At 71.6% G+C, this 52,108-nt stretch carries 61 protein-coding genes and 1 pseudogene (2 of these 62 running past the window's edge); 48 read left to right on the top strand and 14 right to left on the bottom strand.

All coding sequences use genetic code 11. From position 1 onward, the window contains the following. The 9 genes from rplX to rplO all read left to right on the top strand — a co-directional run. Positions 1 to 107, top strand: partial view of a 50S ribosomal protein L24 gene (rplX, locus tag ACIO92_RS13825; protein ID WP_015035583.1) — the 3' end only. It extends 205 nt beyond the left edge of the window; 107 of the gene's 312 nt are visible here — the last part of the coding sequence; the start codon falls outside the window, past its left edge; it ends in the stop codon at positions 105 to 107. Further along, positions 104 to 661, top strand: a complete 558-nt coding sequence (gene rplE, locus ACIO92_RS13820; RefSeq protein WP_351793114.1) for a 50S ribosomal protein L5 — start codon at positions 104 to 106, stop codon at positions 659 to 661. The genes rplX and rplE overlap by 4 nt, the downstream gene beginning before the upstream one ends. Before the next feature lie 5 nt (positions 662 to 666). After that, positions 667 to 852, top strand: coding sequence for a type Z 30S ribosomal protein S14 (locus tag ACIO92_RS13815; RefSeq protein WP_003948630.1), 186 nt, complete (start codon positions 667 to 669; stop codon positions 850 to 852). A 221-nt stretch (positions 853 to 1,073) separates the two neighbouring features. Further along, complete coding sequence (gene rpsH, locus ACIO92_RS13810; protein ID WP_158989430.1) at positions 1,074 to 1,472, top strand: 30S ribosomal protein S8; 399 nt, start codon at positions 1,074 to 1,076, stop codon at positions 1,470 to 1,472. Positions 1,473 to 1,493: 21 nt separating this feature from the next. Beyond that, on the top strand, positions 1,494 to 2,033 hold the full coding sequence (rplF, locus tag ACIO92_RS13805; protein WP_351793013.1) for a 50S ribosomal protein L6: 540 nt from the start codon (positions 1,494 to 1,496) through the stop codon (positions 2,031 to 2,033). 2 nt (positions 2,034 to 2,035) lie between these two features. After that, positions 2,036 to 2,419, top strand: a complete 384-nt coding sequence (gene rplR / locus ACIO92_RS13800) for a 50S ribosomal protein L18 (protein WP_351793016.1) — start codon at positions 2,036 to 2,038, stop codon at positions 2,417 to 2,419. Between the two features lie 46 nt (positions 2,420 to 2,465). Then, on the top strand, positions 2,466 to 3,068 hold the full coding sequence (gene rpsE / locus ACIO92_RS13795; RefSeq protein WP_254372698.1) for a 30S ribosomal protein S5: 603 nt from the start codon (positions 2,466 to 2,468) through the stop codon (positions 3,066 to 3,068). Next, positions 3,068 to 3,250, top strand: a complete 183-nt coding sequence (rpmD, locus tag ACIO92_RS13790) for a 50S ribosomal protein L30 (RefSeq protein WP_351793022.1) — start codon at positions 3,068 to 3,070, stop codon at positions 3,248 to 3,250. Before rpsE ends, rpmD begins: the two co-directional genes overlap by 1 nt. 1 nt (position 3,251) lies before the next feature. Then, positions 3,252 to 3,707, top strand: coding sequence for a 50S ribosomal protein L15 (gene rplO / locus ACIO92_RS13785; protein ID WP_366439656.1), 456 nt, complete (start codon positions 3,252 to 3,254; stop codon positions 3,705 to 3,707). 81 nt (positions 3,708 to 3,788) lie between these two features. On the opposite strand, the gene ACIO92_RS13780 is transcribed toward rplO, so the two are convergent. The 3 genes from ACIO92_RS13780 to ACIO92_RS13770 form a co-directional block, all read right to left on the bottom strand. Then, the gene (locus tag ACIO92_RS13780; protein ID WP_366439655.1) at positions 3,789 to 4,424 is read right to left on the bottom strand and encodes a response regulator transcription factor; all 636 of its coding nucleotides are present in this window, start codon (positions 4,422 to 4,424) and stop codon (positions 3,789 to 3,791) included. Positions 4,425 to 4,553: 129 nt separating this feature from the next. Continuing rightward, on the bottom strand, positions 4,554 to 5,216 hold the full coding sequence (locus ACIO92_RS13775) for a hypothetical protein (RefSeq protein ID WP_366439654.1): 663 nt from the start codon (positions 5,214 to 5,216) through the stop codon (positions 4,554 to 4,556). Between the two features lies 1 nt (position 5,217). Next, the gene (locus tag ACIO92_RS13770; protein ID WP_366439653.1) at positions 5,218 to 5,670 is read right to left on the bottom strand and encodes a hypothetical protein; all 453 of its coding nucleotides are present in this window, start codon (positions 5,668 to 5,670) and stop codon (positions 5,218 to 5,220) included. Positions 5,671 to 6,011: 341 nt separating this feature from the next. On the opposite strand from ACIO92_RS13770, the gene secY reads away from it, so the two are divergent. The 10 genes from secY (at position 6,012) to truA (ending at position 13,359) form a co-directional block, all read left to right on the top strand. Then, the gene (gene secY / locus ACIO92_RS13765) at positions 6,012 to 7,331 is read left to right on the top strand and encodes a preprotein translocase subunit SecY (protein WP_366439652.1); all 1,320 of its coding nucleotides are present in this window, start codon (positions 6,012 to 6,014) and stop codon (positions 7,329 to 7,331) included. Beyond that, the gene (locus ACIO92_RS13760) at positions 7,331 to 7,978 is read left to right on the top strand and encodes an adenylate kinase (RefSeq protein ID WP_366439651.1); all 648 of its coding nucleotides are present in this window, start codon (positions 7,331 to 7,333) and stop codon (positions 7,976 to 7,978) included. Before secY ends, ACIO92_RS13760 begins: the two co-directional genes overlap by 1 nt. Before the next feature lie 95 nt (positions 7,979 to 8,073). Further along, on the top strand, positions 8,074 to 8,925 hold the full coding sequence (gene map / locus ACIO92_RS13755; RefSeq protein WP_366439650.1) for a type I methionyl aminopeptidase: 852 nt from the start codon (positions 8,074 to 8,076) through the stop codon (positions 8,923 to 8,925). Positions 8,926 to 9,117: 192 nt separating this feature from the next. Further along, positions 9,118 to 9,339: a translation initiation factor IF-1 gene (gene infA / locus ACIO92_RS13750; RefSeq protein WP_003956442.1), complete on the top strand. Its 222-nt coding sequence runs from the start codon at positions 9,118 to 9,120 to the stop codon at positions 9,337 to 9,339. A gap of 61 nt (positions 9,340 to 9,400) precedes the next feature. Continuing rightward, positions 9,401 to 9,514: a 50S ribosomal protein L36 gene (rpmJ, locus tag ACIO92_RS13745; RefSeq protein ID WP_003956441.1), complete on the top strand. Its 114-nt coding sequence runs from the start codon at positions 9,401 to 9,403 to the stop codon at positions 9,512 to 9,514. A 204-nt stretch (positions 9,515 to 9,718) separates the two neighbouring features. Continuing rightward, positions 9,719 to 10,099, top strand: coding sequence for a 30S ribosomal protein S13 (gene rpsM / locus ACIO92_RS13740; protein WP_266895455.1), 381 nt, complete (start codon positions 9,719 to 9,721; stop codon positions 10,097 to 10,099). Between the two features lie 66 nt (positions 10,100 to 10,165). Then, positions 10,166 to 10,570 carry a 30S ribosomal protein S11 gene (gene rpsK, locus ACIO92_RS13735; protein ID WP_006376016.1) on the top strand — a complete coding sequence of 135 codons (405 nt, stop codon included), beginning with the start codon at positions 10,166 to 10,168 and terminating at the stop codon, positions 10,568 to 10,570. A gap of 183 nt (positions 10,571 to 10,753) precedes the next feature. Further along, positions 10,754 to 11,776, top strand: coding sequence for a DNA-directed RNA polymerase subunit alpha (locus ACIO92_RS13730; protein WP_351793037.1), 1,023 nt, complete (start codon positions 10,754 to 10,756; stop codon positions 11,774 to 11,776). Between the two features lie 180 nt (positions 11,777 to 11,956). After that, positions 11,957 to 12,424 (top strand): 50S ribosomal protein L17, encoded by a 468-nt coding sequence (gene rplQ, locus ACIO92_RS13725; protein ID WP_366439649.1) that lies wholly within the window; start codon positions 11,957 to 11,959, stop codon positions 12,422 to 12,424. 80 nt (positions 12,425 to 12,504) lie between these two features. Then, positions 12,505 to 13,359 carry a tRNA pseudouridine(38-40) synthase TruA gene (gene truA, locus ACIO92_RS13720; protein ID WP_401236706.1) on the top strand — a complete coding sequence of 285 codons (855 nt, stop codon included), beginning with the start codon at positions 12,505 to 12,507 and terminating at the stop codon, positions 13,357 to 13,359. Between the two features lie 41 nt (positions 13,360 to 13,400). Here truA and ACIO92_RS13715 read toward each other — a convergent pair whose 3' ends face one another. After that, a complete protein-coding gene (locus tag ACIO92_RS13715) occupies positions 13,401 to 14,414 on the bottom strand; it encodes a hypothetical protein (RefSeq protein WP_402281326.1) in 1,014 nt (337 codons plus the stop codon). A gap of 56 nt (positions 14,415 to 14,470) precedes the next feature. On the opposite strand from ACIO92_RS13715, the gene ACIO92_RS13710 reads away from it, so the two are divergent. From ACIO92_RS13710 to glmM, 4 genes are all read left to right on the top strand, one after another. Beyond that, a complete protein-coding gene (locus ACIO92_RS13710) occupies positions 14,471 to 16,093 on the top strand; it encodes an ATP-binding cassette domain-containing protein (protein WP_366439646.1) in 1,623 nt (540 codons plus the stop codon). A gap of 219 nt (positions 16,094 to 16,312) precedes the next feature. Then, positions 16,313 to 16,756, top strand: coding sequence for a 50S ribosomal protein L13 (gene rplM / locus ACIO92_RS13705; RefSeq protein WP_327163733.1), 444 nt, complete (start codon positions 16,313 to 16,315; stop codon positions 16,754 to 16,756). A gap of 42 nt (positions 16,757 to 16,798) precedes the next feature. After that, positions 16,799 to 17,311: a 30S ribosomal protein S9 gene (gene rpsI, locus ACIO92_RS13700; RefSeq protein WP_015035601.1), complete on the top strand. Its 513-nt coding sequence runs from the start codon at positions 16,799 to 16,801 to the stop codon at positions 17,309 to 17,311. 116 nt (positions 17,312 to 17,427) lie between these two features. After that, positions 17,428 to 18,786, top strand: a complete 1,359-nt coding sequence (glmM, locus tag ACIO92_RS13695) for a phosphoglucosamine mutase (protein WP_366439645.1) — start codon at positions 17,428 to 17,430, stop codon at positions 18,784 to 18,786. A gap of 167 nt (positions 18,787 to 18,953) precedes the next feature. On the opposite strand, the gene ACIO92_RS13690 is transcribed toward glmM, so the two are convergent. Continuing rightward, the gene (locus ACIO92_RS13690) at positions 18,954 to 19,904 is read right to left on the bottom strand and encodes a DUF389 domain-containing protein (RefSeq protein ID WP_366439644.1); all 951 of its coding nucleotides are present in this window, start codon (positions 19,902 to 19,904) and stop codon (positions 18,954 to 18,956) included. Positions 19,905 to 19,965: 61 nt separating this feature from the next. Beyond that, a complete protein-coding gene (gene coaA, locus ACIO92_RS13685) occupies positions 19,966 to 20,934 on the bottom strand; it encodes a type I pantothenate kinase (protein WP_366439643.1) in 969 nt (322 codons plus the stop codon). Positions 20,935 to 21,162: 228 nt separating this feature from the next. On the opposite strand from coaA, the gene ACIO92_RS13680 reads away from it, so the two are divergent. Genes ACIO92_RS13680 through ACIO92_RS13670 form a run of 3 tightly spaced genes read left to right on the top strand, consistent with a single transcriptional unit; the run spans position 21,163 to position 24,181 of the window. Next, positions 21,163 to 21,918, top strand: coding sequence for a hypothetical protein (locus ACIO92_RS13680; RefSeq protein WP_366439642.1), 756 nt, complete (start codon positions 21,163 to 21,165; stop codon positions 21,916 to 21,918). A 39-nt stretch (positions 21,919 to 21,957) separates the two neighbouring features. After that, positions 21,958 to 23,805 carry a glutamine--fructose-6-phosphate transaminase (isomerizing) gene (gene glmS / locus ACIO92_RS13675; RefSeq protein WP_366439641.1) on the top strand — a complete coding sequence of 616 codons (1,848 nt, stop codon included), beginning with the start codon at positions 21,958 to 21,960 and terminating at the stop codon, positions 23,803 to 23,805. A 7-nt stretch (positions 23,806 to 23,812) separates the two neighbouring features. Then, a complete protein-coding gene (locus ACIO92_RS13670; RefSeq protein ID WP_366439640.1) occupies positions 23,813 to 24,181 on the top strand; it encodes a holo-ACP synthase in 369 nt (122 codons plus the stop codon). Positions 24,182 to 24,259: 78 nt separating this feature from the next. Here ACIO92_RS13670 and ACIO92_RS13665 read toward each other — a convergent pair whose 3' ends face one another. Next, positions 24,260 to 25,783 (bottom strand): YncE family protein, encoded by a 1,524-nt coding sequence (locus ACIO92_RS13665; RefSeq protein ID WP_402281321.1) that lies wholly within the window; start codon positions 25,781 to 25,783, stop codon positions 24,260 to 24,262. Next, entirely contained in the window at positions 25,780 to 26,337 is a 558-nt protein-coding gene (locus ACIO92_RS13660) for a hypothetical protein (RefSeq protein WP_401236715.1), read from the bottom strand. Before ACIO92_RS13660 ends, ACIO92_RS13665 begins: the two co-directional genes overlap by 4 nt. A 118-nt stretch (positions 26,338 to 26,455) precedes the next feature. Here ACIO92_RS13660 and ACIO92_RS13655 point away from each other — a divergent pair, with 118 nt between their 5' ends. The 6 genes from ACIO92_RS13655 to ACIO92_RS13630 all read left to right on the top strand — a co-directional run bounded on the left by ACIO92_RS13655 (position 26,456) and on the right by ACIO92_RS13630 (position 32,568). Then, a complete protein-coding gene (locus tag ACIO92_RS13655) occupies positions 26,456 to 27,895 on the top strand; it encodes an NAD(P)H-hydrate dehydratase (RefSeq protein ID WP_402281319.1) in 1,440 nt (479 codons plus the stop codon). Between the two features lie 558 nt (positions 27,896 to 28,453). After that, positions 28,454 to 29,269 (top strand): L,D-transpeptidase family protein, encoded by an 816-nt coding sequence (locus tag ACIO92_RS13650; RefSeq protein WP_402281570.1) that lies wholly within the window; start codon positions 28,454 to 28,456, stop codon positions 29,267 to 29,269. A gap of 20 nt (positions 29,270 to 29,289) precedes the next feature. Next, a complete protein-coding gene (gene alr / locus ACIO92_RS13645) occupies positions 29,290 to 30,438 on the top strand; it encodes an alanine racemase (RefSeq protein ID WP_366439635.1) in 1,149 nt (382 codons plus the stop codon). A 10-nt stretch (positions 30,439 to 30,448) separates the two neighbouring features. Then, positions 30,449 to 31,627, top strand: coding sequence for an alpha/beta hydrolase (locus ACIO92_RS13640; protein ID WP_366439634.1), 1,179 nt, complete (start codon positions 30,449 to 30,451; stop codon positions 31,625 to 31,627). Positions 31,628 to 31,637: 10 nt separating this feature from the next. Next, entirely contained in the window at positions 31,638 to 32,138 is a 501-nt protein-coding gene (tsaE, locus tag ACIO92_RS13635) for a tRNA (adenosine(37)-N6)-threonylcarbamoyltransferase complex ATPase subunit type 1 TsaE (RefSeq protein ID WP_366439633.1), read from the top strand. Between the two features lie 229 nt (positions 32,139 to 32,367). After that, on the top strand, positions 32,368 to 32,568 hold the full coding sequence (locus ACIO92_RS13630; protein ID WP_366439632.1) for a hypothetical protein: 201 nt from the start codon (positions 32,368 to 32,370) through the stop codon (positions 32,566 to 32,568). Positions 32,569 to 32,726: 158 nt separating this feature from the next. On the opposite strand, the gene ACIO92_RS13625 is transcribed toward ACIO92_RS13630, so the two are convergent. Continuing rightward, positions 32,727 to 33,293 (bottom strand): hypothetical protein, encoded by a 567-nt coding sequence (locus ACIO92_RS13625; RefSeq protein WP_402281316.1) that lies wholly within the window; start codon positions 33,291 to 33,293, stop codon positions 32,727 to 32,729. A 95-nt stretch (positions 33,294 to 33,388) separates the two neighbouring features. Here ACIO92_RS13625 and tsaB point away from each other — a divergent pair, with 95 nt between their 5' ends. The 8 genes from tsaB to ACIO92_RS13585 all read left to right on the top strand — a co-directional run bounded on the left by tsaB (position 33,389) and on the right by ACIO92_RS13585 (position 39,496). Beyond that, a complete protein-coding gene (gene tsaB / locus ACIO92_RS13620; protein WP_366439630.1) occupies positions 33,389 to 34,045 on the top strand; it encodes a tRNA (adenosine(37)-N6)-threonylcarbamoyltransferase complex dimerization subunit type 1 TsaB in 657 nt (218 codons plus the stop codon). 23 nt (positions 34,046 to 34,068) lie between these two features. Then, the gene (rimI, locus tag ACIO92_RS13615) at positions 34,069 to 34,542 is read left to right on the top strand and encodes a ribosomal protein S18-alanine N-acetyltransferase (RefSeq protein ID WP_366439909.1); all 474 of its coding nucleotides are present in this window, start codon (positions 34,069 to 34,071) and stop codon (positions 34,540 to 34,542) included. Then, positions 34,532 to 35,647 (top strand): tRNA (adenosine(37)-N6)-threonylcarbamoyltransferase complex transferase subunit TsaD, encoded by a 1,116-nt coding sequence (gene tsaD / locus ACIO92_RS13610; RefSeq protein WP_366439629.1) that lies wholly within the window; start codon positions 34,532 to 34,534, stop codon positions 35,645 to 35,647. The genes rimI and tsaD overlap by 11 nt, the downstream gene beginning before the upstream one ends. Then, positions 35,644 to 35,898: a hypothetical protein gene (locus tag ACIO92_RS13605; protein ID WP_351793092.1), complete on the top strand. Its 255-nt coding sequence runs from the start codon at positions 35,644 to 35,646 to the stop codon at positions 35,896 to 35,898. Before tsaD ends, ACIO92_RS13605 begins: the two co-directional genes overlap by 4 nt. Before the next feature lie 212 nt (positions 35,899 to 36,110). Continuing rightward, positions 36,111 to 36,962, top strand: a complete 852-nt coding sequence (locus ACIO92_RS13600) for a polysaccharide deacetylase family protein (protein WP_401236811.1) — start codon at positions 36,111 to 36,113, stop codon at positions 36,960 to 36,962. Between the two features lie 117 nt (positions 36,963 to 37,079). Further along, the gene (locus tag ACIO92_RS13595) at positions 37,080 to 37,445 is read left to right on the top strand and encodes a YciI family protein (protein WP_366439628.1); all 366 of its coding nucleotides are present in this window, start codon (positions 37,080 to 37,082) and stop codon (positions 37,443 to 37,445) included. Between the two features lie 31 nt (positions 37,446 to 37,476). Then, the gene (locus ACIO92_RS13590) at positions 37,477 to 38,751 is read left to right on the top strand and encodes an RNA polymerase sigma factor (RefSeq protein ID WP_366439627.1); all 1,275 of its coding nucleotides are present in this window, start codon (positions 37,477 to 37,479) and stop codon (positions 38,749 to 38,751) included. 121 nt (positions 38,752 to 38,872) lie between these two features. Next, positions 38,873 to 39,496: a hypothetical protein gene (locus tag ACIO92_RS13585; protein WP_401236726.1), complete on the top strand. Its 624-nt coding sequence runs from the start codon at positions 38,873 to 38,875 to the stop codon at positions 39,494 to 39,496. A 114-nt stretch (positions 39,497 to 39,610) separates the two neighbouring features. Here ACIO92_RS13585 and ACIO92_RS13580 read toward each other — a convergent pair whose 3' ends face one another. Beyond that, positions 39,611 to 40,795: a class I SAM-dependent methyltransferase gene (locus tag ACIO92_RS13580; protein WP_366439625.1), complete on the bottom strand. Its 1,185-nt coding sequence runs from the start codon at positions 40,793 to 40,795 to the stop codon at positions 39,611 to 39,613. A gap of 205 nt (positions 40,796 to 41,000) precedes the next feature. Between ACIO92_RS13580 and ACIO92_RS13575 the strand changes: the two genes are divergently transcribed. The 4 genes from ACIO92_RS13575 (at position 41,001) to groL (ending at position 44,802) form a co-directional block, all read left to right on the top strand. Continuing rightward, on the top strand, positions 41,001 to 41,921 hold the full coding sequence (locus ACIO92_RS13575; RefSeq protein ID WP_402281312.1) for a polysaccharide deacetylase family protein: 921 nt from the start codon (positions 41,001 to 41,003) through the stop codon (positions 41,919 to 41,921). Between the two features lie 155 nt (positions 41,922 to 42,076). Then, positions 42,077 to 42,565: a hypothetical protein gene (locus ACIO92_RS13570; RefSeq protein ID WP_402281310.1), complete on the top strand. Its 489-nt coding sequence runs from the start codon at positions 42,077 to 42,079 to the stop codon at positions 42,563 to 42,565. A gap of 203 nt (positions 42,566 to 42,768) precedes the next feature. Beyond that, positions 42,769 to 43,077, top strand: a complete 309-nt coding sequence (groES, locus tag ACIO92_RS13565) for a co-chaperone GroES (protein ID WP_003998759.1) — start codon at positions 42,769 to 42,771, stop codon at positions 43,075 to 43,077. Positions 43,078 to 43,176: 99 nt separating this feature from the next. After that, positions 43,177 to 44,802, top strand: a complete 1,626-nt coding sequence (gene groL, locus ACIO92_RS13560) for a chaperonin GroEL (RefSeq protein ID WP_366439622.1) — start codon at positions 43,177 to 43,179, stop codon at positions 44,800 to 44,802. Positions 44,803 to 45,046: 244 nt separating this feature from the next. Here groL and ACIO92_RS13555 read toward each other — a convergent pair whose 3' ends face one another. The 3 genes from ACIO92_RS13555 to ACIO92_RS13545 all read right to left on the bottom strand — a co-directional run bounded on the left by ACIO92_RS13555 (position 45,047) and on the right by ACIO92_RS13545 (position 47,428). Then, on the bottom strand, positions 45,047 to 45,745 hold the full coding sequence (locus tag ACIO92_RS13555) for an ester cyclase (protein WP_401236732.1): 699 nt from the start codon (positions 45,743 to 45,745) through the stop codon (positions 45,047 to 45,049). 172 nt (positions 45,746 to 45,917) lie between these two features. Next, complete coding sequence (locus tag ACIO92_RS13550; RefSeq protein WP_366439620.1) at positions 45,918 to 46,691, bottom strand: SDR family oxidoreductase; 774 nt, start codon at positions 46,689 to 46,691, stop codon at positions 45,918 to 45,920. A 62-nt stretch (positions 46,692 to 46,753) separates the two neighbouring features. Next, entirely contained in the window at positions 46,754 to 47,428 is a 675-nt protein-coding gene (locus ACIO92_RS13545) for an MOSC domain-containing protein (RefSeq protein ID WP_366439619.1), read from the bottom strand. An 81-nt stretch (positions 47,429 to 47,509) separates the two neighbouring features. Between ACIO92_RS13545 and ACIO92_RS13540 the strand changes: the two genes are divergently transcribed. Continuing rightward, the gene (locus tag ACIO92_RS13540; protein WP_366439618.1) at positions 47,510 to 48,442 is read left to right on the top strand and encodes a LysR family transcriptional regulator; all 933 of its coding nucleotides are present in this window, start codon (positions 47,510 to 47,512) and stop codon (positions 48,440 to 48,442) included. Positions 48,443 to 49,006: 564 nt separating this feature from the next. On the opposite strand, the pseudogene ACIO92_RS13535 reads toward ACIO92_RS13540, so the two are convergent. Further along, positions 49,007 to 49,318, bottom strand: a pseudogene (locus tag ACIO92_RS13535) (WhiB family transcriptional regulator); the annotation flags it as partial. A 432-nt stretch (positions 49,319 to 49,750) separates the two neighbouring features. Between ACIO92_RS13535 and ACIO92_RS13530 the strand changes: the two are divergent. The 3 genes from ACIO92_RS13530 to guaB form a co-directional block, all read left to right on the top strand. Continuing rightward, positions 49,751 to 50,362 carry a response regulator transcription factor gene (locus tag ACIO92_RS13530; protein ID WP_003948568.1) on the top strand — a complete coding sequence of 204 codons (612 nt, stop codon included), beginning with the start codon at positions 49,751 to 49,753 and terminating at the stop codon, positions 50,360 to 50,362. 243 nt (positions 50,363 to 50,605) lie between these two features. Then, entirely contained in the window at positions 50,606 to 51,208 is a 603-nt protein-coding gene (locus ACIO92_RS13525; RefSeq protein ID WP_366439616.1) for a sigma-70 family RNA polymerase sigma factor, read from the top strand. 186 nt (positions 51,209 to 51,394) lie between these two features. Next, positions 51,395 to 52,108 carry the beginning of an IMP dehydrogenase gene (guaB, locus tag ACIO92_RS13520; RefSeq protein WP_366439615.1) on the top strand. 789 nt of this gene lie beyond the right edge of the window, so only the first 714 of its 1,503 coding nucleotides appear in the window; it begins with the start codon at positions 51,395 to 51,397; its stop codon lies beyond the right edge, outside the window.

Below are 52,108 nucleotides of genomic sequence, written 5' to 3'. Positions count from 1 at the left end.
TGGTCGTGGAGAAGGACGGCAAGAAGGTCGTCACGCGTGTCGGTTACCGCTTCGACGACGAGGGCAACAAGATCCGCGTTGCCAAGCGGACGGGTGAGGACATCTGATGGCTACCACCACTCCGCGTCTCAAGACGAAGTACCGCGAGGAGATCGCGGGCAAGCTGCGTGAGGAGTTCTCCTACGAGAACGTCATGCAGATCCCCGGCCTCGTGAAGATCGTGGTGAACATGGGTGTCGGCGACGCCGCCCGTGACTCGAAGCTCATGGACGGTGCCGTCCGTGACCTGACCACCATCACCGGTCAGAAGCCGGCCGTCACCAAGGCCCGCAAGTCCATCGCGCAGTTCAAGCTGCGCGAAGGTCAGCCGATCGGTGCGCACGTCACCCTCCGTGGCGACCGCATGTGGGAGTTCCTGGACCGCACCCTGTCGCTCGCGCTTCCGCGCATCCGCGACTTCCGTGGTCTGTCCCCCAAGCAGTTCGACGGGCGTGGCAACTACACCTTCGGTCTCACGGAGCAGGTCATGTTCCACGAGATCGACCAGGACAAGATCGACCGTGTCCGGGGTATGGACATCACCGTGGTGACCACGGCGACCAACGACGACGAGGGCCGTGCCCTTCTGCGTCACCTCGGCTTCCCGTTCAAGGAGGCGTAAGCGAGATGGCGAAGAAGGCTCTCATCGCGAAGGCTGCCCGCAAGCCCAAGTTCGGCGTGCGCGGCTACACGCGCTGCCAGCGCTGTGGTCGACCCCACTCCGTGTACCGCAAGTTCGGCCTGTGCCGCGTGTGCCTTCGTGAGATGGCTCACCGTGGCGAGCTGCCGGGCGTGACCAAGAGCTCCTGGTAAGCACCTGTCGCCCTTCGGGGCGTAGGGCTTCCTGGATCTCTCGGTAAGCACTGGGTTGGCGGATGCCCATCCCCTCATGGCTTAGGCTAGTGGGGTTGGGCGTCCGCCGCCCGTACGACTTACTACGCCGTAGGTCCCCGCGCCGCACCCGTCCCGCCCCTGTGTGGGGAGAGGGATGGCGCATACAGGAAACCCCGGCGAGAGAGGCCGAAGGCCAATTCATGACCATGACTGATCCGATCGCGGACATGCTGACTCGTCTGCGTAACGCGAACTCGGCATACCACGACTCCGTGTCGATGCCGCACAGCAAGATCAAGTCTCACATCGCGGAAATCCTCCAGCAGGAGGGCTTCATCACGGGCTGGAAGGTCGAGGACGCCGAGGTCGGCAAGAACCTCGTCCTCGAGCTCAAGTTCGGTCCGAACCGTGAGCGCTCCATCGCGGGCATCAAGCGGATCTCGAAGCCCGGTCTCCGGGTTTACGCGAAGTCCACCAACCTGCCGAAGGTTCTCGGCGGCCTGGGCGTGGCGATCATCTCCACGTCCCACGGCCTCCTGACCGGCCAGCAGGCAGGCAAGAAGGGCGTAGGTGGGGAAGTCCTCGCCTACGTCTGGTAGTCGGGAACGGAGGAATAGCTAATGTCGCGTATTGGCAAGCTGCCTATCCAGGTTCCCGCCGGCGTGGACGTCACCATCGATGGCCGCACGGTCACGGTCAAGGGTTCCAAGGGCACCCTGAGCCACACCGTCGCCGCGCCGATCGAGATCGTTAAGGGTGAGGACGGCGTTCTCAACGTCTCCCGTCCGAACGACGAGCGTCAGAACAAGGCCCTTCACGGCCTGTCCCGCACGCTGGTGGCCAACATGATCACCGGTGTGACCCAGGGTTACGTGAAGGCGCTCGAGATCAGCGGTGTCGGTTACCGCGTCGCCGCGAAGGGCTCCAACCTGGAGTTCCAGCTCGGTTACAGCCACCCGATCCTGGTCGAGGCGCCCGAGGGCATCTCGTTCAAGGTCGAGTCGCCGACCAAGTTCTCGGTCGAGGGCATCGACAAGCAGAAGGTCGGCGAGGTCGCGGCGAACATCCGCAAGCTGCGCAAGCCCGACCCGTACAAGGCCAAGGGCGTCAAGTACGCCGGCGAGGTCATCCGCCGCAAGGTCGGAAAGGCTGGTAAGTAGCCATGGCATACGGTGTGAAGATCGCCAAGGGCGACGCTTACAAGCGTGCCGCCAAGGCTCGCCGCCACATCCGCATCCGCAAGAACGTGTCGGGTACGGCGGAGCGTCCGCGCCTCGTCGTGACGCGTTCGAACCGCGGTATCACCGCTCAGGTCATCGACGACCTCAAGGGTCACACCCTGGCGTCGGCGTCGAACTTGGACGCGTCGATCCGTGGTGGCGAGGGCGACAAGTCCGCGCAGGCCAAGCAGGTCGGCGCCCTGGTCGCCGAGCGCGCCAAGGCCGCCGGTGTCGAGACCGTCGTGTTCGACCGTGGTGGCAACAGGTACGCCGGGCGCATTGCCGCTCTGGCTGACGCCGCCCGCGAAGCCGGGCTGAAGTTCTAAGCCCCGGTTCCGGGACTAACGGACGTAACAGAGAGAGGTAAATCCAATGGCTGGACCCCAGCGCCGCGGAAGCGGTGCCGGTGGCGGCGAGCGGCGGGACCGGAAGGGCCGCGACGGTGGCCCTGCCGCCGAGAAGACCGCGTACGTTGAGCGCGTCGTCGCGATCAACCGCGTCGCCAAGGTTGTCAAGGGTGGTCGCCGCTTCAGCTTCACCGCGCTGGTCGTGGTGGGCGACGGTGACGGCACCGTAGGTGTCGGTTACGGCAAGGCCAAGGAAGTTCCCGCGGCCATCGCCAAGGGTGTCGAGGAAGCCAAGAAGAACTTCTTCAAGGTTCCCCGCATCCAGGGCACCATCCCTCACCCGATCCAGGGCGAGAAGGCCGCGGGCGTCGTCCTGCTCAAGCCGGCTTCCCCCGGTACCGGCGTCATCGCCGGTGGCCCGGTGCGTGCCGTGCTCGAGTGCGCCGGCGTTCACGACATCCTGTCGAAGTCGCTCGGCTCCGACAACGCGATCAACATCGTGCACGCGACCGTGGCGGCCCTCAAGGGCCTGCAGCGTCCCGAGGAGATCGCGGCTCGCCGTGGTCTGCCCCTCGAGGACGTCGCCCCCGCGGCTCTCCTCCGTGCACGTGCCGGGGCGGGTGCGTAATGGCTCGCCTCAAGGTCACGCAGAAGAAGTCGTACATCGGCAGCAAGCAGAACCACCGCGACACCCTGCGCTCGCTCGGCCTCAAGAAGGTCAACGACGTGGTTGTCAAGGAGGACCGCCCCGAGTTCCGCGGAATGGTTCACACCGTCCGCCACCTCGTGACGGTCGAGGAGGTTGACTGACATGGCGGAGAACAGCCCGCTGAAGGCCCACAACCTCCGTCCCGCCCCCGGCGCCAAGACCGCGAAGACCCGTGTCGGTCGTGGTGAGGCGTCGAAGGGTAAGACGGCCGGTCGTGGTACGAAGGGTACGAAGGCCCGCTACCAGGTTCCGCAGCGCTTCGAGGGCGGGCAGATGCCCCTCCACATGCGTCTGCCGAAGCTGAAGGGCTTCAAGAACCCCTTCCGCACCGAGTACCAGGTCGTGAACCTGGACAAGCTCGCCGCGCTCTACCCGCAGGGTGGAGAGGTCACGGTGGCCGATCTGGTCGCCAAGGGTGCGGTTCGCAAGAACCAGCTCGTCAAGGTGCTCGGCACCGGCGAGGTCTCCGTGGCGCTGCAGGTGACGGTCGACGCCGTCTCCGGCTCCGCCAAGGAGAAGATCGCCGCCGCCGGCGGCAGCGTCACCGAGCTCGTCTGAGTCTCGGCCCGACAGCACTGAGAAGCCCGGCCGGTTCCCCCTCGGGGGAGCCGGCCGGGCTTCTCGGCGTCCGGGAGGAGATCAGGCCGCGGCCGAGGTGAGTCCCCGTGCCTTGAGGCAGGCCTGGAGACGGCTCTCGACCTGGAGTTTCGCCAGCACCTGCGTCACGTACATCTTCACCGTGGCCTCCTTGATCCCCATGGAACTGGCGATGCGGTGGTTGCTCATGCCGTCGGAGAGCAGATCCAGCACCTGCTGCTGCCGGGGGGTGAGCTGCGGGAAACGCACCCGGTACTCGCTCAGCTCCTCCGTCACGCAGCGGGGGAAGTAGGTGAATCCGGCGAGGACGGCGGCCAGGGCACGGTGGAAGTCCTCCGGCGAGGCGGTGTCCGGCAGGAAACCGTGGAGTCCGGCCGACACGCTGGACGGGGTGATGCGGGTCCGTCCGGGGCGGCCCACCGAGACGAAGCGGAGCCCGCGGTCCCGCGGGCCGGAGCGGAGGACCGGGGCCAGGTCCTCCTCGGGTCGGCCGGTGGTGCCGAACACGACGAGATCCGGCCGGGTGCGGTCCACCGCCTCGACCAGGCCGCCGAGGGTGCCGACGCTGACCGTCTTCACGTACGAGAATCGCCCGACGATCTGGACGAGACCGAGCGTGCGGGTCGGGCTGTCATCGGCGACAAGGACATGGGCGTGTGCATGGCTGTGCGTGCTCATTTCCCCCACTTCGCGATCGCTGCCGGGGGCGGCCCCTGGGGTCCCACTCCCGCCCCCGTGGGTGATCACGACTCTAGCCACGCCGGTTGCATACGCACAGTGGATTTGAGGAGTGCCTGATCTTCCGGTTCAGGAGGTCCCGGTGTCGGGGCGGCAGTCCGGCCAGCCGGTCCGCCAGCCGGGGAACGAGGGGTGGGCGTCCGCCCGGGTGTCGCCGATCGTGGAGCCGACCGAGCCGTCCGGACCCTTGACCTGGACGATCCGGTGGGGATAGGGGCCGCCGAGGTCGGTGTAGGCCAGGACCATCATTCCGGTGGGCGTCTCCCACCGGCTCCCGCCGCCGGGGACCTTCTTCGCCTCCGGGGGAATTCCGCGCGGCCCGAAGTACTGGCCCAGGACCACGTCCAGGCTGTCCGGGTGCGGTGCGGGGGTGGGCTCCTCCGTACTCGTGCAGGACTGCCAGTCCCGCACGGTGATGGTGCCGGGCCGTCCCGAGTCCCAGAGGCGTTCCTCGGCCCGCCGCTCTTCGGAAGCGATCACGAAGCGGAGCCTGCTGACGGAGTCCGCCCGGTGTTCGGCGAAGACCTCCACCTTCTTGTGGGCCGTCACGGACGGGTCGTCCTCCCGGGGCAGTTCCTCCGTGAACGCGATGCGGGTGACGGTCGTCCCCGGTCGTCCCGGGGCGTCGGTTCCCCGTCCCGGGACGGGGGCGTCCGTGGTGCAGGCGGTGACGGCCGACAGCGCGACCGTCACCGCCGCGAAGCCCCCGAGGGCTCTCGGTGTGCTCCTCATGTCAGCAGGCGAAGCGCCGTTCGGGGCTGGTGGACCAGCCGACCCGGGCAGGGCTGCCGCCGCGCACCGACCCCTTGGTGCGGTAGGTGAAAGTGCCCTTGCCCTGGCACTTCCACTGGAGGTGGCTGGTGGCGCGGTTGCCGACCCAGTCCGTACCGGCGATGCGGGTCCAGCCGTCCCAGCGGTGGTACTGCAGCAGGGCGGTGTTGTACCAGCCGCTGCAGTTGTTGACGGTGGCGTACTTGCCGCGGGCGTGGTCGCTGCGGCCGGTGCTCGCCATGTTCTCCTTCCACGGCTTGTAGACGGCGAGGGTGCAGCTCGCTGCGGCGGCCCGCGTGGTGACGGACTCGGCCGTGGTGGCCGCCGGGGTGTCCGTCGTGCGGGCGGTGGCGGTGGTCGTGCCCACCAGGAGGGCGGCGCCGACGAGGGCCGCGACGGCGAGTGGCTTCTTCATGACGGGGTTCCTCCAGAAGAGTCGGGATCAGGCCGTTCCGCCCGATCGGTCCTGAACTGCTGGGACAGTCTTCTGGGGGAAGGGAGGCCGTGTCAGGACGGCTCTTGGTCGGGACGCGGCCCCGACCAAAGTCGTATGCCGGACACCCGTGGGGTCGTGGCCCGACGATGGGGGCCCGACGTCGCCCGGAGACGTTTCCCGCTGGCTGTGGGGGCGGGTATGGTAGCGCCTGATAGCTTCCCCGGCAGTCTGCGCTCTGGTGCACGACTGCCGTGTTCTGTAATTGCTCCCATACAAACCGTCACCCTCACGCGCGTAACGCGGGGGTCGCAGGAGGCACCGTGCTCACCGCGTTCGCCCAGGCGTTCAAGACGCCCGACCTGCGCAAGAAGCTGCTCTTCACGCTCGCCATCATCGTGCTGTACCGCTTCGGGGCCCACATCCCCGTCCCCGGTGTCAGCTACGAGGCCGTCCAGCAGTGTGTCAAGCAGGCCAGCGAAGGCAACAACAGCCTGTTCGGCCTGGTCAACATGTTCAGTGGCGGCGCGCTGCTGCAGATCACCATCTTCGCGCTCGGCATCATGCCGTACATCACGGCGAGCATCATCCTGCAGCTGCTGACCGTCGTGATCCCGCGTCTGGAAGCCCTCAAGAAGGAGGGGCAGTCCGGCACGGCCAAGATCACGCAGTACACCCGCTACCTGACGGTGGCCCTCGCGGTCCTGCAGGGCACAGGTCTCGTCGCCACCGCCAAGAGCGGTGCCCTCTTCAGCGGCTGCAACGTGGCCGACCAGGTCGTGCCCGACCCGTCGATCTTCACCATCGCCACCATGGTCCTCACGATGACCGCGGGTACCTGTGTCGTCATGTGGCTCGGTGAGCTGATCACCGACCGCGGCATCGGCAACGGCATGTCGATCCTGATGTTCATCTCGATCGCCGCCGGCTTCCCGGGCGCCCTGTGGAAGATCAAGGTCGAGGGCGAGATGGCCGACGGCTGGATCGAGTTCGGCACCGTGATCCTCGTCGGCTTCGTGATGGTGGCCCTCGTGGTCTTCGTCGAGCAGGCCCAGCGGCGCATCCCGGTCCAGTACGCGAAGCGCATGATCGGCCGTCGTTCGTACGGCGGTACGTCCACGTACATCCCGCTGAAGGTGAACCAGGCGGGTGTGATTCCCGTCATCTTCGCCTCGTCGCTGCTCTACATCCCGGCCCTGGTCGCTCAGTTCTCGAGCTCCACCGCGGGATGGAAGACCTGGATCGAAGCCCACTTCGTCAAGGGTGACCACCCCTACTACATCGCCACCTACTTCCTCCTGATCGTGTTCTTCGCCTTCTTCTACGTGGCGATCTCGTTCAACCCCGAGGAAGTCGCGGACAACATGAAGAAGTATGGTGGCTTCATCCCGGGTATCCGGGCCGGTCGACCCACTGCCGAGTATCTGAGCTACGTGCTCAACCGGATCACGTGGCCGGGCTCGCTGTACTTGGGTCTGATCGCTCTTGTGCCGACGATGGCGTTGGCAGGCTTCGGCGGCGCCAACGCCAACTTCCCCTTCGGCGGGACGAGCATCCTGATCATCGTGGGTGTGGGGCTGGAGACCGTGAAGCAGATCGAGAGCCAGCTTCAGCAGCGCAATTACGAAGGGTTCCTCCGCTGATGCGAATCGTCCTCGTCGGACCGCCCGGGGCCGGTAAGGGAACGCAGGCCGCGTACCTTGCCAAGAACCTGGACATCCCGCACATCTCCACCGGTGACCTGTTCCGTGCCAACATCTCGCAGGGCACGGAGCTGGGCGTGGAGGCGCAGTCGTACATGAAGGCCGGCCAGCTGGTGCCGGACTCCGTGACGATCGGGATGGCCAAGGACCGTATGGAGCAGCCGGACGCCGTGGGTGGCTTCCTGCTCGACGGGTTCCCGCGCAACGTGGCCCAGGCCGAGGCCCTGGACGAGATCCTCAAGGCGGGTCACGTACAGCTGGACGCGGTCCTGGACCTGGAGGTCCCCGAGGACGAGGTCGTGAAGCGGATCGCGGGTCGCCGCATCTGCCGCAACGACTCCTCGCACGTGTTCCACGTGACGTACCAGGCTCCGGCCGTCGAGGGCGTCTGCGACGTCTGCGGCGGGGAGCTGTACCAGCGCGACGACGACACGGAGGAGACCGTGCGCCGCCGCCTGGAGGTCTACCACACGGAGACCGAGCCGATCATCGACTACTACCGGGCGCAGAACCTGGTCGTGACGATCTCGGCGCTCGGCAAGGTGGACGAGGTCACCGCCAAGGCGATGGCCGCGATCAAGAAGTAACCACGGTTCGTCCGATACGGCCGCGGTGCCCCTGGGGGGCGCCGCGGCCGTATCGTTGTTCCGATACCCGTTCTCGACGAAAGGCCGCGGCCACGATGGTGCAGATCAAGACCCCCGAGCAGATCGCGAAGATGCGTGAGGCGGGCCTTGTCGTCGCCGCCGTCCACGCGGCGACCCGCGACGCGGCCGTGCCGGGCGCGACCACGCGGGACCTGGACGAGGTCGCGCGGAAGGTGATCGCCGAGCACGGGGCGAAGTCGAACTTCCTCGGGTACGGCGGGTTCCCCGCGACGATCTGCACCTCGGTGAACGAGGTCGTCGTCCACGGCATCCCCGACGAGAAGACCGTCCTGAAGGACGGCGACATCATCTCCATCGACGCGGGCGCGATCGTGGACGGCTGGCACGGTGACGCGGCCTACACCGCGTTCGTGGGCACCGGGCACGCGCCGGAGCTGGTCGAGCTCTCCCGGGTCACGGAGGAGTCGATGTGGGCCGGGATCGCGGCGATGCGGCTCGGCAACCGGCTGGTGGACATCTCGAAGGCGATCGAGACGTACATCAAGCGGCAGCCCCGCCCGCCGGTCGGCGACCACAGCCTCGGCCGGTACGGGATCATCGAGGACTACGGCGGCCACGGCATCGGCACCGAGATGCACATGGACCCGCACCTCCTGAACTACGTCTCCCGCAAGCGCGGCAAGGGCCCGAAGCTGGTGCCCGGCCTGTGCCTGGCGATCGAGCCGATGGTCTCCCTCGGCACCCCGGCCACCGAGGTCCTGAAGGACGACTGGACGGTCATCACCACCGACGGCACCTGGTCCTCGCACTGGGAGCACTCGGTGGCGCTCACGGAGGAGGGCCCGCTGGTCCTCACCGCGGTCGACGGGGGCAGGGCGAAGCTGGCGGAGCTGGGCGTCACGGCGGCGCCGGACCCGCTCGCGTAGGGACGCGGGGGCGTGGAGGAGGTTCCGGGTTCTCGGCGTGGTCCCTTGCGTAAGGATCTCCTCGCGTGGGCAGACTTCCCGATTCGTCTTTTCCAGGGGCCTGACGTAGACTGATGCGTCGGCTCTCGTGTACCCGTGTGTCCGCATACGGCGGCGAGAGTCGATCAAGGTAGCCGATTCGAAAGGCGAAGCGTGGCCAAGAAGCAAGGTGCCATCGAAATCGAGGGCACCGTGATCGAGTCTCTCCCGAACGCCATGTTCAAGGTGGAGCTCCAGAACGGTCACAAGGTCCTCGCGCACATCTCCGGCAAGATGCGGATGCACTACATCCGAATCCTTCCGGACGACCGGGTCGTTGTGGAGCTCTCTCCGTACGACCTGACGCGTGGCCGGATCGTCTACCGGTACAAGTAGATCTTGCCCGCACCCCGCTTCGGCGCGGGTGGTGGCACTGACCCGGAGAACCTCACATCCCATGAAGGTCAAGCCGAGCGTCAAGAAGATCTGCGACAAGTGCAAGGTGATCCGCCGTCACGGCCGGGTCATGGTCATCTGCGACAACCTGCGCCACAAGCAGCGCCAGGGCTGACGCACGCCGACCGACCTGCATTTCGCAGTTCTTCGCGCGACGCATAGCAATACGTACATACGCAGAGCCCGTCGGGCCGTTTCCCACGGTTGACGACACCTCCGGTGGGGGCCGGGGACCCGGACGTACCACGCCCTGAATCTCGGGGCGTCGGCGGTCGGGAGTGGTTCTGCGACAGACCCCCGAGAACACAGGAGCCATTGAATGGCACGCGTTTCCGGTGTTGACATCCCGCGCGAAAAGCGTGTGGTGGTCGCACTCACCTACGTCTTCGGCATCGGGCGTACCCGGTCCGAGGAGATTCTCGTCGCTACCGGCGTGAACCCGTCCACCCGTGTCCGCGACCTTGCCGAGGAAGACCTCGTCAAGATCCGCGAGTACGTGGACGCCAACCTCCAGACCGAGGGTGACCTCCGCCGCGAGATCGCCGCCGACATCCGCCGCAAGGTCGAGATCGGCTGCTACCAGGGTCTGCGCCACCGTCGTGGCCTGCCCGTCCGCGGCCAGCGCACCAGCACGAACGCTCGTACCCGCAAGGGCCCGCGTCGCGCCATCGCCGGCAAGAAGAAGCCGGGCAAGAAGTAGTCCTCAGCGGACGCTTGACCAAGCGGTCTTCGCTGTAGGACCGACCACCTCCCGTAGGAGTAAGAGATGCCCCCCAAGGGTCGTCAGGGCGCTGCCAAGAAGGTGCGCCGCAAGGAAAAGAAGAACGTCGCTCATGGGCACGCCCACATCAAGAGCACGTTCAACAACACCATCGTCTCGATCACGGACCCCGCGGGCAACGTGATCTCCTGGGCCTCCGCCGGCCACGTCGGCTTCAAGGGCTCGCGCAAGTCCACCCCCTTCGCCGCGCAGATGGCCGCCGAGTCGGCCGCCCGCCGCGCGCAGGAGCACGGGATGCGCAAGGTCGACGTCTTCGTCAAGGGTCCGGGCTCCGGCCGCGAGACCGCGATCCGCTCCCTCCAGGCCACCGGCCTCGAGGTCGGTTCGATCCAGGACGTCACCCCCACGCCGCACAACGGCTGCCGTCCGCCCAAGCGCCGCCGCGTCTGACCCGGTCGGCGCGGCTCCCCGTGCGAGCGGGGACGCACCGCGCCACCGTGTCCGGCACGTGGGCTGTCTGAGCAGGACTTCGGGCGGTACGGCTCTTCCGGCCGTGCCGCCCGTACCCTTGCAGTACGCAGTTCTCCGTAGGGCGTCAAATAGTGGGCGTCCACGACTGAAGGAATCACAGACATGCTGATCGCTCAGCGTCCCTCGCTGACCGAAGAGGTCGTCGACGAGTTCCGCTCCCGGTTCGTGATCGAGCCGCTGGAGCCGGGCTTCGGCTACACCCTCGGCAACTCCCTCCGCCGTACCCTCCTGTCGTCGATCCCGGGTGCCGCTGTCACCAGCATCCGCGTCGACGGCGTCCTGCACGAGTTCACCACCGTGCCGGGCGTCAAGGAGGACGTGACCGACATCATCCTCAACATCAAGCAGCTGGTCGTCTCCTCGGAGCACGACGAGCCGGTCGTGATGTACCTGCGCAAGCAGGGCCCGGGTCTGGTCACCGCCGCCGACATCGCGCCCCCGGCCGGTGTCGAGGTGCACAACCCCGACCTCGTCCTCGCCACGCTCAACGGCAAGGGCAAGCTGGAGATGGAGCTGACCGTCGAGCGCGGTCGCGGCTACGTCTCCGCCGTGCAGAACAAGCAGGCGGGCCAGGAGATCGGCCGTATCCCGGTCGACTCGATCTACTCGCCGGTGCTCAAGGTCACGTACAAGGTCGAGGCGACCCGTGTCGAGCAGCGCACCGACTTCGACAAGCTGATCGTCGACGTCGAGACCAAGCAGGCCATGCGACCGCGCGACGCCATGGCGTCCGCGGGCAAGACCCTGGTCGAGCTGTTCGGTCTGGCGCGCGAGCTCAACATCGACGCCGAGGGCATCGACATGGGCCCGTCCCCGACGGACGCCGCCCTGGCCGCCGATCTCGCGCTGCCGATCGAGGAGCTCGAGCTCACCGTTCGTTCGTACAACTGCCTCAAGCGCGAGGGCATCCACTCCGTGGGTGAGCTCGTGGCGCGTTCCGAGGCGGACCTGCTCGACATCCGCAACTTCGGTGCGAAGTCGATCGACGAGGTCAAGGCGAAGCTGGCCGGCATGGGCCTGGCCCTCAAGGACAGCCCGCCCGGATTCGACCCGACCGCCGCCGCCGACGCCTTCGGCGCCGACGACGACGCGGACGCGGGCTTCGTCGAGACCGAGCAGTACTGACAGCTCGGGCCTCACGGTCCGTACCCGGGTGCGGGTGCGCTGTGCTCGACCGCGCAGTTCCCCGCGCCCCCTCCGGGCCCGCCCCTTCGGGGCGCGTCCGGATCTCCGACAGGCGACCGCCTGCTCGGATACTGACCCCGGTACCTCATACGGCCGGGGCAGACACCTAGGAGAATCATCATGCCGCGTCCCGCGAAGGGTGCCCGCCTCGGCGGTTCCGCCGCTCACGAGAAGCTGCTGCTCGCCAACCTGGCGAAGTCGCTGTTCGAGCACGGTCGCATCACCACGACCGAGGCCAAGGCCCGCCGCCTGCGTCCGGTCGCCGAGCGCCTGATCACCAAGGCGAAGAAGGGCGACATCCACAACCGTCGCCTGGTGCTGCAGACGATCACCGACAAGGGCATCGTCCACACGCTCTTCACCGAGATCGCGCCGCGCTACTCCGAGCGCCCGGGTGGCTACACCCGTATCACCAAGGTCGGCAACCGTCGTGGCGACAACGCCCCGATGGCCGTGATCGAGCTGGTCGAGGGCGAGATCGCCAAGAAGGCGACCGTCGACGAGGCCGAGGCCGCCACCAAGCGCGCCGTCAAGGAGGCCGACCAGGCCGCCACGACCGAGGCCGCCGAGGAGTCGAAGGACGCGTAAGCGTTCCGACTGTTCTCGTGTGCGGGCCCGTACCCCCTTGGGGTGCGGGCCCGCACCCGTGTCTCTGAGAGGATCTTCGCGTGAGCGATGACGTGCAGGACGGTTACGTACGGGTGCGGCTCGACCTGTCGTACGACGGCAAGGACTTCTCCGGCTGGGCCAAGCAGGCGCAGGGGCGGCGGACGGTGCAGGGCGACATCGAGGACGCCCTGCGGACCGTGACCCGCGCCAAGGAGACGTACGAGCTGACCGTGGCCGGCCGGACCGACTCCGGGGTGCACGCGCGCGGGCAGGTCGCCCATGTCGATCTTCCCGTCGAGGTGTGGGCCGAGCACCGGGACAAGCTGCTCAGGCGGCTCGCCGGGCGGCTCTCCCACGACGTCAGGATCTGGTCCCTCACCGAGGCCCCCAGCGGGTTCAACGCGCGGTTCTCCGCGATCTGGCGCCGCTACGCCTACCGCGTCACCGACGACCCGGGCGGGGTGGACCCGCTGCTCCGCGGACACGTCCTGTGGCACGACTGGGCCCTCGACATGGACGCCATGAACGAGGCCGCCGCCGCGCTCGTCGGCGAGCACGACTTCGCCGCGTACTGCAAGCGCCGCGAGGGCGCCACCACCATCCGCACCCTCCAGGAGCTGCGCTGGGAGCGGCGGGCCGACGGGGTGCTCGAAGCCACCGTGAAGGCCGACGCCTTCTGCCACAACATGGTCCGCTCGCTGGTCGGCGCCCTGCTGTTCGTCGGCGACGGGCACCGGTCGGCCGACTGGCCCGGCAAGGTCCTCGCGGCCGGTGTCCGGGACTCGGCCGTGCACGTCGTACGGCCCCACGGGCTCACCCTCGAAGAGGTCGGCTACCCGGCGGACGAGCTGCTGGCCGCCCGCAACCGGGAGGCCCGCAACAAGCGCACCCTGCCCGGCGCGGGCTGCTGCTGAGCACGGGGCGGTCCCGGCCCGAGCCCCCCGCCCGGCGCGGGCTACGGGGCCGGGGTCCGGGCCGCCGCGCGGGCCTGGGCGCGGCCGTGGGCGTAGATCTGGTTGAAGGCGAAGGTGCCGAGGTCGTCGCTGGCCTGGAAGACCGGTGCGTCGGCGGTGGTGACCTTCCTGCCGTCGGTGAATCCGGCCTGGGTGAAGTAGGCGTAGCGGCCGATCGCGTTCGCCCGGCGGAGGCAGATCGTGCCGTGGCAGAAGTCGCCGACGCCCGCGCCCGCCAGGGGGGCGATGCCGCCCTTGGCCTGGTTCTTCACCTTGAGGGCCGCGGTCTCGGAGGGCAGGACGGCCACGCCGACGGTGATCGCCACGCCGTCCTTGACGTAGGTGGCGCGCAGCACCCGCCGACAGCCGTTGGCCTTGAGGAGGGCGCCGAGGGTGCCCTGGGTGACGGCCGCGCAGTCGGTCGTGGCGGCGGTCGCTCCCTTCGTGTAGGGGCGCTTGTCCATGGTCAGCTTCTTGCCCGGGAAGAGGCCCTCGGTGGTCAGCGGGGCCTTGTCCTTCTTCGGGTCGGAGATGTAGTCCTTCGGGTTCGGCGGGGGCGGCGGCGCCACCGAGGAGAAGGTCGGCTCGGGGGTGGGGGAGCCGGTGGGGGCGGCCGTGCCGGTGGGGCCCCCGCCGTTCCCGGCCCCGTCGTTCTTCTTGCCGGTGGCGACCACGGCGGTCGCGACGATCGCGCCGACGGCCAGTGCGGCGACCGCGCCGCCGCCGATCACCAGCCAGCGCCTGCGCCGGTCACGGGAGGCGGAGGCGTCGGCGAGGGCGCCCCAGTCGGGGGTCCCGGTCCCGCCGCCCGGGGCGCCGGGGAAGGGCTCGGGGCCGGGGCCCTGTCCGTGGCCCTGCTGCCCGTACGGTCCCGGCGGGGGCTGTCCGGGGCCGGGCTGTCCGCCGTATCCCGGCTGCCGGCCGTACCCCGGCTGCCCCTGCGGCTGCTGCCCGTACCCCTGCCCCTGCTGCCCCTGCGGCGGCTCCTGCGGCCACTGCGGTCCCCCAAAGCTCATGCCGCGCATCCTAAACCGGTTGGGCCGGGGCCGGGCGGGCGGCGACAATGCACCTCATGGGACATGTCGAGGCCGCGCATCTGGAGTACTACCTTCCCGACGGGAGGGTCCTGCTCGGGGACGCCTCCTTCCGGGTGGGCGAAGGGGCCGTCGTCGCCCTGGTCGGCGCCAACGGCGCCGGGAAGACCACCCTGCTGAGGCTGATCGCCGGGGACCTCCAGCCGCACGGCGGTTCCGTCAAGGTCAGCGGCGGGCTCGGTGTGATGCCGCAGTTCGTGGGCTCCGTACGGGACGAGTCGACCGTCCGTGACCTGCTGGTCTCGGTGGCGCACCCGCGCATCCGGGAGGCCGCGGCGGCCGTGGACGAGGCCGAGCACCTGATCATGACGGTCGACGACGAGGCCGCGCAGATGAAGTACGCGCAGGCCCTCGCGGACTGGGCCGAGGTGCAGGGGTACGAGGCCGAGACCCTCTGGGACATCTGCACCGTGGCCGCGCTCGGGATGCCGTACGAGAAGGCGCAGTTCCGGCAGGTCAGGACCTTGTCCGGCGGTGAGCAGAAGCGGCTGGTCCTGGAGTCGCTGCTGCGCGGCTCCGACGAGGTGCTGCTCCTGGACGAGCCGGACAACTATCTGGACGTGCCCGGCAAGCGGTGGCTGGAGGAGCGGCTGCGGGAGACCCGCAAGACCGTCCTGTTCATCTCGCACGACCGGGAGCTGCTCTCCCGGGGCGCGCAGAAGATCATCGCGGTGGAGCCGGGGCCCGCGGGCTCGGACGTGTGGGTGCACGGCGGTGGCTTCGACACCTTCCACGAGGCGCGGCGGGAGCGGTTCGCCCGCTTCGAGGAGCTGAAGCGGCGCTGGGAGGAGAAGCACGCCCAGCTGAAGAAGCTGGTCGTCACCCTCCGGCAGGCGGCGGCGATCAGCCATGAGCTGGCCTCGCGGTACGCGGCGGCGCAGACGCGGCTGCGGAAGTTCGAGGAGGCGGGGCCGCCGCCCGAGCCGCCGCGCGAGCAGGACATCCGGATGCGGCTGCGCGGCGGACGTACCGGTGTACGCGCTGTGACCTGCGAGAACCTTGAGCTGACGGGGCTGATGAAGCCCTTCTCGCTGGAGGTCTTCTACGGGGAGCGGGTCGCCGTCCTGGGCTCGAACGGGTCGGGCAAGTCGCACTTCCTGCGGCTGCTGGCCGGGGACCCGTCGGTCGCGCACACGGGCGCCTGGAAGCTGGGGGCGCGGGTCGTCCCCGGGCACTTCGCGCAGACCCACGCGCATCCGGAGCTGACCGGGCGCCCGCTGGTGGACATCCTGTGGACGGAGCACGCCAAGGACCGGGGCGGGGCGATGTCGATGCTGCGCCGGTACGAGCTGGAGCGGCAGGGCGACCAGTCGTTCGACAAGCTGTCCGGCGGGCAGCAGGCCCGGTTCCAGATCCTGCTCCTGGAGCTGGCGGGGACGACGGCGCTGCTGCTCGACGAGCCGACGGACAACCTGGACCTGGAGTCGGCGGAAGCACTCCAGGACGGTCTGGAGGCGTACGAGGGCACGGTCCTCGCGGTCACCCACGACCGCTGGTTCGCCAAGTCGTTCGACCGGTACCTGGTCTTCGGTTCGGACGGCGTGGTGCGGGAGACCACGGAGCCGGTGTGGGACGAGCGGCGGGTGGAGCGGGCGCGGTAGGCCCGGCGCGTTTTGACCCGTCCGGGGTGGCGCGGGTAGTGTTGCGGTTTGTTATGCGTATTGGCTTCGTCGTTCTCGTACGAAAGGCCCTTGCGCAGGTTCCCTGGAGCAGTTACCAGTGGCTCGCATACGGGCGGTGTCCCGGCAGTGCAGGCCCAAGCTGCATGATCGCTTCAGGTGTGTCTGGACTCCATCCACTGAAGAAGCGAAGGCTACGAAGTGCGTACGTACAGCCCCAAGCCCGGCGATGTCACTCGCCAGTGGCACATCATCGACGCGCAGGACATCGTCCTGGGCCGTCTGGCGACCACGGCTGCGAACCTCCTCCGAGGCAAGCACAAGCCGATCTACGCCCCCCACATGGACATGGGCGACTTCGTCATCATCATCAACGCTGACAAGGTCCACCTCTCGGGCAACAAGAAGACCCAGAAGCTGGCGTACCGCCACTCCGGCTTCCCGGGTGGTCTGCGCTCCGTCCGTTACGACGAGCTGCTGTCCAAGAACCCCGAGAAGGCCGTCGAGAAGGCCATCAAGGGCATGATCCCCAAGAACACCCTGGGCCGTCAGATGATCTCGAAGCTGAAGGTCTACGCGGGCGAGAACCACCCGCACGCTGCGCAGCAGCCGGTCCCGTTCGAGATCACCCAGGTCGCGCAGTAGTTCCGGCCACCCCCTAAGAACGAAAGAAATCTGAGGAGCATCGTGGCCGAGACCACCCCCGAGACCCCCGTCGACGAGTTCGAGGGCGTTGAGGAGTACACCACCGAGACCGAGCTCGTCGAGGGTGAGTACACCTCCGAGTCGCTCGCGTCCCGCTTCGGCGACCCGCAGCCGGCCGCCGGCCTGGGCCGTCGCAAGAACGCCATCGCCCGCGTCCGGATCGTTCCGGGCACCGGCAAGTGGAAGATCAACGGTCGCACCCTTGAGGACTACTTCCCCAACAAGGTGCACCAGCAGGAAGTCAACGAGCCCTTCAAGGTGCTCGAGCTCGACAACCGCTACGACGTCATCGCCCGCATCGCGGGTGGCGGTGTCTCCGGTCAGGCCGGCGCCCTGCGCCTCGGTGTGGCCCGTGCGCTGAACGAGGCGGACGTCGAGAACAACCGCCCGGCGCTGAAGAAGGCCGGCTTCCTCTCCCGCGACGACCGTGCGGTCGAGCGCAAGAAGGCCGGTCTCAAGAAGGCCCGTAAGGCCCCGCAGTACAGCAAGCGCTAATCGCCTGCTCGGTCTGCATCTCGTACGCCCCGGCGGCACTGTCCGTGCCGTCGGGGCGTACGTTTTTTTCACCATCTCTCGCATCCAGCTCGGGCACGTACTTTCGGAGGACAGCTGTGGGACGACTCTTCGGCACGGACGGCGTGCGCGGTCTGGCCAACGCGGACCTGACGGCGGAGCTCGCGCTCGGCCTGTCCGTCGCGGCGGCGCACGTACTCGCCGAGGCGGGCACCTTCGCGGGCCATCGGCCGACCGCGGTGGTCGGGCGTGACCCCCGCGCGTCCGGAGAGTTCCTCGAAGCCGCCGTGGTGGCCGGGCTGGCCAGCGCGGGCGTCGACGTCCTCCGCGTCGGGGTGCTGCCCACCCCCGCCGTCGCCCACCTCACCGGCGTCCTCGGCGCCGACCTCGGCGTGATGCTCTCCGCCAGCCACAACGCCATGCCCGACAACGGCATCAAGTTCTTCGCGCGCGGCGGCCACAAGCTCGCCGACGAGCTGGAGGACGGGATCGAGGCCGTCTACGAGGAGCACCGCACCGGTGCCCCGTGGGAGCGCCCGACCGGTGCCGGTGTCGGCCGCGTCCGCGACTACGACGAGGGCTTCGACACCTACGTCGCCCACCTCATCGCCGTCCTCCCCAACCGTCTCGACGGCCTCAAGGTCGTGCTCGACGAGGCCCACGGCGCCGCCGCCCGCGTCTCGCCCGAAGCCTTCTCCCGGGCCGGTGCCGAGGTCGTCACCATCGGCGCCCGCCCCGACGGCCTCAACATCAACGACGGCTGCGGCTCCACCCACCTGGAACTGCTCCGCGCCGCCGTCGTCGAGCACGGCGCCGACCTGGGCATCGCCCACGACGGCGACGCCGACCGCTGCCTGGCCGTGGACGCCGGGGGCAACGAGATCGACGGCGACCAGATCCTCGCCGTGCTCGCCCTCGCCATGCGCGAGGCCGGGACGCTCCGGGGCGACACCGTCGTCGCGACCGTCATGTCCAACCTGGGCTTCAAGCTGGCCATGGAGGCCGAGGGCCTGAACCTCGTCCAGACCGCGGTCGGCGACCGGTACGTCCTGGAGTCCATGAAGGAGCACGGCTACGCGCTCGGCGGCGAGCAGTCCGGGCACGTCATCGTCCTCGACCACGCCACCACCGGCGACGGCACCCTCACCGGTCTGATGCTGGCCGCGCGCGTTGCCGCCACCGGGAAGTCCCTCGCCGAGCTCGCGGGCGTGATGGAGCGGCTGCCGCAGATCCTCATCAACGTCCCCGACGTCGACAAGTCCCGGGTGAAGACCTCCGGCGACCTGGCCGCCGCCGTCATCGCCGCCGAGCAGGAGCTGGGCTCCACCGGCCGTGTCCTGCTGCGCCCCTCCGGCACCGAGCCGCTGGTCCGCGTCATGGTCGAGGCCGCCGACATCGAGCAGGCCCGCGCGGTCGCGGAGCGCCTCGCGGACGCCGTGAAGTCGGCGCTGGGCTAGGCCGCCTCCTCCGGAGCGAGCCTTTCCGAGGCGCCGTCATACGGCGGGAGGCCCCGCCGCACCGGACTTCCGGCGCGGCGGGGCCTCCTCGCGTGCGGGTCTCCTCGCGTGCGGGCCTTCTCGCGTAAGGGCCCCGGGGCGGGCGGGCCTCCCGGGAACGCCCGGCCTCAGCCCCTGCGCGGGCGCCGGGAGAACCGGCCGCGCAGCTTCCGCCACAGCGTCTTCTGGACGAGCAGGGTCGCCGTGCCCGCGAGCAGGATGCCCAGCAGATTGAGCAGCAGCTGTCCGATCGAACCGGCCATCTGGGCGAACTCGCCGTAGCCGAGGGCGACCGCCGCGTTCGCCGCCGCCGGGATCGTGGTCACCGAGATCGCCACGCCCACCAGCGCGCCCGACTTCGACGAGGTCAGCGAGAGGGTGCCCGCCGCGCCCGCGAGGAGCGCCACCACGAACGAGAACGCGTCCGGCTGCCAGATGAAGCCGGTCTGCGGACGCGGCCCGTCCAGCATCTCCTTCCCGAACAGGTTCAGCTGGTCCATCAGCAGACTGAACGCGGTCGTCACCAGGATCGCCGAGGCGAAGCCGACGAGGAGCGCGGTCAGCGAGCGGACCGCCAGCCTCGGCGCCCGCTGCACGATCGCCGTGCACACCCCGGCGAGCGGGCCGAACTCCGGTCCGACCGCCATGGCGCCCACCATCAGGATCGCGTTGTCCAGGACGACACCGCAGGCCGCGATCATCGTCGCCAGGGCCATGAACGAGAGGTACGTGAAGGAGAGCGTCGACTCCTCGTGGGTCGACTCCGCGAGCTGCTCCCAGATCACGGCGTCCGCGCCCTCGCCCGGAGCCTCCTCCTCGGCGGTGTCCGCGCGGGTGGACATCGACAGGTCGATGTTCTCCACCGCGATCGACCCGTCCTGATCGATCCTCATCCCGCGCAGCCCGTGCAGCAGTTCGTCGGCCGACTCGCGGGCCGCGTCGCACAGGACCAGGTCGCCGACGGGGTCCCGGGCGGCCCCGGGCAGCACCACCAGATGGGTGGTGCCGACCGTGGACTCGATCAGGTCGACCGCCGAAGCGGTCCGGTCGGGCGGGACGATCATCCGCAGATGCAGCATGTCCCGAGCTTACGGAGCCCGGGGCGCCCGACGGGGCCCCCGGGCCCACGGGCCCGGGGCGTCAGAGCTTGCGCAGGCTCAGCCGCTGCACCTTGTGGTCGGGGCCCTTGCGGACCACGAGCGTCGCCCGGCCGCGCGTCGGGGCCACGTTCTCCAGCAGGTTGACCTTGTTGATGGTCCGCCACATGGTGCGGGCGTAGTCGAGCGCCTCCTCCTCGGAGACCCGGGTGTACCGCTGGAAGTACGAGGACGGGTTCTGGAACGCGGTGTCGCGCAGCTTCCGGAAGCGGTTGAGGTACCAGCGTTCGATGTCCTCGGGGCGGGCGTCCACGTACACCGAGAAGTCGAAGTAGTCGGCGAGCCCGACCCTGGTCCTGCCGTCCTGGCCGGGCAGGGCGGGCTGGAGGACGTTCAGCCCCTCCACGATCAGGATGTCGGGGCGGCGGACCACCAGGCGTTCGCCGGGCACCCGGTCGTAGATCAGGTGGGAGTACACCGGGGCGGAGACCTCCGGCTTGCCCGCCTTGATGTCCGCGACGAACCGGGTCAGCGCCCGGCGGTCGTACGACTCGGGGAAGCCCTTGCGGGACATCAGGCCGCGCGCCTTCAGCTCGGCCATCGGGTACAGGAAGGCGTCCGTGGTGACCAGCTCCACCCGGGGGTGCTCCGGCCAGCGGGCGAGGAGGGCCTGCAGGAGCCGGGAGACCGTCGACTTGCCGACCGCGACCGAACCGGCGACCCCTATGACGAACGGCGTGCCGTGCTGCTCGGCGGTCTCGCCGAGGAAGGTGTTCAGGGCGCCCCGCAGCCCGCTGGTGGCCTGCACGTACAGATTGAGCAGCCGCGACAGCGGAAGGTAGACGTCCCGCACCTCGTCGAGGTCGATGACGTCCCCGAGCCCGCGCAGCCGCTCGACCTCCTCGGCGGTCAGCGGCAGCGGGGTCTTGTCGCGCAGAGCGCTCCACTCGGCCCGGGTGAGGTCGACGTAGGGGCTCGCCCCGTGGGAGCTCCGTGGCGGCGAAGTGATCACCCCGCCATTGTCCCGGCTGAGCGGGGGTGCGGGAGGTCCCGCGAGGGTGGAGTGGGTCACGCCGGAGTGAGGCGGGTCACGCGCCAAATCGATTTGCCCGCGCCCCGCCACCCGGGTGATCCTTTGACGGTTCCGCGTGGGTGCCGACTTCTTCACGCGGGGGGGGAGCCGCCGTTCGGCGGCGTGACGAGACCACGAAGAGAAGAGTCACCGCAGATGCGTACGCCCATGAGAAACGCCGCCGTCGCCGCCACCGCCGTCTCCCTCGCGCTGCTCGTCAGCGCGTGCGGCGGGGAGAAGACCGACTCGGGCAAGGGCGGGACCACCGTCAAGGAGACCCCGGCCGCCACCGCGACGAGCGCCCCGGCGGCCAAGGCCCTCTCCGCCGCCGAGCTGGACAAGCTGATCGTGACGCAGGCCGACCTCAAGGGCCACAAGGTGCAGAAGGCCGGTGCCGAGGACGTCGTACCGGCCGCCCAGGTCAGCGCGGACAAGGCCGACTGCACGCCGATCGCCCACGCGATGTCCTTCGTCTCGCCCGGCGCGCCCGCCGCGTCGGCGCAGCGCAAGGTGCTCGCCGAGCCCAAGAAGGACGCGTCGGCCTCTCCCGAGGAGGCGATCCTCGGCGGTCTCGGCGTCCAGGTCACCGCCGTCACCCTCGGCTCGTACGAGGGCCAGGGCGCCCAGGACGCCTTCGCCTCGGTGAAGACCGCCGCGACCGCCTGCGCGGGCGGCTTCTCGGTCGTCCACGGCAAGGAGAAGACGAAGATCTCCAAGGTCGCCCCGGACAGCGTCACCGCCGGGGACGAGTCGGTCGCCCTCACCGTCACCACCGACATGGAGGGCGAGCCGTTCGTCAGCAAGCTCGTCGTCTTCCGCAAGGGCAACACCCTGGCGTCCTTCTCCTCGATCAGCCTCGCCCCCGGCGGCGTCAAGGAGGCCCCGAAGGCCGTGGTCGACGCGCAGGCGGCCAAGCTGGGCTGAGTCCGGCCATCCGGGCATCTCGCGCCTTACTCTTCCGACATGTGCGGAATCGTGGGATACGTCGGCGGGCAGTCGGCGCTTGATGTGGTGGTCGCGGGCCTCAAGAGGCTCGAATACCGGGGCTACGACTCGGCCGGTGTCGCGGTGCTCTCCGACGGTGGGCTCGCCGCGGCCAAGAAGGCGGGCAAGCTCGTCAACCTGGAGAAGGAACTCGTCGAACGGCCGCTGGCGGGCGGCTCCGTGGGTGTCGGGCACACCCGCTGGGCCACCCACGGCGGCCCCACCGACGCCAACGCGCACCCCCATCTGGACAACGCGGGGCGCGTCGCCGTCGTCCACAACGGCATCATCGAGAACTTCGCCGTCCTGCGCGAGGAACTCACCGAGCGCGGCCACGACCTGACGTCCGAGACGGACACCGAGGTCGTGGCCCACCTCCTCGCCGAGGAGTTCTCCTCGGCGGGCGACCTGGCCGAGGCCATGAGGCTGGTGTGCCGCCGCCTCGAAGGGGCCTTCACCCTGGTCGCCGTGCACGCCGACCAGCCCGACGTGGTCGTCGGCGCCCGCCGGAACTCGCCGCTCGTCGTCGGCGTCGGGGAGGGCGAGAACTTCCTCGCCTCCGACGTGTCCGCCTTCATCGCCCACACCCGCTCGGCCGTCGAACTCGGCCAGGACCAGGTCGTCGAGCTGACCCGGGACGGCGTCACCGTCACCGACTTCGACGGGGCGCCCGCCGAGGTCCGCGCCTTCCACGTCGACTGGGACGCCTCCGCCGCCGAGAAGGGCGGCTACGACCACTTCATGCTCAAGGAGATCGCCGAGCAGCCGAAGGCCGTCGCCGACACCCTCCTCGGCCGGATCGGCTCCGACGGGCGCCTCGTCCTGGACGAGGTGCGCATCCCCGACAGCGTCCTGCGCGAGGCCGACAAGATCGTCATCATCGCCTGCGGCACCGCCTTCCACGCCGGGCTCATCGCCAAGTACGCCATCGAGCACTGGACCCGCATCCCCTGCGAGGTCGAGCTGGCCAGCGAGTTCCGCTACCGCGACCCCATCCTCGGCCAGCGCACCCTGGTCGTCGCGATCTCCCAGTCCGGCGAGACCATGGACACCCTCATGGCCCTGCGGCACGCCCGCGAGCAGGGCGCGAAGGTCCTCGCCGTCTGCAACACCAACGGCTCGACGATCCCCCGGGAGTCCGACGCCGTCCTCTACACCCACGCCGGGCCCGAGGTCGCCGTCGCCTCCACCAAGGCCTTCCTCACCCAGCTCGTCGCCTGCTACCTCCTCGCCCTCTACCTCGGGCAGGTCCGGGGCACCCAGTGGGGCGACGAGATCGACTCCGTCGTCCGCGACCTGGCCCGCATCGGCGACGACGTCGAGCGCGTCCTGGAGACCATGGAGCCGGTCCGGGCCCTCGCCCGCTCCCTCGCCGACAAGGACACCGTGCTCTTCCTCGGCCGTCACGTCGGCTACCCGGTCGCCCTCGAAGGCGCCCTGAAGCTCAAGGAACTCGCCTACATGCACGCGGAGGGCTTCGCCGCCGGAGAGCTCAAGCACGGGCCGATCGCCCTCATCGAGCAGGACCTGCCGGTCGTCGTCGTGGTCCCCTCGCCCAAGGGCCGTTCGGTCCTCCACGACAAGATCGTCTCCAACATCCAGGAGATCCGGGCCCGGGGCGCCCGTACGATCGTCATTGCCGAGGAGGGCGACGAGACCGTCGTCCCGTACGCCGACCACCTCATCCGGGTCCCCGTCACGCCTACGCTGCTCCAGCCGCTGGTCTCCACCGTGCCGCTCCAGGTCTTCGCCTGCGAGCTCGCCACCGCGCGGGGCAACGAGGTCGACCAGCCGCGCAACCTGGCCAAATCCGTGACCGTGGAGTGAGTGGGAAATGATCATTGGGGTGGGGATCGACGTGGCGGAGATCGACCGCTTCGCCGCGTCGATCGAACGGACGCCGGGGCTGCTCCAGCGCCTCTTCGTCGAACGGGAGCTGCTGCTGCCCAGCGGCGAACGGCGTGGACCGGCCTCGCTCGCGGTGCGGTTCGCCGCGAAGGAGGCCCTGGCGAAGGCGCTCGGCGCGCCCGGGGGGCTGCACTGGACCGACGCCGAGGTGTACGTCGAGGGCACGGGCCAGCCCCGGCTGCGGGTCAAGGGCACGGTGGCGGCCCGCGCCGCCGAACTGGGCGTGAGGCACTGGCACGTATCCCTCAGCCATGACGCGGGCGTCGCTTCGGCGGTGGTGATCGCGGAGGGCTGAGCGGGGCGCGTGCGTACGAGGGCCCGGCCGTTCCCCCGGAACGGCCGGGCCCTCGTAGGTCCGGGTGCGGTACGTGCCTCAGGAGTTCCGGGCCGTCCGGGCGCGACGGGCCAGGACGAGGGCGCCTGCACCGAGTGCGGCGAGGGTCGCCGCGGTGAGGGCGACGGGCAGGGCGGGGCCGCCGGTGGCGGCGAGACCGCCGCCCGAGCTGGTGGAGGGGCCTGAGCCGCCTGAGCCGGTGGAGCCGCCGGAGTCACCGGAGTCACCGGAGCCGCCGGTCCCGGGCGGGTCGTCGGGGCCGGTCGTGCCGGGCGGCGTACCGGGGGTGACGGTCGGGTCGGGGGTGCCGGTGGGCTGCCCGGTGGGGGTCGGCTCCCCGGTCGGGGTGGGGCCGGTCGGCGTCGGGGTCGTCGGCTGATCGGTGGGTGTCGGGGTCGGGCCCGTGGGCCCGCCGGTCGGGGTCGGGGTCGGCTCCGGCGGGCCGCCGGTCGGGGTCGGGTCCGTGGGGCCCTCGGTCGGGGTCGGTGTCGGGGTCGGCTCCGTAGGGGTCGGGGTGGGTTCCTCCGTCGGCGTCGGGGTCTTCCGTACGGTCTGGGTCACCGCGCCGCCCGCCACCGTGTAGAGCGTGTGCTCGCGCGGGTCCAGGGCCAGGGCCGAGGGGCGTTCGCCGGTGGGGACGGTCTCCGTGACCGTGCCGGTGGCCGGGTCCACGACCGCCACGGACGAGGCGCCGGTCCTGGCCGCGTACAGGGTCGAGGTCCCCGGGTCGTACGCCAGGGCCTTCGGGTTGCCGCCGACCGTGATGCCCCCGGTGACCCGCAGGTCCGTCAGGTCGACGACCGAGACCGTACCGGCGGCGAGGTGGGCCACGTACCCCGTGCGGCCGACCGGGTCGACCGTGACGCCCATGCTGCCGAGGGCGGTGCTGCCGAGGCTGACGGTGCCGGTGAGGCGGCCGGTGGCACCGTCCACGGCGTTCAGGACGTTCCGGTAGACGACCGCCCCGTTCTCGACGGCGCCGCCGACATAGGTCGCGTACCCCGTGTGGCGGACGGTGTCGACGGCGAGTCCCGCCGGGTGGAAGGGGAGCACGGCCGGGGGCCCGACCGGCGCGCCGGTCGCGGTGTCGTGGACCGTGACCGACCTGGCCGCCTGGTTCCCGACGTACAGCCGCCCCTGCTCGGGGTCCGCGGCGAGGAGCGAGACGCTGCCCTCGACCGGGATGCGGTCGTCGGTGAGGGTGCGGCGCGCGGTGTCGTAGACGGCGATGCGGGTCGACAGGCCGAGGTACAGGACGCCGTCGGCGCCGAGGGCCATCACGGTGGCCGGGGACGGGAGTCCGACCGGGTCCCCGATCCGGGCGCCGGTGGCCGTGTCGTACGTGGTGAGGAGGTGCGAGGCGCCGTCGCTGCTGCTCACATGGAGGCGCCCGGCGGCCGGATCGACCTCGGCGTCGAGGGCGGCGCCGAGCGGCGGGACGATCGTACGGACGGTCTCGTGCACGGGACCGGGGGCGGGAGCCGGGCCGGAGGCCGGGCCCCCGGCCGCCGCCGCGCCCGTGAGGGCGAGCACGGCGGCGGCCGTCAGAAGGGCGGTTCTCACTGGAAGGTCACCGGCACGTAGACGTCGTACTTGCGGTCGGAGCTGTCGAAGTGGTCGGCGCGGGTGACGATCGCACAGGTCACGCCCGCCTTTCCGCAGGTGACGGTGTCGGAGATCTTCGCCTTGACGTGGATCTGGACGGAGAAGGAGCCCAGCCCGGCGGACTCGGTGAACGGGGAGGAGTTGGACGGGGACATCCAGTACCAGTCGCTGTTCACCCAGTGGGAGGCACCGGTGGTGCCGGTCTCGTCCTGCCCGCCGAGGCAGGGGGTGGGCTTGCTGTTCCAGGTGCTGGGATCGGCGGTGTTCACCCCCGCGGGTATCGCGCAGAGGCCCACGTAGACGCCCTGGTCGGGGTTGTAACCGGTGCCGCTGACGGTGACGTTGGTGCCGGTGGCCGCCGCGGTGTTCGGGGCCGTGAGGGCGAGGGTGTAGGTGCGGGTGCCGTCGGTGACGGTGCGCTGCGCGGTGGCGGCGGACGCGGTGGAGGCGAGGCCGAGGGTGAGGGCCGCGGCGGAGGCGAGGGTGAGGGCGGAACGGGTGACGGTGCGCATGGCGGAGCGGGCCTTCCGATAGAGGCTTACTTAGGTAAGGCAAACCTAAGTTGATCGAGGAAAGTCCGTCAACCCTTGCCCCCGGGCAGGGTCTTGAGGACTGCGGCAGACTGCCGGTATGCGAACCGCACACCGCGTGGAGACCGTCCGGGCCGCCGAGGCCGCCCTCATGGCCCGACTCCCGGAGGGCGCCCTCATGGCGCGGGCCGCCGCCGGACTCGCCGCCGCCTGCTGCTCGCTCCTCGGCCGGGGACGGGTGTACGGGGCGCGGGTCGTCCTCCTCGTCGGCGGTGGCGACAACGGCGGCGACGCCCTGTACGCCGGAGCCCGGCTCGCCCGGCGCGGTGCCGGGGTCACCGCCGTCCTCCTCGGCGCCCGCGCCCACGAGGGCGGGCTCGCCGCCCTCCGCGCGGCCGGGGGCCGCGTCGCCGACGACCCCTTCGAACCGCTCGCCGTCGCCGACCTCGTCCTCGACGGCATCACCGGCATCGGCGGGCGCGGCGGCCTCCGCCCGGACGCCGTGCCCGTGGCCCGTGCCGCGCGCGGCTCCGACGCCGTCGTCGTCGCCGTCGACCTGCCCAGCGGCGTCGACGCGGACACCGGGGAGGTCGCGGGGGAGGCGCTGCGGGCCGACGCCACCGTCACCTTCGGCACCTACAAGCCCGGCCTCCTCGTGGACCCCGCGCGCGGGTACGCGGGCGCGCTGCGGCTCGTCGACATCGGGCTCGGCGACGAACTCCCCGGCGTGCCCGACCTGGAGGCGCTCCAGCACCGGGACGTGGCCCGGCTGCTGCCCGTACCGGGCGCCGGGACCGACAAGTACCGGCGCGGGGTCCTCGGGATCGTCGCCGGGTCCGCCCGCTACCCGGGCGCGGCCGTCCTCACCGTCACGGCGGCGCTGCGCGGCGGCGCGGGCGCCGTGCGGTACGTCGGCCCGGCCGCCGACGCGGTGATCGCGGCGCATCCCGAGACCCTGGTCCACGCCGGGCCGCCGGACCGGGCCGGACGGGTCCAGGCCTGGGTCGTCGGGCCCGGACTCGGCGACGGGCCCGGAGCCGCGGAGGTCCTCGCCTCCGACGTGCCGGTGCTCGTCGACGCCGACGGGCTGCGGGACCTGGACCCCGCTCTGGTACGGGCCCGCAGCGCCCCCACGCTCCTCACCCCGCACGAGGGCGAGGCGGCGGCGCTGCTGGGCGTGGCCCGGGAGGAGATCGAGGCGGGACGCCTCGCGGCGGTACGGGAACTCGCCGCGCGGTTCGGCGCGACGGTGCTCCTCAAGGGCTCCACGACGCTGGTGCGCGGACCGGAGGGCGGCCCCGTACGGGTCAACCCCACCGGGACCGGCTGGCTGGCCACGGCGGGCAGCGGTGACGTCCTCTCCGGCCTCGCGGGCTCGCTCCTCGCGGCCGGTCTGCAGCCCCTGGACGCGGCCTCGGCCGCCGCCTACCTGCACGGCCTCGCGGCCCGCCGGGCCTCCCGCGACCGCGCCCCGGTGACGGCGGGCGAGGTCGCGGCCACCCTGCCGGACGCGTGGCGGGACGTGACGGCGGGGGAGTGAGGGGGCCGGAGGGGGCGGGGGCGCGTCGAGGCGCGGCGCGCCTCGACGGTCCTTGCGGGTCCCGGTCCGGTGCCTGGCCCGGTCATCGTGCCCCGGTCATCGTGCCCCGGTCATCGTGCCCCGGTCCGGCTCGGCGTCCGGTCCGGCCACCGGGCCCCGGCCCGGCCTCTGGCCCGGTCAACCGGCCCCGCCTCCGGCCCGGCTCCCGGTCCGCAGTCCCGGTCCGCAATCCGGGGCCGCGGCTTCGCTCCGAGGCCCCGGCCCTGGCCCCCGGCCCCGCCTCCCCCCTCCCGCCTCCGCCCCCGGCTCCCGGCCCGTAGCCGGTAGCCCCTGCCCCGGTCCCCCTCCCCCTCCCCCTCCCCACTCCGCCACACGGGGGGAAACCGTGCCCCACGGGACCCTTCCGGCGCGCTCCTCGGTGTCCCCCGGGATTGGGTGGGCCGGGTGATCAGTTGGAGAAGGCGTCTCGCGCCGTTGCTGCTCGTCGCCCTGCTCCTGCCCGGGACCGGGGCCTTCGCCGATGCCACGGCCCCGGACCCGGGCCCCGCTCCCGTCCCCGTGGCCTCGCCCGCCGCTCCCCTGCCCACGGCCCCCGCCGACACCCCCGCCCCCGGCGCCGTCGAGCCGCTCGTGCCGGGGGTCGCAGGGGCGGGGCGGCCCGAGTACCCCATGGACACCCCCGACCAGGCCCTGCCGCCGCTCCAGCCGGGGGCCGAGGTGCCGGTGCCCGCGCCGGAGCGCGAGGTGGACGAATCGGTCGAGTACCTGCCGAGGAGCGCCCTCGCCGCCTCCTGCACCGCCTCGACGGGCCCGTACCAGCGTCAGGTCGAACGGCTGCTCAAGCTGAGGGTCGACGGGAAGCAGTCCGCGGCCGACTGCCGGGCGGTCCGCGCCTTCCAGACCAAGGAGCGGATCAGACCCGCCAACGGGTACGCGGGCCCCGTCACCTGGGCCCGCGCCGAACTCCTCGCCGCCCGTAGGAGCCTGGACCCCGGCCGCCGCTGCCCGGTGAAGAAGTACGCCGTGGCCTGCGTGGACCTCGACCGGCAGCTCATGTGGGTCCGGAAGGGCAAGAAGACCACCTTCCCCGTCGTCAATGTGCGCACCGGGCGCCCCGGATACGCCACCCGCACCGGCTGGCACTCCGTCTACTGGCGCCACAAGGACCACTGGTCCTCCATCTACGACACCCCCATGCCGTACTCCCAGTTCTTCAGCGGCGGCCAGGCCTTCCACGCCGTCTACGGGCAGCTCGCCACGCCCGCCGGCAGCCGTGGCTGCGTCAACCTCTCCTACCGCGACGCCGGGAAACTCTGGGACGTGCTGCGCAAGGGTGACCGGGTCTACATCTGGGGGAAGCGGCCCGGTGGCTGACACCTGAGAGACTGGGCGCGATGACTGAGACACCACCGCCCCGCAGAGCCCGCGCCGAGATCGACCTCGGCGCGCTGCGTGCGAACGTCCGCACGCTGCGCGCCCGTGTCGCCCCCCACGTCCGGATCATGGCCGTGGTCAAGGCCGACGCGTACGGACACGGCGCGGTGCGCTGTGCCCGCGCCGCGCTGGAGGCGGGCGCCGACTGGCTCGGCACGGCCACTCCCCACGAGGCGCTCGCGCTGCGGGCGGCGGGGATCACGGACGTTCCGGTCATGTGCTGGCTCTGGACCCCCGGCGACCCCTGGGACCAGGGCATCGAGGCCGGTCTCGACATGGCGGTGAGCGGCCTGTGGGCCCTGGAGGAGGTCGTCGAGGCGGCCCGCAGGACCGGCGGGACGGCCAGGATCCAGCTCAAGGCCGACACCGGTCTCGGGCGCAACGGCTGCCAGCCCGCCGACTGGCCCGAACTGGTCGGCGCGGCGCTGGAGGCGGAGGCCGAGGGCCTGGTGAAGGTCACCGGCCTCTGGTCGCACTTCGCCTGCGCGGACGAGCCCCACCACCCCTCGATCGCCGGACAGCTCGACGTCTTCCGCGAGATGCTCGACCACGCGGAGAAGGCCGGGGTGCGGCCCGAGGTCCGGCACATCGCCAACTCGCCCGCCACCCTCACGCTCCCCGAGGCCCACTTCGACCTGGTCCGCACCGGCATCGCCGTGTACGGCATCTCGCCCAGCCCCGAGCTGGGCACTTCCGCCGACTTCGGCCTGCGGCCCGTGATGTCGCTCAAGGCGAGCGTCGCCCTGGTGAAGCGGGTCCCGGCCGGACACGGCGTCAGTTACGGCCACCACTACGTCACCGGCACCGGGACGACCCTCGGCCTGGTCCCGGTGGGCTACGCCGACGGCGTCCCCCGGAACGCCTCCGGCCGGGGCCCGGTCCTCGTCGACGGCCGCCGCCGCACGGTCGCCGGGCGGATCGCCATGGACCAGTTCGTCGTGGACCTCGACGGGGACACGCCCGCACCGGGCACCGAGGCCGTCCTGTTCGGGCCCGGCGACGGCGGCGAGCCGACCGCCGAGGACTGGGCGGTGGCCGCCGACACCATCGCGTACGAGATCGTCACCCGGATCGGGGCGCGCGTCCCGCGCGTCTACCTGGGCGGATGAGAGGGGCCCCGTGGGCGAGTCGAGGAGCACCGGTCACTGGCGGCGCGCCGGATTCGCCGGGGCCGCGATAGGCGTGCTCGCGGCGGGCGCCGCCGCGGGGGTGGCCGTGGAACGGCTCACCGTGGGGCGTTCCGTACGGCAGAAGGCCCGGCTCGCCCTGGACTCCGCCGGGCCGTACGGGGGGCTGCGGGGGACTCCCGGCCGGGCGCTCGCCGACGACTCGACCGTCCTGTACTACGAGGTCGAGGAGGTCGCGGACGGCGCCGAGCCGGCCCGCCGCCGACGGCTCTTCGGACGCCGGGAGCCCGCGCCCGTCACCGTGGTCTTCAGCCACGGCTACTGCCTCAACCAGGACTCCTGGCACTTCCAGCGGGCCGCGCTGCGCGGGCTCGTCCGCACCGTCCACTGGGACCAGCGCGGGCACGGCCGCTCCGGGCACGGCGTCTCCCAGGGCGGACCCGACGGGGTGCCCGTCACCATCGACCAGCTGGGCCGCGACCTCAAGGCCGTCCTGGACGCCGCCGCGCCCGAGGGACCGCTGGTGCTGGTCGGGCACTCGATGGGCGGAATGACGGTGATGGCGCTCGCCGAGCGGTACCCGGAGCTGATCCGCGACCGGGTCGCCGGGGTCGCCTTCGTCGGGACCTCGGCCGGGAAGCTCGGCGAGGTGTCGTACGGGCTGCCGATCGCCGGGGTCAACGCGGTGCGCCGGGTCCTGCCCGGGGTGCTGCGGGCCCTCGGTTCCCAGACGGAGCTGGTCGAGCGGGGCCGCCGGGCGACCGCGGACCTGTTCGCGGGGCTGATCAAGAAGTACTCGTTCGCCTCGAAGGACGTGGACCCGGCGGTGGTCCGGTTCGCCGAGCGGATGATCGAGTCGACCCCGATCGACGTGGTCGCCGCCTTCTACCCGGCCTTCGCCGAGCACGACCGGGCCGCCGCGCTCTCCGTACTGGCGGAGGTGCCGGTGCTGGCGCTCGCGGGCGACCACGACCTGGTGACGCCCAGTTCCCACACCGAGGCCATCGCCGCCGTGCTGCCCGGCGCGGAGCTGGTGATCGTCCCGGACGGGGGGCACCTGGTGATGCTGGAGCATCCGGAGGCGGTCACCGACCGGCTCGCGGACCTGCTGGTACGGGCCGGGGCCGCCCCCGGGGCGGAGACGGCCGGGACGGACCCCGGCAGGGGTTAGGTTGGCGGGTATGGAAGCAGCGCACCCGCCCGTCTCCGGCGCCACCGTCTCCGTCGACTCCCCCGAGCGGATGCGGGACCTCGGCCGCCGCCTCGCGAAGATCCTCCGCCCCGGTGACCTCGTCATGCTCACCGGTGAGCTGGGCGCCGGGAAGACCACCCTGACCCGGGGGCTCGGCGAGGGCCTCGGGGTGCGGGGTGCCGTGACCTCGCCGACCTTCGTCATCGCCCGGGTCCATCCGTCGCTGGTCGGCGGCCCGGCCCTGGTGCACGTCGACGCGTACCGGCTCGGCGGCGGTCTGGACGAGATGGAGGACCTCGACCTGGACGTCTCGCTGCCCGAGTCGGTGGTGGTGGTCGAGTGGGGCGACGGCAAGGTCGAGGAGCTGACCGACGACCGGCTGCACCTGCTGATCCACCGGGTCACCGGAGACACGGACGACGACCGGCGCACGGTCGAGCTGCGCGGGATCGGCGCGCGCTGGTCCGGCGGGGAGCTGGACGCGCTCTGACCGGGGGTCCGGGAACGGCGGCCGGGTTCCGGGGTCCGGGAACGGCGGCCGGGTTCCGGGGTCCGGGAACGGCGGCCGGAGTTCTGGAACGGCCTCCGGGGCCGCCGTCCGGGGCGTCCGCGTCCGTAGATTCCGACAACGTGTCGGGAAGGTGTTGCGTGGGCCGTGCGCGCCGTGGTCACATGGATGCACGAGATGGTTAGGTGTACCTAACCTACGGGAGGCATGTATGGCGACGCCGAAGCGCGCGGAATCCGCCCACCACGTCCCGAACCACGTCCCGATGAGCGTGCTGCTGGCGTCCTGCGCGGCCGCCCGCGCGCTCTCGACCCCGCCGGAGGCCGACCAGCGGCCCCGCCGCCCCGCGACGGCGGAGCGAGAAGGACACGGCGAGGACCCGGAACCGGTCGTGCGGCACAGGGCGGCCTGACCTCCGCGCGCCGGGGGAGCCCCGGGCGGGGAGACCGCGGACGTACCCGTACGGGAAGCGTGAACCGGGCCACGGCTCCACGCGGGCCGCGCATCGCGCGCCGCCACGGGCGACGGCCGTGCGTCGCGCCACCGCCCCTACGGCGTCACCGCCGTGCGTCAGGCGACGACGACGATCTTCGCGCCGATCACCGCGAACGCCCACAGCGCGTCCCCGTCGGCCCGCTGCATCCGGATGCCACCGGTCTTCTTCGACGGGTCCGGGGACGGGGTCGAGCCGTCGACCGCCGCGCTGAAGCCGATCGTCACGTTCTGCACCGTCGCGAACCGCACCACGTGCTCGATCCGCACCCCGTCCGAACCGGGCACCGAGCCCGAGCGGGACGTCACGCTGTAGGTGCCGGGCCGCGGGTTCACGGTGCTCGGCATCACCGTGAACGTCCGGGACGCCCTGCCCTTCTCGTCGATCAGCCACACCCGGCGGTCGTCGAGCGCGTACACCACGCGCTCCCCGGTGCCGGACTGCGCGGGGACGGCCAGCGAGTTCCCCGAAGGGCGCTTCGGGCCGCCGCTCGGCGTGGCCGAAGGCTTGGCCGGGCCGGTCGCCCGGGGCGCCACCGACACATCGGCGGGGGCGGTCGCCGACGCCTGGTAGGCGAGGAAGCAGACCGCGACGACGGCCGTGGCCGTGAGCCCGGCCACGAATCCCGAGCTGCTCCGTGCCACCGTGCCCACCTCTCGTACGAACGTATCGAGGGTGACGGTAGCAGCCGGGGGAGCGGGGGGCGGGGCACCGTGCCCGGGAGCCGTAGGCTGTTCGCGTGCTGTTGCTCGCCATGGATACCGCCACCCCCGCCGTCACCGTCGCCCTCCACGACGGCGAGACCGTCGTCGCCTCCTCGGAGCAGGTCGACGCCCGTCGCCACGGGGAACTGCTGCTGCCCACCGTCGACCGGGTCCTCAAGGACGCCGGGCTGAAGCTCGACGCGGTCACCGGCCTCGTCGTCGGCGTCGGACCGGGGCCGTACACCGGGCTCAGGGTCGGCCTCGTCACGGCCGCCGCGTTCGCCTCCGCGCTCGGTGTGCCCGTCCACGGTCTGTGCACCCTCGACGGCCTCGCGTACGCCTCCGGGCTCGAAGGCCCCTTCGCCGTCGCCACGGACGCGCGCCGCAAGGAGGTCTACTGGGCGCGGTACGAGGACCACCGCACCCGGGTCACCGACGCGGCCGTCGACCGGCCCGCCGAGATCGCCGAGCGCCTCGCCGGTCTCCCCGTCGTCGGCGCGGGCGCCCGCCTCTACCCCGAGGCCTTCCCCGACGCCCGCGACCCGGAGCACCAGTCGGCCGCCGCGCTCGCCTCCCTCGCGGCGGAGCGGCTCGCGGCGGGCGGGGACGGCTTCCTCGACCCGCTGCCGATGTACCTGCGCCGCCCCGACGCGCAGGTGCCCAAGAACTACAAGGTGGTCACCCCCAAGTGACCGGCGCCGTCGACCTGCGCGAGATGCGCTGGTGGGACATCGCCCCGGTGCTCGTCCTGGAGGACGAGCTGTTCCCCGAGGACGCCTGGTCGGAGGGGATGTTCTGGTCGGAGCTCGCGCACGCCAGGGGACCGGGCGCCACCCGCCGCTACGTCGTCGCGGAGGACCCGGCCGACGGCCGTCTCGTCGGCTACGCGGGGCTCGCCGCCGCCGGTGGCCTCGGTGATGTGCAGACCATCGCCGTCGCCCGCGACCAGTGGGGGAGCGGGCTCGGCGCCCGGCTCCTCACCGATCTGCTCCAGCACGCCACCGCCTTCGAGTGCGACGAGGTCCTCCTCGAAGTGCGGGTGGACAACGTCCGGGCCCAGAAGCTCTACCAGCGCTTCGGCTTCGAGCCCATCGGATTCCGGCGCGGCTACTACCAGCCCGGAAACGTGGACGCGCTCGTGATGCGACTGACCGTTCAAGGAACTGAGACTGATTCTGATGGCTGCTGACGAACCGCTCGTGCTCGGCATCGAGACCTCCTGCGACGAGACCGGCGTCGGCATCGTCCACGGGACCACGCTCCTCGCGGACGCCGTCGCGTCCAGCGTCGACACCCACGCCCGCTTCGGCGGCGTCGTGCCCGAGATCGCCTCCCGCGCCCACCTGGAGGCGATGGTCCCGACGATCGAGCGCGCCCTGCGGACGGCGGGCGTCTCCCCGAAGGACCTCGACGGCATCGCCGTCACCGCGGGCCCCGGCCTCGCGGGCGCGCTGCTCGTCGGCGTCTCGGCGGCCAAGGCGTACGCGTACGCCCTCGGCAAGCCGCTCTACGGCGTCAACCACCTCGCCTCGCACATCTGCGTCGACCAGCTGGAGCACGGCAGGCTGCCCGAGCCGACGATGGCCCTGCTGGTCTCCGGCGGGCACTCCTCGCTGCTGCTCTCCAGCGACATCACCTCCGACGTGCGGCCCCTGGGCGCCACCATCGACGACGCGGCGGGCGAGGCCTTCGACAAGATCGCCCGGGTCCTGGACCTCGGCTTCCCCGGCGGACCGGTCATCGACCGGCTCGCCAAGGAGGGCGACCCCGCCGCCATCGCCTTCCCCCGCGGTCTGAGCACCGCCAAGGACCCGGCGTACGACTTCTCCTTCTCCGGTCTCAAGACGGCCGTCGCCCGCTGGATCGAGGCCAGGCGCGCGGCGGGCGAGGAGGTGCCGGTACGGGACGTGGCCGCGTCCTTCCAGGAGGCGGTCGTCGACGTCCTCACCCGCAAGGCCGTCCGCGCCTGCAAGGACGAGGGCGTGGACCATCTGATGATCGGCGGCGGGGTCGCCGCGAACTCGCGGCTCCGGGCCCTCGCCCAGGAGCGCTGCGAGCGCGCGGGCATCCGGCTGCGGGTGCCCCGGCCCGGTCTGTGCACGGACAACGGCGCGATGGTCGCCGCCCTCGGCTCCGAGATGGTCGCCCGCAACCGGACGCCCTCCGGCCTGGAGCTGTCGGCGGACTCCTCGCTGCCGGTGACCGACCCGCACGTGCCGGGCGCCCACGCGCACGGCCACTCCCACGACCACGACCATGTGCACGAGGTCAGCAAGGGGAACCTGTACTCATGAGGATCACCCTCATGTGGGAGGCGCGGGCCGCGCGGGGGCACGGCCCGGAACTGCTCGAATGGGCCAGGGCCCAGGTCCTGGCGCACGAACCGCGCCGCCGCGAGATGTTCCGCGCCCCGCAGGACCGGGTCCTCGTGCTCACCTGGTGGGAGGCGGACTCGCTGGACGCGGAGCTCCCGGAACTCCCCGAGCCGGACGCCTCCCTCATCACCCGGCCGGTGCACCGCTGGCGGTTCGAGGCGGTCGACTAGCTCAGACCGACCGGCACACGGGGGGCGGCGGGCGCCCCGGGGCCCGGACCCGGCGGCGGTCGCCGGAGCCCCGCCGTGACCGTCGGGACGGACGGTGAGGCCCGGCGGCGACCGTCAGGACCGTCGCCGCGGCCCGGCGGCGGTCGTCCGCGCGCCGGACGTCGAATCGGCCACACGGCCGATGATCGGGCAACCTTTCGATCGTGGTGGGCATCCCCCACCACGTGAAGAAGACGATCGTGCTCTGGGCGGCGCTGACCGCCGCCACCCTCCTGGTGACCGGCTGCACGGCCGACCGCCCCGCCGGGACCGCCCCGACGCGGTCCTCCGCGCCCACGGCCACACCCACCACCGGCACCCCCGAGGACCCGGCGGCCGCCACCGCCGCCGCGTACCGCAAGTGGGGGCTCAAGCCCTTCGCGCCCGCGCCCGCCCCGCCCGCCGCCAAGCCGGTACGGCGCGCCCCGGGCGGCCCGGTGCCGGTGATCAGCGACATCCCCACCAAGGACAAGATCGTCTTCATCACCATCGACGACGGCGCGGAGAAGGACCCCGCCTTCGTGACGATGATGAAGGAGCTCAAGGTCCCGTTCACGATGTTCCTCACCGACGCGGCCATCCGGAACGACTACGCGTACTTCCAGCCGCTCGTCGCCCAGGGCCACGGCCTCGCCAACCACACCCTCACCCACCCCGACCTGCGCACCCTCTCCCCGCAGGCGCAGCGCCGGGAGATCTGCGACCAGCAGACGAAGCTGACCGGGCGCTACGGCACCGCCCCGCGCCTCTTCCGCCCGCCGTACGGCAACTGGAACGAGGCCACCCGCACCGCCGCCGGGCAGTGCGGCATCGACGCGATCGTGCTCTGGCGCGAGTCCATGCAGATCACGAACATGCAGTACCAGCGCGGCGACCGGAAGCTGCACCCCGGCGACATCGTCCTCGCCCACTTCCGGGGCCCGTCCGAGCTCAAGGGCCGGACGATGACCGAGATGACGGCGACGATGCTGCGCCGCATCCAGGAACAGGGATTCACCGTGGCGCGCCTGGAGGACTACGTCTGAGAACTCCTCGCGGGCGGCTGAACTCCTCGCGGGCGGCTGTCGATGCGGGCGCGGCCCGTTCGACGTATGAGTGAGAGGCGGGGAAACGGCCCCGCCACCGCACCACGAGGAGTCACCATGCCCCGCTACCTGTCCCTGGTCCGCATCCAGGAGAACACCATCGACATGGCGGACGCCGACCCCGGCTTCGAGGCACGCATGGGCGCGCTGTTCGAGGAGATCACCAAGGCGGGCGTCATGATCGACACCGCGGGCCTCAAGCCGACCGCCGAGTCCTCCCGGCTGACCTGGTCGGACGGGAAGGTCTCCGTCACGGACGGGCCCTTCACGGAGACCAAGGAGGTCGTCGGGGGCTACGCGCTGCTCCAGTGCAAGGACAGGGCCGAGGCCATGGAGTGGGCCCGCCGCTTCCTGGCGGTCCACCCGCCGCACTGGACCGTGGGTCTGGAGGTCCGCGAGGTCGAGGAGATGCCGGGGGCCTGACCCCGGGCCGCTGTCGGTGCCGTGTGCTGTCATGGGAGACGTGACGGCACACGGCACCGACCCGGTGGAGAGCACTCTCGACACGGTCTTCCGGATGGAGTCCCCGAGGATCGTCGCCACCGCGGCGCGGATCGTCCGGGACGTCGGCATCGCCGAGGAGATCGCGCAGGACGCCCTGGTCGCCGCCCTCGAACAGTGGCCGGAGACCGGGGTCCCCGACCGGCCCGGTGCCTGGCTGACGGCCACCGCGAAGCACCGCGCCGTGGACCTCGTCCGGCGCCGCGAGACGTACGCCCGGAAGCTCGCCGAGGTGGGCCGGACCCTCACGGAGGAGTCGTACGACCCCGAGCCCGCGGGCCCCGGCGACATCGACGACGACGTGCTGCGGCTGATCTTCACCACCTGTCATCCGGTGCTCTCCGCCGAGGCGCGCGCCGCGCTGACCCTGCGGCTCGTCGGCGGGCTCCGCACGGACGAGATCGCCCGCGCCTTCCTCGTCCCCGAGCCGACCGTCGCCGCGCGGATCACCCGGGCGAAGCGGGCCCTGGCGAGGGCGGGCGTGGAGTTCGCGGTGCCGTACGGGGAGGACCGGGCGGCCCGCCTCGGCTCCGTCCTCGAAGTGGTCTACCTGATCTTCAACGAGGGGTACGCGGCGACCGCGGGCGACGACCTGCTGCGGCCCGGACTCTGCGAGGACGCGCTGCGGCTCGCCCGGGTCCTCGCCGCCCTCGTGCCCCGCGAGCCCGAGGCGCAGGGGCTGGCCGCCCTCCTGGAGCTGCAGGCCTCCCGGACCGCTGCCAGGACCGGGCCCGACGGCCGGCCGGTGCTGCTCGCCGCGCAGGACCGGCGCCGCTGGAACCGGCTGATGGTCCTGCGGGGGTACGCGGCCCTGGAGCGGGCCGGGGACGGGCGCTCCTACGGGCCGTACGCCCTCCAGGCCGCGATCGCCGCCTGTCACGCGCGGGCCGCGTCGTACGGGGAGACCGACTGGGAGACCATCGCCGCGCTCTACGGGAGGCTGGGCGTCCTCGCGCCCTCCCCGGTCGTCGAGCTGAACCGGGCGGTCGCCGTGTCGATGGCCCGGGGCCCGGCGGAGGCCCTCCCGCTCGTCGACGCCCTCGCCGCCGAACCGGCCCTGGCCCGCTACCACCTGCTCCCGAGCGTCCGGGGCGACCTGCTCGCCCGGCTGGGCCGGACGGCGGAGGCCCGCGCCGAGTTCGAGCGGGCGGCCGACCTCACCCGCAACGAGAGCGAACGAAGCCTGCTGAGGGAGAGGGCCGGGAATCCCGGGGGCGCCGGGGGGTGAGAACGGGGCCGGGCCCCTTCGGGACGGGGACGCTCCCGGGCCGGGCGGGGCCCTAAGGGGATGTTCCCGGGCCGGTCGGGGCCCTACGGGGGAGGGGCGGGGGACCCTTAGGGTGCTCGGCATGTCCCCGCGCACCCCGCTTCCGCCGCCGCCCCCGCCCGCCGAGCTCCAGAGCTGGCCCGACCGGGACGCGCGGCTCGCCGACCGGGCGCTGGCGCTGGACGAGCTGGGCGGGCGGCTGCTCGGCGGCGGACCGCTCGCGCTGTTCCTGCTCCGGCTCCTCCTGCTGGAACTGGGCTGGTCACTGGTCGGATTCCTGGTCATCGCCCTCGGCTACCCGGCGCCCGACCCGGTCACGATGCTCCTCGCGCTCTTCAGCGCGCTGCTCGGCATCGGGGTGCTCGTCCCGGCGGTGTGGCTGACGGTCCGCGCCCTGCGCCGGGACCGGACCGTCCGTGAGCGCCTCGTCCAGTGGGCGGCCCTCGACCGGCACGGCCCGACGGACGCCCGGCTGCGCGCCCCCGTCCTCGGTGCCTGCTGGTTCCTGCTGTCCTTCGCGCTGTGCGGCCTCGGCCTCTGGGCGGGCTTCGCGGTCCCGGCCGGCGCGAGCCCCGACGACGGCTACGGCCTGGTCGTCTACGGCATGGGGGCCGCCCTGATCCTCTGGGTCACCGGCCTGACCGGCCTGGTGAAGGCCGTCGGCCACTACCGCCTCGCGGTCCGCCTGACACCCCGCCGGACCTGACCGGGCGGCGGCGGGCCCCGCTGTGTCCGGCGTACCGCACGCGCCCCGACGGATTCGGCGTACCCCGGCGGCTCCTGACGGGGCGTCGTCGGTCCGGCGGCGGTGGGCCGCCCCTCAGCCCTTGACCGGCCGGCCGATCAGCATCGTCGGGGCGTCCGCGACCCGGGTGAGCAGGACCGTCGCCGCGTTCGGCCCCTTCGGCTTCACCCTGCGGCGGATCTCCTCGGGCTCCACGGCCGAACCGCGCTTCTTCACCGTCAGGACGCCGACCTCCCGCTCCCGCAGCAGGGCCTTCAGCTTCTTCAGGTTGAAGGGGAGTTCGTCGGTGATCTCGTACGCGGCGGCGTACGGCGTCGGCACGAGCGCGTCGGCCGTCACATGGGCGATCGTCGCGTCGATCAGACCGCCGCCCACCTCCTCGGCGAACTCCGCGACCAGGTGCGCGCGGATGACGGCGCCGTCCGGCTCGTACAGATAGCGGCCGACCGGACGGACCGCCGGGTCGGGCAGGCCCCGGCCGGTCAGCGCCGCTCCGGAGGGCAGCAGGGTGGCGCGCCGGGCGCCGGGCGAGGTGCCGAACCAGATCACGGCCTCCTTGACGTCCCCGCCGTCGGAGATCCACTCGGCCTCGGCGTCCTCGGGAACCGCCTCGTGCGGAATGCCGGGAGCCACCTTCAGAGCCGCGTGCGGGGCCCTGCGGGCCGCCTGGACGGCCCAGGAGAGCGGCGGGGAGTAGGACTCGGGGTCGAAGATCCGGCCGCGTCCGCCCCGGCGCGCGGGGTCGACGAAGACGGCGTCGTACGGCCCGGTGTCGATGTCGGCGACGTCCGCGCACCGCACCTCGATCAGCTCCGCGAGGCCGAGCGCGTCGGCGTTGGCGCGGGCCGCCGCGGCGGTCAGCGGGTCGCGGTCGACGGCGAGCACGGAGATCCCGGCGCGGGCGAGGGCGACGGCGTCGCCGCCGATCCCCGAGCAGAGGTCCGCGACGCTGCGGACGCCCAGCGCCCTCAGCCGGGCCGCCCGGTGGGCGCCGACCGAAGCACGCGTCGACTGCTCGACGCCGTGGGGGGTGAAGTACATCCGGTACGCGTCCTCCGCGCCGAACTTCGCCACCGCCCGCTGCCGCAGCCGCGCCTGGGCGACGGCCGCGGTGACCAGCTCGGCGGGATGGTCGCGGCGCAGCCGGGAGACCACCGCCAGTTCCTGGGCCGGGTCGTGGTCGCGCAGGGCGGCGAGCAGGCTCTGGCCCTCGGGGCCGAGCAGCGGGGCGAAGGAGGCGAGATCGGTCACCCGTCCCATTGTGGGCCCTGACCGGCCGGTGGCCGGGAGCGGCCCCGCGCGCGAGGGTGCCGGTGGCCCGTGGGGAGGGTGGGCCGCCCGGGGGACGGAGTGACGGCCGCCCGGGGGACGGCGGCGGTGGTACGGCGGTGTCGTGGGCTTCGTACGGGTGTCCGCGCTGACAGGATGCGGCGCCACAACACTCGTACGACAAAAGGACTAGATGATGGCAAAAGGTGTGCACCGTTCCGCTCGGGCGTTCGGGGCCGCGCTCGTCGTCGCCGCCCTCGCCTCCGCCGCCACCGCCTGCTCCGGCGGCGCCGGGCCGACCGGTGGCGCACCCGCCCCCGCCGCCGGACAGCAGGCCCAGGGCCGGGGCGCGGCCGGGGCGCTCGACTCGTACGTCGAGAAGGTCCGCGACCAGCGGGCGGCCCGGGTCGCCGCCGCCAGGGAATGGGGCCTCGCCCGCACCCCGCTGGACGCGCCCGCCCCGCCCGCCGTCAAGCCGAGGATCACCACCCGCAAGGGCTTCGAGACCGACGGCGAGGGCCTCCCGCCGGTCTTCACCACCGTGCCCACCAAGCAGAAGGTCGTCTTCCTGACGATCGACGACGGCTCGGAGAAGGACCCCGAGCTGCTGCGGATGATGAGCGACCTCCGCATCCCCTACAGCGCCTTCCTCAGCGACTACGTCGTCAGCGAGGACTACGGCTACTTCAGCCGGATGCAGAAGTCGCAGGAGGGCGGGGTCTCCCTGCACAACCACACCCTCAACCACCGCTATCTGCCCGGACTCTCGTACAGCGAGCAGAAGCGCGAGATCTGCGGGATGCAGGACGTCATCGAGAAGCGCTTCGGCAAGCGCCCGCCGCTCTTCCGCCCGCCGTACGGCAACTACAACGAGGACACCCTGCGCGCGGCCGCCACCTGCGGCGTCAAGGCGGTGCCGCTCTGGGCCTCGGAGGCCTTCCCCGACCACATGGAGTGGCGCGAGTGGGACCGGGACCTGCACTCCGGCGACATCGTGCTCACCCACTTCCGGGGCAAGGAGGACTGGAAGGGCACCATGCCGGACATGATCCGTCAGGTGATGGACGTGATCACGGCGAAGGGCTACGCCGTCGCCAAGCTCGAGGACTACGTGTGACGCACCGCCGCCGCCCTTCCGCACGGGGCCGCCTCCCCTCGCGCGGACCCGCGCCCGGGGAGGGCACGCCCTCGGGGTCCGGGCGGGGGCTCGTCTCGGGGCCCGAGTCGGGGTCCACCCCTGGGTCCGCTGTGTCCGCGCAGGGGTCCCCCTCCGTGGTCTCCCCCGGGCCCGTCTCAGGGCCCGCGCCGGGGCCCTTCCCCGGCTCCCGTTCCCGTACGCCCGTACCCGCGTACGGGACCGCCGTCCCCGCCCGTGGAACCGGACCCGGCCGCCCGTCGGGCCGCGGCGGGGCCGTACGGCCGCTCGCCGGGCTGCTGCTCGCCGCCGCGCTCCTCGCGCTGACCGGCTGCGCCTCCACCGTGGACCCGATCGAACGCCTCGGCCGCAGGGCCGCCGAAGAAATGGGCTCCCGGCACGCGCCCGCCGCCGGGGCCCGCGCGTCCACGGCCCCCGCACCGGCCGCCCCCACGCGAGCGGTTCCCGCATCGACCGCCCCCGTACCGGCCGCCCCCGTACCGGCCGCCCCCGTACCGGCCGTCCCCGTACCGGCCGTCCCCGTACTGGCCGTCCCCGCGCCGGTGGTTCCCGCCGTTCCGTCCGCCGGAGCCGTCCGGTCCACGGGGGTCGCCGAGGTCCGCTGAAGCCCGGACCGGACCCGCCACGGGGTGAGTAATTGGCACTCCGCTTGACCGAGTGCTAATCGCGGTCATAGTCTCGGCTCTGGCACTCCCCACCGGAGAGTGCCAACACAGCGACGGGCAGGTCCGGCACCCGCGACGACGGATCCACCTGGTCGCCACCTCAGACAGTTAACCCCGAGATCTCCGAAGGGGGAGGTCGGATCGTGACGACCACCAGCTCCAAGGTTGCCATCAAGCCGCTCGAGGACCGCATTGTGGTCCAGCCGCTCGACGCCGAACAGACCACCGCCTCTGGCCTGGTCATTCCGGACACCGCCAAGGAGAAGCCCCAGGAGGGCGTCGTCCTGGCCGTGGGCCCGGGACGTTTCGAGAACGGCGAGCGCCTGCCGCTCGACGTCAAGACCGGCGACATCGTGCTGTACAGCAAGTACGGCGGCACCGAGGTGAAGTACAACGGCGAGGAGTACCTCGTCCTCTCGGCTCGCGACGTGCTCGCGATCATCGAGAAGTAATTCACCCGAAGCAGATGCTTTGAGCTGCGCCCCGGGCCCTCACCGGGCACCGGGGCGCTGTTCGTTCCACACCAGTTTTCGAGAGGGCTGAACCGCTCCATGGCGAAGATCCTGAAGTTCGACGAGGACGCCCGTCGCGCCCTTGAGCGCGGCGTCAACAAGCTTGCCGACACGGTGAAGGTGACGATCGGCCCCCGTGGCCGCAACGTCGTCATCGACAAGAAGTTCGGCGCTCCCACCATCACCAACGACGGTGTCACGATCGCCCGTGAGGTCGAGATCGAGGACCCGTTCGAGAACCTCGGCGCCCAGCTGGTGAAGGAGGTGGCGACCAAGACCAACGACATCGCGGGTGACGGCACCACCACCGCCACCGTGCTCGCCCAGGCCCTGGTCCGCGAGGGTCTGCGCAACGTCGCCGCCGGTGCTTCCCCCGCCGCCCTGAAGAAGGGCATCGACGCCGCCGTCAAGGCCGTCTCCGACGAGCTGCTGGCCACCGCGCGCCCGATCGAGGACAAGTCCGACATCGCCGCCGTCGCCGCGCTCTCCGCGCAGGACCAGCAGGTCGGCGAGCTCATCGCCGAGGCCATGGACAAGGTCGGCAAGGACGGTGTCATCACCGTCGAGGAGTCCAACACCTTCGGCCTGGAGCTTGAGTTCACCGAGGGCATGGCCTTCGACAAGGGCTACCTGTCCCCGTACATGGTGACCGACCAGGAGCGTATGGAGGCCGTCCTCGACGACCCGTACATCCTGATCAACCAGGGCAAGATCTCCTCGATCCAGGACCTGCTGCCCATCCTGGAGAAGGTCATCCAGGCCGGTGCCAGCAAGCCGCTCCTGATCATCGCCGAGGACGTCGAGGGCGAGGCCCTGTCGACCCTGGTCGTGAACAAGATCCGTGGCACCTTCAACGCCGTGGCCGTCAAGGCCCCCGGCTTCGGCGACCGCCGCAAGGCGATGCTCGGCGACATGGCCACCCTCACCGGTGCCACCGTCATCGCCGAGGAGGTCGGCCTCAAGCTCGACCAGGCCGGTCTGGACGTGCTCGGCACCGCCCGCCGCGTCACCATCACCAAGGACGACACCACCATCGTCGAGGGTGGCGGCAACTCCGAGGACGTGCGGGGCCGGGTCAACCAGATCAAGGCCGAGATCGAGTCCACGGACTCCGACTGGGACCGCGAGAAGCTCCAGGAGCGCCTCGCGAAGCTGGCCGGCGGCGTGTGCGTGATCAAGGTCGGCGCCGCCACCGAGGTGGAGCTGAAGGAGAAGAAGCACCGTCTGGAGGACGCCATCTCCGCGACCCGCGCCGCGGTCGAGGAGGGCATCGTCTCCGGTGGTGGCTCCGCGCTCGTCCACGCCGTGAAGGTCCTCGAGGGCAACCTCGACAAGACCGGCGACGAGGCCACGGGTGTCGCGGTCGTCCGCCGCGCCGCCGTCGAGCCGCTGCGCTGGATCGCCGAGAACGCCGGTCTCGAGGGTTACGTCATCACCTCGAAGGTCGCCGAGCTCGACAAGGGCCAGGGCTTCAACGCCGCCACCGGTGAGTACGGCGACCTGGTCAAGGCCGGCGTCATCGACCCGGTGAAGGTCACGCGCTCCGCCCTGGAGAACGCCGCCTCCATCGCCTCCCTCCTCCTCACCACCGAGACCCTCGTGGTGGAGAAGAAGGAAGAGGAGCCCGCGGACCACGGTCACGGCGGTCACGGCCACTCGCACTGAGGCCCTTCCCGACTGACCACTGAGGCCCGGTACTCCCGTCGCGGGAGCACCGGGCCTCAGCGTGTCAGGAACCCGGGGGACCCTCGGAAGCCCTACGGGTCTCACATGGTCACGGGCCCCGGCCCCCCGAGGCCGCCTTACGGGCCTTACGGGCCTTACGGGTTCTCAGGGTCAGGGCCCGGCGCGGGTCCCCGCGCGGCACGGCGCCCGATCCGGGACGCTCCCCGGATCCCACACCGAGGGCTCAGCCCTCGACCGCGCCCAGCCGTGCCATCAGGCCCAGCGCGTCGTACTGCCACCAGCCCTCCACGATCTTCCCGTCCTCCCGGAAGCGGTGGACGAGCGTCCCGGTCGTCGACACGTCCATACCGGTGGGCTGGAGTCCCAGGAAGTCCCCGACGTGGGAGCCCCGCCAGGTCCAGCGGGTGCAGACCCGGTCGCCCTCCGCGATCTGGTCCTCGACGGTGAACGCGAAGTCGAAACCGTCCCGCCACCGCCCGATCTCGCGCCGGACGGCGTCCATGCCGATGACGTCCTGCCCGTTCGTCGGATCGTGGCCGTGGTAGCCCTCGGCCAGCACCTCGTCGAGCCGTGCCAGCTCCGGCTCCTCCGCCGCCATCGCCAGGAACCGCCGGGAAGCCGCCTTGTACAGCGACTCGTCCCGGACGACGTCGAGGTCCGTGAAGGTGGGCATCCCGTCGCAGAGCGCCACCATCTCCCGGAAGATCCGTTCGGTCTCGGGCAGCCGGGAATTGCGCACGGCCACGTCGTACGAGGGGAACTCGACGATCTCCACGAGGTGCGAGGAGTCGGCCCGGTCCTCGCCGAGCACGCTGTGGGTGGCGGTCCGTCTGCCCGCGGTCTGCTCGATCCACCGGTCCACGAGCCGGTTCAGATCGTCGATCCGGCGGGTCCTGAAGTCGATGATCTGCGTGAACGTCATGACGCCTCCCGCCCCCGGTGCGGCCCTCTCCAGTCTAGGACGGGTCCGGGGAGACGGCAGGGGGGCGAGCGGCCGACCGGTCACCGGCCACGCGCTCGACGTGACCGGGAAGGACGGCACCACCACCCACCTGGACCTCGATGCCCTGGCGCGAACCGGCCGGGCGGGTGCGTCACTCGGGGCCGTACTTGCGTCCGGCCTTCGAGGAGACCCCGCCCAGCAGACCGCGCGGAGCCAGCTTCACCACCCCCATCAGGGCCTTGTAGCGGGGGTCGGGGATCGACAGCGTCCGGCCCCGCTCCAGATCGGCGAGGGCCGCCGTCACCAGCTTGTCCGCGTCGAGCCACATCCAGCCCGGGATGTTGTCCGTCCCCATCCCGGCCCGCTCGTGGAACTCCGTCCGTACGAAGCCGGGGCAGAGCGCCATCAGCCGGACCCCGCTGCCCGCCAGGTCCCGCGCCGCGCCCTGGGTGAACTGCACGACCCACGCCTTCGAGGCGCCGTACGTGCCCCGGGGCAGGAAGGCGGCCACCGAGGCGACGTTCACGACGGCGCCCCTGCGCCGGTCCCTCATCGACGAGGCCGCGGCCGAGGTCAGCCGCAGCACCGCCTCGCAGTGCACGGTGAGCATCTTCAGCTCGTCGGCCATGGACACGTCCAGGAAGCGGCCCTTGTTGCCGAAACCGGCGTTGTTCACGAGCAGGTCGACCGGCTGCTTCGGGTCGGAGAGGCGCGCCTCGACGGCGGCGATGCCCTTCTCCTCGGCGAGGTCCGCCGCCAGTACCTCGGCCTCGACGCCGTGCCGGTCGTGCAGTTCGGTGGCCTGTTCCCGGAGGCGCTTCACGTCCCGGGCCACGAGCACGACGTCATGGCCGTCCGCCGCGAGTCTCCGTGCGAAGGCGGCCCCGATGCCCGCGGTGGCGCCTGTGATCAGTGCAGTCGTCATACCGGCACGGTAGTGCCCCTTCCGGGGGCCGTGCCCGGCCGTGGCGCCCGCCCGGAACCGTTCTACGCGCGTGCGTACTTCTCGGTGTACTGGCGGGCCAGTGCCAGGAGTCCCGACTCCATCCACTCGGCGGCGGCCAACGTGCCGGGCAGCAGGGTCCGTTCGACGGTCGCGGCCCGGTGCAGCCGGGCGACCGTGACGTCGTGGTCCGGCCGGTGGACCACCGCGATCGGGTCGCCCGCGCGGATCTCGCCCGGCACGATCACCCGCAGCAGGGCGCCGGGCCCGGCGCCGGACAGCGTGAACCGCCGCACCCAGCCCTTCTCCTGGAGGAAGCCCGCGAACGTACGGCAGGGGATGCGGCCGCCGGTGACTTCGAGGACGACCTCCTCGCCGATCCGCCACCGCTCGCCGATCAGGGCCCCGTTGACGTCCAGGCCCAGGGTGGTGAGGTTCTCGCCGAAGGAGCCGTTGGCGAACTCGCGGCCCAGGTCGCGCTCCCAGCGGTCCAGGTCCTCGCGGGCGAAGGCGTAGGCGGCCCGGTCGTTGCCGCCGTGGAACCGCAGGTCGCAGACGGTGTCCCCGGCGAGCCCGCTGGTCCCGACCCCGGGTACGCCGGGGGCCTCGATGCGGACCGGCCCGTCGACGGGCCGCTTGTCGATGCCGGTCAGGCCGGAGGCGGCGTCGGTGTAGTCCACGGCCTTGGCGCCGCCCACGTTCACACTCAGCAGGGTCATGGGGAGAACCCTACGGGCACAGATGTCAAAGGCGTGGGCGAATATTCGCGGCTTCACCCAAGAGTCGCTTATGCTGGATGCATGATCGAGGCCCGTCATCTCCGCGTCCTGCGCGCTGTCGCCGCCACCGGTTCCTTCTCGGCCGCCGCGCGCGAGCTGGGCTGCACCCAGCCCGCCGTGAGCCAGCAGATGAAGGCCCTCGAAGCCTCCGCGGGCACCCCGCTGCTGATCCGCGCCGCCCGCGAGATGCGCCTCACCCAGGCGGGCGAGGTCCTCGTCCGGCACGCCTCCGGCATCCTCGCCGGACTCACCGCGGCCGAGGAGGAGGTCGCCGCGATCGCCGGGCTCCGCGCGGGCCGGGTCCGGCTGGTCTCCTTCCCCAGCGGCAGTTCCACGCTCGTCCCCACCGCGCTCGCCGCCCTGCGGGCCGCGCACCCCGGCACCCGCGTCTCGCTGGTCGAGGCCGAGCCCCCGCGCTCGGTCGAGATGCTCAGGGAGGGCGACTGCGACGTGGCCCTCGCCTTCCGGTACGGCACGGGCCAGGCCGAGTGGGACGACCTGGTGGTACGGCCGATCCTCGCCGACCGGCTCGTGGGCCTGGTCCCCGAGGGGCACCGGCTGGCCGGGGCCGGTTCCGTGGGCATCGCGGAACTCGCGGACGAGTCGTGGATCGCGGGCTGCCCGCGCTGCCGCCGCCAGCTCGTCGACGTCTGCGAGGAGGCCGGGTTCACCCCCCGCATCGACTTCGCCACCGACGACTACCCGGCGGTGGTGGGCCTGGTCGGCGCCGGTCTGGGCGTCGCCGTCCTGCCGGAGCTGGCCATCGAGTCCGTACGCCCCAAGGGCGCGCGCACCGTGACCGTGGAACCCGCCGTGGAGCGGGAGATCGTGGCCCTCACCCTGCCGGACCTGGCGCAGGTCCCGGCCGTCGCGGCCACCCTCGAAGAACTGACCCGCGCGGCCACGCCTGCCCGGCGGATCACTGACGGAGCCGCCGTCGGCGACGCGGGCTGACTGTTCCCGCGTCGTGGACGGTCATGTGTTCGAGCCACTGTGGGGCGGCGTCGCTCTCGTGGGCGGGGGACTCCTGGCGGCCGACTTCCTAGGGGCGGCCGACCGGTTCCAGGCGATGTCCTACGCCTGCCGATCGTGGCCCAGCGGTGTCGTCCCGCGCGGAGTGGCCTGAGGCGTCTTCGCCCTCGCGGGGGCGGGGACCCCCGTGGCCGCCGGACTCTGAACCGACGGTCCGCTCGCGGCTCCGGCCATGATCCACCGGACGGCGTCCGGCGCGGCCTCCCGTCCGGACCGGTCACGCGCGCGGCGCCCAGGTGTTCAGGCCCGGGTACGCGCGCGTACCGCTGCCTCGGTGCCGCGTGCTCCCTCTGTCTCGGCTTCCCCGTCCCGCGTCCGGTGGCTCGACCGCTCCCGGTCAGAGCCGCCCGTCCGGTTCGAAGAAACGTTCCTTCACATGCGCTCCACGATCGGTCGGCCCGATGCCGACGACGGCGCCGATGCCGATGCCGATGTCGATGTCGTCATGGATGTCAGGGAGGTCACGGACGCGCCGGGCGCGACCGGAGCGGTCGACGACGCCGTCGTCGTGACCAGGCGATTGCGCGCGCGTCCCATGAGCTCTTCGCGTTCGTCCTCGGTGAGGCCGCCCCATACGCCGTAGGGCTCCCGCACGGCGAGTGCGTGTGCCGCGCACTCCGCGCGGACCGGGCACCGCATACAGACCTCTTTCGCCGAGTTCTCACGCGCACTCCGTGCCGCGCCGCGCTCTCCCTCGGGGTGGAAGAACAGGGAGCTGTCGACCCCGCGGCAGGCCGCGAGGAGTTGCCAGTCCCACAGATCGGCGTTGGGTCCGGGAAGGCGGGAGAAATCTGCCATTGCGCTTGTCCCCTTGAAACCGTGTCGAACGGATAGGTGGGCGGGTGGATGGCTGATGGCCGGGCTCCTCGTGTCCCGACGGGTCCGAGCCTGTACACCTACTGTCGAAGTAGATGTAAATATGACTCATTGCGAATCTAGCCACAGACACTGCAAAAAGGGAAGAAAACCCGCTAAATGGTGCATAGCTTGCGTCAATGGACGAAAGGGCCGCGTCGCTCTCCTCCGTGCGCACCCACTCACGTAGAGTGCCGAAGCGTGCCGTCCAACCCGTAACTCTTTCGGGTGACCGTCGTTGAGAGTGCGGAGGCGGTTGAAGGAACAAGCGCTCGGGCAGGTGTCCGAGGGCGTCAATCGCACAGGTGACGATTACGTACAGCCCTGGAGGCTCAAGGTGACGCGCAACAGCTGCGAGAGCCGCGGAGGTCAGGAATGACATCCGTCCTCGTCTGCGACGACTCCCCGCTTGCCCGAGAGGCGCTCCGCCGCGCGGTCGCGACCGTGCCCGGCGTCGAGCGCGTGACCACCGCGGCCAACGGCGAGGAAGTCCTCCGCCGCTGGGGCGCGGACCGCTCGGACCTGATTCTGATGGACGTGCGTATGCCCGGCCTGGGCGGGGTGGAAACCGTCCGCCGGCTGCTCTCCGCCGACCCCGGCGCCCGCATCATCATGCTCACGGTCGCCGAGGACCTCGACGGCGTCGCCCTCGCGGTCGCCGCGGGCGCCCGTGGATATCTGCACAAGGACGCCTCGCGCGCCGAGCTGCGGGCCACCGTCACCCAGGCGCTGGCCGACCCGACCTGGCGGCTCGCCCCCCGCCGCCTCCGCTCGGCCGAGATGGGCGCCGCGCCCACCCTCACCGCGCGCGAGATCCAGGTCCTCGAAGGCATGAGCCACGGCCGGTCCAACGCGGAGATCGGGCGCGAGCTCTTCCTCTCCGAGGACACCGTCAAGACCCACGCCCGGCGTCTCTTCAAGAAGCTGGGCGCCTCGGACCGCGCGCACGCCGTAGCCCTCGGATTCCGCTGGGGCCTGGTCCGCTGAATCGCAGGTCACCCGCCATGTCCCCGTCCTCACCCGGTTCCCTCGTGGGGTGGACGGGGCGGGCTTGTGTCACTTCCGCGCCGGATGCCGCATCCTTGAGATGTGGAGTTCCTCGGGGACGAGTCGGTCGAGCGGGAGGGGAGGGCGCGGGAGATGAGTTCCGGCGCACCTGCTCATAACGCTTCGGTGCACAACTACGGACGCGGTGCCGCGGACGCAGAGGCGTCGGGGCACCATGGAGCGATGCGCGACGACGACACCGTGGGTTCCCCCGTGCCTGCCGGGCAGGGGGACATCGGCGTGCTCGTACGTCGCGCGGTCGAAGGCGACGCGCAGGCCACGCACGACCTGCTCGCGCGCGTGCATCCGCTCGCCCTGCGGTTCTGCCGCACCCGCCTCAACCGGCTGCCGGGTGACGCCCGGCACTTCGTGGAGGACCTGGCCCAGGAGGTCTGCGTCGCCGTCCTGATGGCGCTGCCGCGCTACAAGGACACCGGCAGGCCCTTCGAGGCCTTCGTCTTCGCCATCGCCGGACACAAGGTCGCCGACCTCCAGCGGGCCGCCATGCGGCACCCGGGGTCCACGGCCGTGCCCTCCGACGAGATGCCCGAGCGCCCCGACGACTCCCTCGGCCCCGAGGAGCGCGCGCTCCTCAGCGACGACGCCGAGTGGGCCAAGAAACTGCTCGCCAACCTTCCCGAGAACCAGCGCGAACTGCTGGTGCTCCGGGTCGCCGTCGGGCTGACCGCCGAGGAGACCGGGCAGATGCTCGGCATGTCCCCCGGGGCCGTCCGGGTCGCCCAGCACCGTGCCCTCAGCAGGCTGCGGGCACTGGCGGAGCAGTAGCGGAGCGGTGCCGGGACGTACGGGCGGAGTGCCTGCCGGGACGTAAGGACCGGCAGGGGAATCCGGCCCTTTCGTCCACGTCGGAACGTCCAAAGCTCGTTGCTGATCTTGATCGTGGAATGAGACACCGCTTCGGGCCGTTAGCATGGACATCCGCACCGATCAAGGCCATTTGGGGAAGGTGTCATGACTGCAAACGTCGACGGAGTGCCCGAGAAATTCGCGACACTCGGGCTGACCTACGACGACGTCCTGCTCCTGCCGGGCTCGTCCGACATGGCGCCCGACCAGATCGACACCGCCTCGTACATCTCGAAGAACGTGCGGGTGAACATCCCGCTGCTCTCCGCCGCGATGGACAAGGTCACCGAGTCCCGCATGGCGATCGCCATGGCCCGGCAGGGTGGTGTCGGTGTGCTGCACCGCAACCTCTCCATCGCCGACCAGGCCAACCAGGTCGATCTGGTGAAGCGCTCCGAGTCGGGCATGGTCACGGACCCGATCACGGTGCATCCGGACGCCACGCTCGCCGAGGCGGACGCGATCTGCGCCAAGTTCCGCATCAGCGGCGTCCCGGTCACCGACCCGGCCGGCCGGCTCCTCGGCATCGTCACCAACCGTGACATGGCCTTCGAGTCGGACCGTGCCCGCCAGGTGCGCGAGGTCATGACCCCGATGCCGCTGGTCACCGGCAAGGTCGGCATCTCCGGCGTGGACGCGATGGAGCTCCTCCGCCGCCACAAGATCGAGAAGCTGCCGCTGGTCGACGAGGGGGGCCTCCTCAAGGGCCTCATCACGGTCAAGGACTTCGTCAAGGCCGAGAAGTACCCGAACGCGGCCAAGGACAAGGAGGGCCGCCTGCTCGTCGGTGCGGCCGTCGGTGTCGCCGGTGACGCGTAC

The sequence above is a fragment of the Streptomyces sp. NPDC087215 genome (assembly GCF_044744885.1).
GTDB lineage: Bacteria > Actinomycetota > Actinomycetes > Streptomycetales > Streptomycetaceae > Streptomyces.
This window is presented reverse-complemented; position numbering and strand designations above follow the sequence as displayed.

What these genes read in the sequence shown, in the direction of transcription:
- ACIO92_RS13815 (WP_003948630.1), top strand. Translation starts at nt 667, where the DNA reads ATGGCGAAGAAGGCTCTCATCGCGAAGGCTGCCCGCAAGCCCAAGTTC.
- rpsH (WP_158989430.1), top strand. Translation starts at nt 1,074, where the DNA reads ATGACCATGACTGATCCGATCGCGGACATGCTGACTCGTCTGCGTAAC.
- rplF (WP_351793013.1), top strand. Translation starts at nt 1,494, where the DNA reads ATGTCGCGTATTGGCAAGCTGCCTATCCAGGTTCCCGCCGGCGTGGAC.
- rplR (WP_351793016.1), top strand. Translation starts at nt 2,036, where the DNA reads ATGGCATACGGTGTGAAGATCGCCAAGGGCGACGCTTACAAGCGTGCC.
- rpsE (WP_254372698.1), top strand. Translation starts at nt 2,466, where the DNA reads ATGGCTGGACCCCAGCGCCGCGGAAGCGGTGCCGGTGGCGGCGAGCGG.
- rpmD (WP_351793022.1), top strand. Translation starts at nt 3,068, where the DNA reads ATGGCTCGCCTCAAGGTCACGCAGAAGAAGTCGTACATCGGCAGCAAG.
- rplO (WP_366439656.1), top strand. Translation starts at nt 3,252, where the DNA reads ATGGCGGAGAACAGCCCGCTGAAGGCCCACAACCTCCGTCCCGCCCCC.
- ACIO92_RS13780 (WP_366439655.1), bottom strand. Translation starts at nt 4,424, where the DNA reads ATGAGCACGCACAGCCATGCACACGCCCATGTCCTTGTCGCCGATGAC.
- ACIO92_RS13775 (WP_366439654.1), bottom strand. Translation starts at nt 5,216, where the DNA reads ATGAGGAGCACACCGAGAGCCCTCGGGGGCTTCGCGGCGGTGACGGTC.
- ACIO92_RS13770 (WP_366439653.1), bottom strand. Translation starts at nt 5,670, where the DNA reads ATGAAGAAGCCACTCGCCGTCGCGGCCCTCGTCGGCGCCGCCCTCCTG.
- ACIO92_RS13760 (WP_366439651.1), top strand. Translation starts at nt 7,331, where the DNA reads ATGCGAATCGTCCTCGTCGGACCGCCCGGGGCCGGTAAGGGAACGCAG.
- map (WP_366439650.1), top strand. Translation starts at nt 8,074, where the DNA reads ATGGTGCAGATCAAGACCCCCGAGCAGATCGCGAAGATGCGTGAGGCG.
- rpmJ (WP_003956441.1), top strand. Translation starts at nt 9,401, where the DNA reads ATGAAGGTCAAGCCGAGCGTCAAGAAGATCTGCGACAAGTGCAAGGTG.
- rpsM (WP_266895455.1), top strand. Translation starts at nt 9,719, where the DNA reads ATGGCACGCGTTTCCGGTGTTGACATCCCGCGCGAAAAGCGTGTGGTG.
- rpsK (WP_006376016.1), top strand. Translation starts at nt 10,166, where the DNA reads ATGCCCCCCAAGGGTCGTCAGGGCGCTGCCAAGAAGGTGCGCCGCAAG.
- ACIO92_RS13730 (WP_351793037.1), top strand. Translation starts at nt 10,754, where the DNA reads ATGCTGATCGCTCAGCGTCCCTCGCTGACCGAAGAGGTCGTCGACGAG.
- rplQ (WP_366439649.1), top strand. Translation starts at nt 11,957, where the DNA reads ATGCCGCGTCCCGCGAAGGGTGCCCGCCTCGGCGGTTCCGCCGCTCAC.
- ACIO92_RS13715 (WP_402281326.1), bottom strand. Translation starts at nt 14,414, where the DNA reads ATGAGCTTTGGGGGACCGCAGTGGCCGCAGGAGCCGCCGCAGGGGCAG.
- ACIO92_RS13710 (WP_366439646.1), top strand. Translation starts at nt 14,471, where the DNA reads ATGGGACATGTCGAGGCCGCGCATCTGGAGTACTACCTTCCCGACGGG.
- ACIO92_RS13690 (WP_366439644.1), bottom strand. Translation starts at nt 19,904, where the DNA reads ATGCTGCATCTGCGGATGATCGTCCCGCCCGACCGGACCGCTTCGGCG.
- ACIO92_RS13680 (WP_366439642.1), top strand. Translation starts at nt 21,163, where the DNA reads ATGAGAAACGCCGCCGTCGCCGCCACCGCCGTCTCCCTCGCGCTGCTC.
- glmS (WP_366439641.1), top strand. Translation starts at nt 21,958, where the DNA reads ATGTGCGGAATCGTGGGATACGTCGGCGGGCAGTCGGCGCTTGATGTG.
- ACIO92_RS13670 (WP_366439640.1), top strand. Translation starts at nt 23,813, where the DNA reads ATGATCATTGGGGTGGGGATCGACGTGGCGGAGATCGACCGCTTCGCC.
- ACIO92_RS13660 (WP_401236715.1), bottom strand. Translation starts at nt 26,337, where the DNA reads ATGCGCACCGTCACCCGTTCCGCCCTCACCCTCGCCTCCGCCGCGGCC.
- ACIO92_RS13655 (WP_402281319.1), top strand. Translation starts at nt 26,456, where the DNA reads ATGCGAACCGCACACCGCGTGGAGACCGTCCGGGCCGCCGAGGCCGCC.
- alr (WP_366439635.1), top strand. Translation starts at nt 29,290, where the DNA reads ATGACTGAGACACCACCGCCCCGCAGAGCCCGCGCCGAGATCGACCTC.
- tsaE (WP_366439633.1), top strand. Translation starts at nt 31,638, where the DNA reads ATGGAAGCAGCGCACCCGCCCGTCTCCGGCGCCACCGTCTCCGTCGAC.
- ACIO92_RS13630 (WP_366439632.1), top strand. Translation starts at nt 32,368, where the DNA reads ATGGCGACGCCGAAGCGCGCGGAATCCGCCCACCACGTCCCGAACCAC.
- rimI (WP_366439909.1), top strand. Translation starts at nt 34,069, where the DNA reads ATGCGCTGGTGGGACATCGCCCCGGTGCTCGTCCTGGAGGACGAGCTG.
- tsaD (WP_366439629.1), top strand. Translation starts at nt 34,532, where the DNA reads ATGGCTGCTGACGAACCGCTCGTGCTCGGCATCGAGACCTCCTGCGAC.
- ACIO92_RS13605 (WP_351793092.1), top strand. Translation starts at nt 35,644, where the DNA reads ATGAGGATCACCCTCATGTGGGAGGCGCGGGCCGCGCGGGGGCACGGC.
- ACIO92_RS13595 (WP_366439628.1), top strand. Translation starts at nt 37,080, where the DNA reads ATGCCCCGCTACCTGTCCCTGGTCCGCATCCAGGAGAACACCATCGAC.
- ACIO92_RS13590 (WP_366439627.1), top strand. Translation starts at nt 37,477, where the DNA reads ATGGGAGACGTGACGGCACACGGCACCGACCCGGTGGAGAGCACTCTC.
- ACIO92_RS13585 (WP_401236726.1), top strand. Translation starts at nt 38,873, where the DNA reads ATGTCCCCGCGCACCCCGCTTCCGCCGCCGCCCCCGCCCGCCGAGCTC.
- ACIO92_RS13580 (WP_366439625.1), bottom strand. Translation starts at nt 40,795, where the DNA reads ATGGGACGGGTGACCGATCTCGCCTCCTTCGCCCCGCTGCTCGGCCCC.
- ACIO92_RS13575 (WP_402281312.1), top strand. Translation starts at nt 41,001, where the DNA reads ATGGCAAAAGGTGTGCACCGTTCCGCTCGGGCGTTCGGGGCCGCGCTC.
- groL (WP_366439622.1), top strand. Translation starts at nt 43,177, where the DNA reads ATGGCGAAGATCCTGAAGTTCGACGAGGACGCCCGTCGCGCCCTTGAG.
- ACIO92_RS13555 (WP_401236732.1), bottom strand. Translation starts at nt 45,745, where the DNA reads ATGACGTTCACGCAGATCATCGACTTCAGGACCCGCCGGATCGACGAT.
- ACIO92_RS13550 (WP_366439620.1), bottom strand. Translation starts at nt 46,691, where the DNA reads ATGACGACTGCACTGATCACAGGCGCCACCGCGGGCATCGGGGCCGCC.
- ACIO92_RS13545 (WP_366439619.1), bottom strand. Translation starts at nt 47,428, where the DNA reads ATGACCCTGCTGAGTGTGAACGTGGGCGGCGCCAAGGCCGTGGACTAC.
- ACIO92_RS13540 (WP_366439618.1), top strand. Translation starts at nt 47,510, where the DNA reads ATGATCGAGGCCCGTCATCTCCGCGTCCTGCGCGCTGTCGCCGCCACC.
- ACIO92_RS13530 (WP_003948568.1), top strand. Translation starts at nt 49,751, where the DNA reads ATGACATCCGTCCTCGTCTGCGACGACTCCCCGCTTGCCCGAGAGGCG.
- ACIO92_RS13525 (WP_366439616.1), top strand. Translation starts at nt 50,606, where the DNA reads ATGCGCGACGACGACACCGTGGGTTCCCCCGTGCCTGCCGGGCAGGGG.